Origin of the sequence: Limimaricola hongkongensis DSM 17492 (assembly GCF_000600975.2) — a bacterium.
Taxonomy (GTDB): domain Bacteria; phylum Pseudomonadota; class Alphaproteobacteria; order Rhodobacterales; family Rhodobacteraceae; genus Limimaricola; species Limimaricola hongkongensis.
The window spans coordinates 54,738-109,774 of the sequence record NZ_KK088652.1 but is presented as its reverse complement, the minus strand read 5'-3'; the positions used below and the strand labels follow the sequence as shown (position 1 = coordinate 109,774).

Below are 55,037 nucleotides of genomic sequence, written 5' to 3'. Positions count from 1 at the left end.
GCCAGAGGTGCCGTCAACAAGGTGCAAGAGCACCGCGCAGCGCTCCACATGGCCCAGGAACATGTCCCCCAGCCCCCGGCCCTCGCTCGCGCCTTCGATCAGGCCGGGAATGTCGGCCACCACGAATTCGACGTTGTCGACGCCGACCACGCCGAGATTGGGCGCCAGCGTGGTGAAGGGGTAATCCGCGATCTTGGGCCGCGCGTTCGAGGTCGCGGCCAGAAAGGTCGACTTGCCGGCATTGGGCAGGCCCAGAAGCCCGGCATCGGCGATCAGCTTGAGCCTGAGCCAGATCAGCCGCTCGACCCCCGGCTGGCCGGGATTGGCGCGGCGCGGCGACTGGTTGGTGGCGGATTTGAAATGCAGGTTGCCCCAGCCGCCATTGCCGCCGCGTGCCAGCACGACGCGCTGGCCGACCTCGGTGAGATCGGCGATCACGGTTTCCTCGTCCTCATCGATGATCTCGGTGCCGACGGGCACGCGCAGCACGATGTCGTCGCCATCGGCGCCGGTCTTCTGGCTGCCCTGGCCCGCACGGCCGTTCTGGGCGAAGAAATGCTGCTGGTAGCGGAAATCGATCAGCGTGTTGAGACCGTCCACGGCCTCGGCGATCACGTCACCGCCATGCCCGCCATCGCCGCCATTGGGGCCGCCATATTCGATGAACTTCTCGCGGCGGAACGAGACACAGCCATTTCCGCCCGAACCGGAGCGGATGGTGACCTTTGCGAGATCGAGAAACTTCATGGGTCGGCGCCTCTTGCGGATAAGCGCCTGAGGTAGCCGATCAAGGCGCCGTTCTCAAGGGCGCGTGGCCGACGGGCGCGCAGGGCGCCCGCCGAAAAGACAGGTCAGGCGGCGCGCCGGCGCGGTGCGACCTGATGGGTTTCCCAGCGCGCGCGCGTCAGCCGGACCTTCTGGCCCGGCACGTCGTGGCCGAGCACCGGCGAGGGCAGCATCTGCGCGCCCGCCGGCTCGAAGCCGAGCTTTTCGAGCACACGGCCCGAGCCGGGATTTTCGTCGTAATAGCCCGCTTCGACCATCTCGACGGCGGGGTCGGCGAAATGCGCGGTCAGAAGCGCCCGACCGGCTTCGGTGGCATAGCCCCGCCCCCAGCGGTCACGCGCGAACCAGTAGCCCAGCGTCGGGTCGATCGCGATCACCCCGGCAAAGCCTTCGTCGTCGAGCACGGCATAGGCCGGGATGCGGCCCGCCTCGACCTCGCCCGCGAACCACTCGGCGTCGGCGGGGCCATAGGGATGGGGCACGCGGCTGAGCCAGCGCGCGATCTCGATATCCTGAAGCGTGGCATGGATCACGGGCGCATCTTCCATGCGCACCGGCCGCAGCCGGAGGCGTTCGGTCGTCAATTCCGGAGTCATATCAATCGATCTTCAATGCATAGGTCCAGGTCGGCGCGGTGGCGCCGCGGGCCACCGAATAAGCCTCGGCATCGCCGAGGTAGTCGAAACCGCAATTGGTCAGCACGCGGGCCGAAACGGCGTTGTCCTGGAACACCTCGGCAAAGATCTGCGCCGCGCCATGCGGGTTGGCGGTGATCAGCGCGCGCAGCGCCTCGGAGGCAAAGCCGGTGTTCCAGAAGGCGGGCGCGACCCAGTAATGCACCTCGGACTGACCGCGATCCATGCGGGTCAGCGTCACGAGGCCGAGCACCTCGGCGAGCGAATTCTCGGAGCCGTCGATCACCCAGACATCCTCGGTCCGGTCGGGGCGCTGCGCCCGTTCGATCAGCTGGGTCACGGTGCCGGGCGGCAGCGGGTGCGGAATGGTGCGGGTGCCGCGCGCGACACGCGGATCGGCGGCGTAATGCGCGATCAGCCCCTCGTCGGACCGGCGCAGCGGCCGCAGCTGGAACCGTTCCGCCGCGATCACGGGCTGGCCTTCGCTCACCTTGATGTCGTTGTTCTTCATGGGTCGCCTCCTCCGCTTCCCTGCTGCTCGGGTCCCGGTTCTGCGCCGGGTGCCTGGCGCCGCCCCTTATGGGCGAAACCTCTGGTCATAATGCAAACGGGGGACCGGCCTGTCACCGATCCCCCGCTTGTGTCGTCTCAGCTGAAGGGCCGGCGGTTACTCCGCGGCCTCGGCAACCGGGAGCACCGAGATGAAGGTGCGGCCCTTGAGACCCTTGTGGAAGGTCACGCGGCCCTCTTCGGTCGCGAAGATGGTGTGGTCACGGCCCATGCCGACGCCGGCGCCCGGCCACATCTTCGTGCCACGCTGGCGCATGATGATGTTGCCCGGGATCACGGCTTCGCCGCCGAACTTCTTGACGCCAAGACGGCGTCCGGCGCTGTCGCGCCCGTTGCGGGAGGAGCCGCCTGCTTTTTTGTGTGCCATGTGTCTCTCTCCTGTGCCTTAGGCCTGAAGGTCCTTGGACTGGGCAACCCAGCCTTCTTTCTCGATCTTGCCCTTGAGGCCAAGCTCTTCGTCGATGCGGGCGATGTCCGCATCCGACCAGCCAGCGATCTGGGCAAAGCTGGTGATGCCAGCGCCGAGCAGCTTCTTCTCGAGCGCCGGGCCGACGCCCGACAGCTTCTTGAGGTCGTCGCCCGAAGCGGCGGCCTTCTTGGCTTTCGCGGGCTTGGCGGCCGGGGCGGCCCCGGCATCGCGCGGCGCGGAGCCGGTGGCGGCCTTGACGCCCGACTTGTCGGCGCCTTCGGTCAGCAGCTCGGTCACGCGAACGAGGGTCAGCTTCTGACGGTGACCCTTGGTGCGCTTGGAGGAGTGCTTCCGGCGGCGGCGCACGAAGTTGATGACCTTGTCACCCTTGATCTGGTCGATCACCTCGGCCTGCACGCCGGCACCTTCGACGAAGGGCGCGCCGATCGCGTCGCCGATCATCAGAATGTCGTTGAACTGGACGGTGTCACCCGCCTCGGCCACAAGCTTTTCGACCCGGAGCACATCGCCCGAGGCCACTTTGTACTGCTTGCCGCCGGTTTTGAGAACCGCAAACATCTGTCGTTCCTTCGTATCCCGCGTCACTTGGGTCCCCCTTGCGGGGCGTTCAAGGGCCGCATGGCCCACCGTCGGACGGCGCGCCCCGGATCGGGGCGTTCATTGAAAAGTCGCGAGGCACCTTGCGGATAGCCGCGCATCCCGTGACAAGGGGTCTTGCCGGGATGCGGGCTTATCGGCGAGGCGTCATGCCAAGTCAACCCCCGCGAAAGGATCGACATGCGCCTCTGTGTACTCGTGCTGCTGGCCGCCCTGCCCGCCTGCGCCCCCGACACCTTGCCCGGACTGCGGACATCGCTGTCCGCCCCGTTCATCCGCGACGACGCGCGCCGCGGCGCGGTCGAGATCGCGGTAAAGGCCGATTTCGCGGCCGTGATCGCCGATATCGCCGCGGGCGGCGGCCCGGCGTTGGAGCGGGCCTTCGACGCCGCCGCCGTGCCGCAGCCCGATCGGCCCGCGCGCAGGCTTCAGCTGTCGGGCGATCTCGGCCTCTACGAGAGCAACCCCGGCGCGCTGGTCACGGCGCTGCTGCTATGGGGCGGGTGATCAGATCTCCTGCCCGGCCATGAGCCGCGCCGCGCTCAGCCCGAGCTGGCGCGAGATATCGGTGAGCATGGCGTCATAGGCATCGAACAGCGCCCGGTTCAGCGCCCGCCCCGCCGGTCGCTTCGAAAACGCGGTATAGGCTTCGAGATCGTCGGCGGGCGCAGGGCCATAGGCGAGAAACAGGAAGGCATAGAGCCATTCGGTGGTGTCGCGGCGAATCTGCGGCTCCTGCGCCCAGACATCGCCGAGGATCTCGGCCTCGCTCACCGCACCGCCAAAGGCGCCGCCGTCGAGCAGCCCCTGCGAAAAGGCGAGATTGGCGTTGAGCGCCCCGGCGACGTTGGTCTCGATCAGATCATTGGCCGCGACGAAGCCATCGACGAGCGCGAAACGCTCGGTCTCGTCATGCATCGCCGTCGCCGCCATCTGCAGAGCCTCGTCCTCGACCCCCGGCGCCAGCATGGCGCGCCGCGCCGAGGCTTCGAGCCGGGCAAAGCGCGCGCCGGGTCCATCCTCGAAAAACGCAAGCAGCGGCTCGATCTCATCGCGCACGAGCCCCCTCTCGAGCCCCCCGGCCAGCGCATCGCGCATCGCTTGCGCATCATAGATCCGCGCAACCTCCGCGCCCCAGCCCGTCGCACCGTCGGGGAACAGCTCCGCCCCCAGATCCGCGCCATAGGCCAGCCCCTCCTCGCGCATCACGGCGACGACCTCGTCGAGCGCGAGCGCCTCGACCAGCCGGTCGATCTCGGGCGAGGCGACGGTGGCGGTGGCGGGCAAAACCGCGAAAGCGGCAAGTGCTGCGGCGGCAATGGAGCGGGCGCGGTGCGGCATGAGGTGATCTCCCGAATGCATGATCGGCAGATACGCCCGCACTCCTGGCTTTCCAACACCGGGCCGGGCGGCTGACGCTACGGCGGCCGAAAAAGTCGGACATTTATCGTCGACGGGGACTTGCGCCCGTCCGCGCCACTGGCTAAACGCCCCTCAGACCGCGGAGAGGTGCCGGAGTGGTCGAACGGGGCGGTCTCGAAAACCGTTGAGCCTTCACGGGTTCCCAGGGTTCGAATCCCTGTCTCTCCGCCACTATCCCCTTGCTGCAAACAGGATTTGCCCTTGGGGCCATGGCAGGCCGATCACGAGGCTCTCTGCCGATCCCGGCAAAGTTCCGTGCGTTTTCCTTCGACCGCCGATGGCGATGCTCTGGGACCTAACCTTGGACCGCCGGAATCTGCCTCGAACGGCAGGATTCGCCACCTGATCGTCTCGGCTCAGGCGCCAAAACCCTCCACCAACGCGTCGAAGACCACGCGTAGGCGCCGCGATCGGGCGATGTCGCGGTGGGCGACGATCCAGACCGGGAAATCGATCGGCGCGAAACCCGGGACCGCGCGCTCGACCGACGGGTCGGCATCGCCGATCCGGTCGTCGAGGATGCCGATCCCCATGCCCTGCCGCACCATTTCCCACATCACCGTGAAGCTGCGGCAGCGATAGGGGAAATTGCCTTCGTCGAGGCTGAAGCCCTTGGCGTTCAGCAGGCCCATGAGGCTGCCCGAGGCGTCGATCTCGATGAACTCCGCCGCCGAAAAACTTTCTGCGGCCTCTGGCCGTCCCAGCCGGTCGAGGTAGCCCGGCGCCGCGTAAAGCCTTGCTTGGGCATCGCGGACCCGCCGCCAGATCAGGTCCGGCTCGGTCGGGCGGACGTTGCGCACCGCGATGTCGGCCTCGCGCCGCGACAGGTCCGACAATGCATTCGAAACAACCACCTCGATCCGAATGCGCGGCTCGGCCCGGTGCAGCCGATCAAGGATCGGTGGCAGCAGGTAGCTCGCATAGGCATCCGAGGCCGAGATCGCCACCTCGCCCTCAAGCGCCTCTGTCTGGCCCCAGGCCGCCAGCGACAGCGCGCGGGCGCCCTCGCCCATCATGCGCGCATGCTCCAGCAGATCGTGGCCCGCCGGGGTCAGGCGCAGCCCGCGCCCCGAACGCTCGAACAGCGCGACGCCCAACTCTGCCTCCAGCGCCTCGACCTGCCGGCCCAGCGTCGGCTGCGCCAGCTTCAACGCGCGCGCAGCCGCCGAGAGCGAGCCCTCCTCGGCGGTCACGAGAAAGGCCCGGGCGCGGTTCCAGTCGAAGGTGACGCTGCGCCAATCCATGCAGATCTGCATATCAGCTCGGCGCATCTGGTCAATTTCCTGCATGGGTGAAGGGGCGTAGAACACAGATATGCCGCAACGTCAGCTTGAAAGGAGGCCCGTCATGCAGGCGTTCCAAGATCCCACCTCGCGCAGCTATGCCCGCCTGACCGGCGCGCTCTACCTCGTCATCGCCTTTGCCGGTGGCTTCTCGATCCTCTACGTGCCGGGCGTGCTGAACGTCGCCGGAGACCCGGCCGCGACCTTCGCCAACATCGCCGCGCGGCGCGGCCTGTTTCACGCCGGCCTCGCGGGCGACATGGTGATGATGACCGCCGAGGTGTTCGTCTCGGTCATGCTCTACTTCATGTTCCGGCCGGTGAACGCGACGCTCTCGCTCGCGGCCTCCTATGCGCGGCTGATGATGGTTGCGGTGATGGCGGCGATGCTGTTCTTCCATGCCGGATCGCTGGCACTGGCCGATGGGCGGGTGCCGCTCGAAAGCTTCTCTCAGACGCAGCGGATCGAACTGGCCGGGCTGCTGCGGCATGTCCACGATGCCGGTGTCTGGATCTGGCAGGTCTTCTTCTGCCTGCACCTCGTCCTGCTGGGCACGCTGGTCCTGCGCTCGGGGCTCTATCCGCGGCTTCTGGGCTTCGGCCTCATCGTCGGCGGCACCGGCTACCTCGTCGACAGCGTGCAGATGTTCGCCCTGCCCGATGCCGCGCTGCTGGAGGCGGTGAAGATCGCGCTGCTGCTCGTGGTGACGCTGGCCGAGATCGGCTTCGCGCTGTGGCTGCTGACCCGCGGCCCGCGCATCCCCGCGCCGCGCGCCCTCGCGGCCTGACCCCCATCGCAAGGAGACCCCCATGAAACGCATCTGCATCATCGGCATCTCGGGCAAACTCGGGCAATACATGACGGAACACGCGCTGGCGCGCGGCTACGAGGTCACCGGCGTCTGCCGTCCCGAAAGCGTCGGCAAGCTCGACCGGTTCGCGGGCCGCATCACCGTGCATCCCGGCCGCACCGACGACCGCGCGGTGATCGAGGCGGCCACGCGAGGCTGCGACGGCGTGCTGGTGGTTCTCGCGCCCTGGGGCGTGCAGGACTACGCCTCGGGCACCGCCCGCGCCGTGCTCGACCTCGCTCCGCGCCATGCGCGGCTGGTGTTTTCCTGCGGCTGGCACATCAGCCGCGACGGCAAGGACCGCTACGGTTGGAAGATCCGCGCCATCGTCAGGTTCGGCACCCCGATCCTCAGGGCGTTGCGGCTCGTCGATCTCGACGACCAGGTTCGCGCGACCGACCTGATCTTCGCATCGGATCGCGACTGGACCGTCGTGCGCGGCTCGGATCTCGAGGAGGGTCCGAGCGAAGGCCTGCCGATCTGGGCCCGCCATGTGGGCGACCCGGTGCTTGCGAGCAACCTGACCCGGCGCACCGATTTCGCGCTGTTCATGGTGGCGGCGCTGACCGATCCGGCGCTGATCCGCGAGGCGCCGGCCATCACCGGGCGCAATGGCCTTTCGGCCCGCGCAGCCAAGGCCGCCACCGGGGCCCATGCCCGCCGCGCGCTGAAAGCGTGCCTACGCCTCGGCGGCACCTTCGGGCCGGGTTTGCCGCGCCGCGTAGTCGCGCAGCAAGGGCACGCGCCGGGGCCTGAAGCCGCGGCCGTTGAGGCGGGCCTCCTCAATCCCCGAGGCGCGGAAGACGCGCCAGTCCTGCCTGAGACAACACCAGACCAAGAGCTTGAGCGCGCCATCCGAATAGCTGATCCCGAGAGGCCAGACCTCGCGCTGCGTGACCCGGCCCCCGAGGTCGCGATAGCGGACATCAAGCGCCAGCTCCTCCCAGCAGGCACGGCGCAGAAGCGACATGTCCACGCCGACATCCACCGCGGCCGGCGGCGGACGAAAGCTGCGCAGGATTGTGTGCATGGCGTGCCGCGATTGCCCGTCGGCCAGGGTCGCGATGATCCGGGCCAGCGCCGAGCGTCCCGCCGCCTCCAGCGCCGCGTCGCCGGTCTGGCGCAGCTCGCCCACGGCGAGGACCAGCGCCTCGATCTCCAGCCGAGAGAAGCTCTGCGGCGGCAGGGCCGGATCCTCGGTCAGCCGGTAGCCGACTCCGGCCTCGCCATCGATCAGGGCGCCGCCCGCGCGCAGCGTGGCGATGTCGCGGTAGAGCTGCCGCGGCGAGATATCCGTCTCCGCCGCCAGCCGCACCGCCGTGACCGGCGCAGGCAGGCGGCGCAGCGCATCCATCAGGCGCATGAGACGGTCGGGGCGGGCCATGCTGACGGATTTTGTCAGCAGCTCGGGGCTAGAACAAGGCATCACGCAATACGAGGAGCCAATCATGCCGACCCTCTACCACGCACCGCACTCCCGCTCGACCTCCATCCTCGTACTGATCGAGGAGATGGGCATCGCCGACCGCATCGACCTGTGCGAGGTCACGGTCGCCCGTCCGGACGGCAGCGGCGGCCCCGACCCGCGCAATCCGCATCCCGAGGGAAAGGTGCCCTATCTCACCGACGGCACCGACCACCTGCGCGAGCGCGGGGCAATCATCGCCTACCTGACCGACAGCTTCCCCGAGGCGGGGCTCGGTCGGCCGGTCGGGCATCCGCAGCGCGGGGCCTTCCTGAGCTGGCTGTTCTATTATCAGGGCGTGATGGAGCCGGTTCTGGTGCTCGACTGGGCGAAGATCGAGCACCCCGCCCTGCACGCGACCTTTCGCGATCTCGACGCCGTCTTCGCCCGGCTGTCCGAGGCGCTGGACGGCCAGCCCTACCTTCTCGGCGAGGAATATTCCGCGGTCGACCTGCTGCTGTCGAGCCCGTTCCAATGGCTCCCGGAGGCCATGCCGAGGCAGCCCGTCCTCCAGGCCTGGATCAGGCGCTGCGCCGATCGCCCGGCGCTGCAGGCGGTCATGGCGCGGGAACACGACGCGCTGCCGGTATAGACCGGCAGCGCGGGCGGATGCCGTCGGGGCGGGTACCGCCTCCCCTGGCCTTCATCGGCTCGGCAGGCAGGCCCGCGCTGATCCGGGGGCCGTTCGGAGGATCAGACCTCGACGACCACCTTGCCCATGGCCTGGCCGCTCTTCAGCCGGGCATGGGCTGCGCCGATCTCGGACAGGCCGAAGCGCCGCTCGTCCAGCAGGGGCGTGACGGCCCCGGCATCCACGAGCCGCGCGAGATCGGCGAGGATGTCGCCATGCGCCTCGCGCCCGACATCGTGCAGCATCGGCAGCAGCATGAACACCACATGCAGCGACAGGCCTTTGAAATGCGCGTGCGAAAGGTCGAGCTCCAGCAGAGAAACGGTCGTGACGACCTGCGCGTTCAGTGCTGCCGCCGCGAAGGAGTTGGTCATGTTCTCGCCGCCGACCGTATCGAAGACCACGTCGAACCCGGCACCATTGGTATGGGCGGCAACATAGGCTTCGATTGTCTCGGCCTTATAGTCGATGGGCGTTGCCCCGAGCGTTTCGATCGCCGCCAGCTTCGCGTCTCCGGTACCGGTCGACCACACATCGGCGCCGAGATGCCGCGCCAGCTGCACGGCGACATGGCCGACGCCACCGGCCCCGCCCTGCACGAGCACCTTCTGGCCACGGCCCACCCCGGCGCGGTGCAGACCCTCCCACGCGGTGATGCCGACGAGCGGCAGCGCCGCGGCCTCGCGCATGCTCAGCGATTTCGGCTTGTGCGCGATCAGCCGCGCATCGGCCGGCATGTATTCGGCCAGCGCGCCCTGAAGATCGGCGAGCCCCCCGGCGCAGCCATAGACCTCGTCGCCCACGGCAAAGCCCCCGACGCCCGCGCCGACCTCCTCGACGACACCGGCGAAATCCATGCCGAGAATGGCGGGCAGATCGGGCGACAGGGGCAGCGCCTTGCCCATGTCCCGGATCATCGTGTCGACGGTGTTGACGCTCGTCGCCTTGACGCGGACGAGGACATGGCCGGGCTTGACCGCCGGGCGCTCGATCTCCGCCGGGGTGAAGGCAGCATCGGGGCCATATTCGTTCAGGATCATCGTCTTCATCGGAAGCTCCATATCAAGATCTCGTTGCCCCGAGATACATTTGCGCGGATAGTCGTGTAATATGGGCGATTCTGATTTCAGTTTTCCGAAAATGCATATAATCGCCGGATCGAACACGTCTGCCTTTTCCTGCGAGATCCCGGATCGCGGACATGGCGTCGGCCACCAGCGTTTCGTCGCGGCCCCCTTGCAGCAGGGCGATGTGTCCTTCGGCGGCGAGGCGAGTGCCGGATCACGGGCCAAGGCCGCCGGTCGCGCAGGCGATCAGGATGACCTTGAGCGCCGGGCCTCCTCAGCTTGCATGGACGAGCCGGGCCAGTTGGCGATGCTGGCCGCCCCCCGTCCGGCGCGCCCCGAAAGAGCGACAGCACAGCCGGCCGGAGCGGCCGCGCGCTGCCTGCATGATCGGGACATGCGCCTTTCAAGCCCCGCAGAAACCCGTCGCTCTATCTGTTCAGCTTCCCGGAATTGCATGGAATGAACACCGACAACCTGCGTCTTTTCGTGATGGCGGCCGAACGGCTCAACATCTCTGCCGCCGGACGTGAGCTGGGCCTTGCCCCCGCCGTCGCGAGCGCGCGCCTTGCCAAGCTGGAGCAGGAGCTCGGCGCGGAGCTTCTGCGCCGCACCACCCGCAAGGTTTCGCTGTCACTGGAGGGCTCGGATTTCCTGCCCTATGCCCGCGAGATCCTCGCGCAGGCCGATGCCGCCCGCGCGGCGCTCGGGGGCAGCGATGCCGGACCGAAGGGGACGCTGCGCTTCGCCGCGCCGAGCAGCTTCGCGCAACTGCACATCATGCCGCTGCTGCCCCAGTTCCACGACCTCTATCCCGACCTCACGCTCGATTTGCGCCTGTCCGACACGCGCTTCGACGCGATCGAGGGCAGCTTCGACCTCGCGCTGCGCAGCGGTCCGTTGAGCGACAGCAGTCTCAAGGGGCGCAAGCTCGCCGACGACACCCGCGTTCTTTGCGCCTCGCCGGGCTATCTCGAGACGCATGGCACCCCGACCACGCCAGCGGAGCTGGCAGGTCACCGGCTCATCGCCTGGAGCACTCTCGAACCACGGGAGCTGGTGAATGCCGCCGCAGGGATGGCCGTGCTCGACCCCGCATGCATGATCTGTCGCGCCATCATGGATGACGGCGACGCGCAGCGCGAGGCCACCCTCGCCGGGGCCGGGCTGTCGATGAATTCGCTGTGGAACGTCGCCCACGAGATCGCGGCGGGCCGGCTGGTCCGGGTGCTGCCCGAATGGAAGATGAACGACCGCTCGGTGCTCTGGCTGGTCTATCCGCGCACCAACGTTCTGACACCGAAGACGCGAATCTTCATGGATTTCCTGATCACCCGCCTGGCCGGTCACGCGGGTTGGAGCGAGTGAGCTGCCGCCTGCCGCGCAGGCGCAGAACCCCCCGGCCGATATCCCGGCGCCACGCAAAGCGTGGCCGTCGCTCCTGGCAGGGTCAGGCCATGTTTCATGCCGTAACGACATGTCCTGTCGTGCCGGCACGCAGCGCCGATCCCGTCGCCATTCTGGCCGACAGCAGGCCTGGCCGCCCGCGACAGAAGACCCGCCGGGACAATCCGTCACAGGCGGGCCGGGCTTGCTACCGGTCGTCCTCGTCCTGGCCCTTGTAACCGGTCGCGATCACGAATTTTTCGGAGCTGTCCGAGCGGGAGGCGGGCGGCTTGACGTTCTGCACCTTCTCGAATTTCTGCTTGAGGATCTGCTGCAGGCTGCCTTCGGCGCCGCCCGCGAGCACCTTGGCGACGAAGGTGCCGCCGGGGCTCAGCACGTCGAAGGCAAAATGGGCGGCGGCCTCGCACAGCGCGATGATGCGCAGGTGGTCGGTCTGCTTGTGGCCCGAGGCCGAGGCCGCCATGTCGGACATCACCACGTCGGCACCGCCGCCAAGCCAGTCCTTCACCTTGAGGTCGGCGTCGTCCTCCATGAAGTCGAGCTGATGCAGCTCTGCGCCCGCGATCGGCTCCACCTCCTGCAGGTCGACGCCCAGCACCGTGCCAACCGCCTTGCCCGATTTCGCACCGAGCGCGTTGACCCGCGCCACGGCGACCTGGCTCCAGCCGCCGGGCGCGCAGCCCAGATCGACCACGCGGGCGCCCGGCACGAGAAAGCGGAACTTGTCGTCGAGCTCGATGATCTTGTAGGCGGCGCGGCCACGATAGCCCTCGGCCTTGGCGCGCTTCACGTAAGGGTCGTTGAGCTGCCGCTCCAGCCAGAGCTTGGAGCTCATCTTGCGGCCGCGCGCGGTCTTGACCTTGACGGTCAGGTCGCGTTGCCCGCGCCCCGAGGTGTTGCCGGTGCTCGCGCCGGGCTTCTTGGGTGTCTTGGCCATGCCGGGGTCTCCTGATCAGAGACCCCGACTATGCCAAGCGGGGGTGACGGGGCAAGCCCTGCCCTTTTCACCATTCCACAAATACGCAAGCCGCGCCGCGTTCAGGCCCGCCGACGACGCCGGCCGCCATCGCGCCCGCCGCGCCCCTCGCCGGGCACGCCGGGCGGACGGTTGAAGCGGATCCACTCGGCACCAGAGGGATCGTTGTCGGTCAGGAAGTTGGCGGCGCGGATCGCGCTCATCTCTCCGCCCGGCCGGGACTCGCGGCTGCCGATTCCCATCAGGCGGCAGAAGGTCTCGTCATCCATGCCTTCGGGGATGACGATGCCCGCGGCCTCCAGCTCGGCCTTTTTCTCCGCGATCTTCGACAGCGGGGTCGGCAGCGCGCAGGGGTTCATAATGGCCGAGGTCATGCCCGAGGCCATCGCCATCGGCAGGAAGGCGTTGTTGATGCCGTGCCGGTTGGGCAAGCCAAAGGAGATGTTCGACGCGCCGCAGGTGGTGTTGACCCCCAGCTCGTCGCGCAGGCGGCGCACGAGGGCAAAGACCTGGAGCCCGGCGGTCGCCATCGCGCCGATCGGCATCACCAGCGGATCGACCACGATGTCATGCGCGGGAATGCCGAAATCGGCGGCGCGCTCGACGATCTTCTTGGCGACCGCGAAGCGCACGTCGGGGTCCTCGGAGATGCCGGTGTCATCGTTGGAGATCGCCACCACCGGCACATTGTATTTCTTGACCAGCGGCAGGACGAGCTCCAGCCGGTCTTCCTCGCCCGTCACCGAGTTCAGGAGCGGTCGCCCCTGCGCCGCGGCAAGACCGGCTTCGAGCGCCGCCGGGACCGAGCTGTCGATGCACAGCGGCACGTCGACCAGCCCCTGCACCAGCTCGATCATCTTCGTCATGAGCGGCGGCTCGGTCTCGTTGGGATTGGGGTTGGAGTTGTAGACCACGCCCGCGTTCACATCGAGCATGGTGGCGCCGCAGGCGACCTGCGCGATGGCATCCTTTTCCACGGTCGAAAAATCGCCCGCCTCGAGTTCCGCGGCGAGCTTCTTCCGCCCCGTGGGGTTGATCCGCTCACCAATCACGCAGAACGGCTGATCAAAGCCGATGATCGCGGTTTTCGTTTTCGATTCAACGATCGTACGGGTCATTCTTCATCCTTGTCTTTGGCCGATTGGCCGAAAATCTCAATTGGCCGCGATGCGGGACGCGGGGTGGCGCGCGGCCAGCCATTCGGCGCTGGCATTGATGCCGCCCAGCGGGAAGAGATGCGCCTGTTCCAGCCCGAGACCGGGCTCGGCGGCACGGGCGTGTTCCAGCGCGGCGGCGATGTCGTCGGGCGCATAGGGCACGAGAAGCTTGCTGACGTCCATCGCCCGTTTCTGCAACACCTTCAGCGACGGTCCGACCCCGCAGGCCATGGCGTACTTGATCAGCGTCTGCAGCTTGGCCGGCCCGGCGAGACCGACATGCACCGGCAGGTCGATGCCCGCCGCGCGGATCGTGCGGGCCCAGCCGATCACCGGCGCCGCGTCGAAGACGAACTGCGTGACCAGCGCCATGCGCGCATCGCTGCGGTTCGCGAAGTCCTGCTTCCAGCGCAGCGCGTCGCGCACCACGGCGTCGCCGCCATCGGGGTCGATGTCGCGGTTGCCCTCGGGATGGCCCGCCACGTGCAGGCGGTCGAAGCCCGCCGCATCGAAAGCGCCGGTTTCGAGAAGCTGCATCGAGGAGTGAAATTCGCCGCGCGGCTGCGCGATGCCGCCCGCCAGCACCAGCCCCTCGGTCACCCCCGCCTCGCCCTGGTAGCGGGCGATCCAGTCGCCGAGCTGGGCGCGGCTTTCGATGCTGCGGGCCGGGAAATGCGGCATGACCGCGAAGCCTTCAGACGCGATGCGCGCCGCCGTCGCGACCATTTCCTCGATCGGGGTGCCGTCGATATGGGCGATGTAGACGCGGGTGCCCTCGGGAAGGATCGCGCGGAAACTGTCGACCTTGGCCGCGGTGCGCGGCATCACCTCGATCGAGGCGCGGGCGGTGAAATCGCCGCCCGGCATGGCGGGCGCGGGAGCCGCGCGGCGGAAGGTCAACAGGGACATCAGCACCTCCTTGAGGGCGCGGGTCATTCGCGCCCGTGATTGTCGATCAGCGCGCGCAGACGCGCCGTGTCGTATTCGGCCTCGACCCGCTGGGCCGCGATGCGCGCGGCCTCTTCGGGCGTGCCCTCGATCTCGCCCCATGGCGCCTTGCGCCATTCGGCGAGGTAATCGTCGGTGCCCGCCGCGCCCGATTTCATCGCGGCGCGGTCGATCGCCTGCTCGAACCGCTCGGCGAGCGGGATCTTGGTGCCGCGCCGGCCGCGGCCGACGATCACCTGCGCGGGCATGTCGCGCCAGTATACGAGCGTGATCTCGGGCATTGCGGGTCCTTTCCTCACAGACGCTGATATCGCGGCGCGCCCTTGCGTCAGGGTCGGAATTCGACATCCTGAGCGCGCGGCGCGACGCGCCCCCCTTGTCGCAGGGGCGGCGCAAGGGGGCCAGAGCCGCAAACCCCCGAAATCCCCATGATCGTGATGAGCGACGTTGCGATCCGCCCCATCGCGGCGCTTGCGCCGGAACCATGCAACCCCTACCCTTGATTCAACTCGATATTGGAGGGCGTGTTCATGGCGCCCATGCGTCCCGACGGTGCGGGCGCGTTCCCGAAAGCGGTGAGATCCCCCGCGCCATCCCCGGATCAGGCGACGCTCTATGCCGCGCTTGATCTCGGTACAAACAGCTGTCGGATGCTGATTGCCCAGCCCAAGGGCAGCCAGTTCCACGTGGTCGACAGTTTCTCGAAGACGGTCCAGCTGGGCCACGGGCTCGAACAGACGGGCCGGCTTTCGCGTGCCTCGATGAACCGCACCATCGGCGCGATCCGCATCTGTCGGCAAAAGCTGCAGAAACACGGTGTGCGCCGGATGCGGCTGGTGGCGACCGAGGCCTGCCGCCGGGCCAAGAACGGCCGCGCCTTTCTCGCGCAGGTGCAGCGCGAAACCGGGCTCCGGCTCGACGTGATCCGCCCCGAGGAAGAGGCGCGGCTCGCCGTGATTTCCTGCGCGCCGCTGGTCTCGACCAAGACCGAGCAACTGCTCGTGGTCGATATCGGCGGCGGCTCGACCGAGCTGGTCTGGATCGACCTGTCGAACGTGCCCCGCCCCGAGCGACCGGGCGCGATCATGCGGCTGCATTCGGGGTTCAAACAGGACCCCGGCCCATTCGCCGCCGCCAAGGTGGTCGACTGGATTTCCGTGCCGCTGGGCGTGGCCACGCTGCGCGACCAGTTCCACGACGTGGAGGACGACGCGGCGCGCTTCGCGCTGATGAGCTGGTTTTTCGAAGAGAACCTGTCGGGCTTCGCGCCATCGGCCTCCGAGCAGGCGCGCGACGGGTTCCAGATCATCGGCACCTCGGGCACCGTCACCACCGTCGCGGCGAGTCATCTGGGCCTGCGGCGCTACGACCGCAACAAGGTCGATGGGCTGCGGATGACCTCCGACCAGATCGACGCCGTGATCCGCGATTACCTCGCGCTCGGCCCCGAGGGGCGGCGCGACGATCCGCGCATCGGCCGCGACCGGCAGGCGCTTATCATGTCGGGTTCGGCGATCTTGCAGGCGCTGATGCGGCTGTGGCCGACGGACCGGCTTTCGGTCGCGGATCGCGGCCTGCGCGAAGGCCTGCTCTATGCGCAGATGAGCGCGGACGGGGTGCTGGAGGGCGGGCCCTACTGAGCCCGCCCTACAGGGCTTCAGCGGTAGTAGAGCGAACGCCCTTCATGGAAGACCTGCACCTTTTCGGGGGCGACGGTCATGTGCACGTGGCGGCCGCGCAGGTCGCCATGGATGCCCGGCAGCTTGGCGATCACCGGGTCGGCGCCGTTCACCTTCTGAAAGTACAGGATCGTCACCTCACCGAGCGACTCGGTGAAATCGACCTTGCCCTCGAAGAGATACTCGCCCCCCTGCTCGACCTCGGTCATGTCCTCGGGCCGCACGCCGACATTGACGCTCTTGCCCATGTCGGCCTCGGTGGTGGAGACCGTCGACACCGCGGTGCCGCCGCCTTCGAGCGTGACGGTGGTGCGCTCCCCCGTGCCGGTGATCTTGCCCGGCAGCAGGTTCATCGCCGGGGAGCCGATGAACTGCGCCACGAACTCGTTCTCGGGCCGCTCGTAAAGCTCCAAGGGGGTGCCGACCTGGGCGATGCCCTTGTTGGCAAGAACCACGATGCGGGTCGCCAGCGTCATCGCCTCCACCTGGTCGTGGGTGACGTAGATCATGGTGCTGTCGGGCATCGACTCCTTGAGCTGGGCGATCTCGATCCGGGTCGCCACGCGCAGCGCCGCGTCGAGGTTCGAGAGCGGCTCGTCGAACAGATAGACCTTCGGGTCGCGCACGATCGACCGGCCGATGGCCACCCGCTGCCGCTGCCCGCCCGAAAGCGCCTTGGGCAGGCGGTCGAGATAGGGTTCAAGCTGCAGGATACGCGCGGCGTTGGAGATCGCCGCGTCGATCTCCTCCTTCGACTTCTTGGCGAGCTTCAGGGCGAAGGCCATGTTGTCGCGCACCGTCATATGCGGGTAGAGCGCGTAGGACTGGAACACCATGGCGATGCCGCGCTGCGCGGGCGGCACGTCGTTGACCACCAGACCGTCGATCTCCAGCGTGCCGCCGGAGATCTCCTCGAGCCCGGCGATCATCCGCAAGAGCGTGGACTTGCCGCAGCCGGAGGGACCGACGAAGACGACCAGTTCGCCCTTGCCGATTTCCAGATCGATGTTCTTCAGGACCTCGACCGACCCGCCATAGGTCTTGGCCACGTCCCTGAGTTTGAGTTCCGCCATGGGTTCCTCCCTGCTCCGTCTCAGTCCGCCGGTCGCTTCAGCGCCAGGCAGCATTGCCATGGGCCGAGATGGACCAGCCCGTTCTCGGCCTTCGTCACCGACCCCAGATCGGTACCGATCGGGGCCCAGGCGCCTTCGGGAAGCGGCACCTCCGCCGGCTCCTCCCCGAGGTTGAAGGCGCAGAAAATCGTCTCGTTCGCGTCATGGCGCACGAAATGCACCACCTCGCCGCGCGAATGCACGCCGTCATGCTCACCGGTGGCCAGCACCGGGTGATCGTGGCGCAGCGCGATGGCGCGGCGGTAATGATGCAGCATCGCGTCGGGGTCGGCCTCCTGCTCGGCCACGGCGCGCGGCAGATGCGCGGGCGCCACCGGCAGCCACGGGCGCGTCTCGGAAAAACCGCCATGGGGCGCCTCTCCGGTCCAGGCGATCGGGGTGCGGCAGCCATCGCGGCCCTTGTATTCGGGCCAGAACTCGATGCCGTAGGGATCCTGCAGATCCTCGAACGCCACCTCGGCCTCGGGCAGTCCGAGCTCCTCGCCCTGGTAGAGACAGACCGATCCGCGCAGGCACATCAGCAAGGTGGTATAGGCGCGAACCGCCGCGGGTGACAGCTTCCAGCGGCTCGGATGCCGCTCCACGTCGTGGTTGGAATAGGACCAGCAGGGCCAGGCGTCGGGGGCGGCGTGGCTCAGCCGGTAGAAGGTGTCGGCGGCGGCGGCGGCGGTGAGCCGCGGCGGCTGCAGCATCTCGAACGGATAGCACATCTGCACCTTGTCCCCGCCCGAGGTGTATTCGGCCATGATTTCCAGACCGCGCTGCGCGTCGCCCACCTCGCCCACGGCGGCGGCGCCGTAAGGCTCCAGCTCGGCGCGGAACCGCTTGAGGAAATCGAGGTTTTCGGGCTGGTTCTTGGAGTAGAGGTGCTCCTGCCAGTTATAGGGGTTCACGCCCGGCGCGATGGAGTCGTTGCGCCGCTCGGGCGGCAGCGCCGGGTTGTCGCGCAGCATCTTGTCGGCGAAGTAGAAATTGATCGTGTCGAGCCGGAAGCCGTCGACACCGCGCTTGAGCCAGAACCGCTCCACGTCGAGCAGCGTCTCCTGGACGTCCGGGTTGTGGAAGTTCAGGTCGGGCTGGCTGGTCAGGAAGTTGTGCAGGTAGTACTGCATCCGCCGCCCGTCCCACTGCCAGGCCGAGCCGCCGAAGATCGACAGCCAGTTGTTGGGCGGCGTGCCATCCGCCTTGGCGTCGGCCCAGACATACCAGTCGGACTTCGGGTTGTCGCGGCTCGTGCGGCTTTCGACGAACCACGGATGCGCCTCGGCGGTGTGCGACAGCACGAGGTCGATCATCACCCGGATGTTCAGCGAATGCGCCGTCTCGATCACCGCGTCGAAGTCCGAAAGCGTGCCGAACATCGGGTCGACGTCGCAGTAATCCGAGACGTCGTAGCCGAAATCCTTCATCGGCGAGGTGAAGAAGGGCGAAATCCAGATCGCATCGACGCCCAGCGAGGCGATGTGCGGCAGGCGCCGCACGATGCCCTGCAGGTCGCCGATGCCGTCTCCATTCGTATCCTGGTAGCTGCGCGGATAGATCTGGTAGATCACCGCCCCGCGCCACCATTCGGGATCGAGCGGCATGCGGGCGGTGTCGGCCGAAGCCGGGATGGAGACAGGTCGAGTCATCGGGAAGCAGTCCTCATTTCACGGAGCCCGCAAGCAGGCCGCGCACGAGGTATTTCTGCATCGCGAAAAACACAACCAGCGGAACGGCGATGGAGACGAAAGCCGCCGTGGCGAGGATTTCCCAGTTGCCGCCGCGCGTGCCCAGAAGCTCGATGATCTGCTTGGTCATCACGGTGGTCTCGCCCGAGCTGTCGATCAGGAACACGATCGCGACGAGCAGGTCGTTCCAGGTCCACAGGAACTGGAAGATCGCGAAGGAGGCCAGCGCCGGGAAGGACAGCGGCAGGATAATCTTGGTGAAGATCTGGAAATCCGTCGCCCCGTCGACCTTGGCGTTCTCGATGATGTCGCGCGGCAGGCCGACCATGTAGTTTCGCAAAATATAGATCGCGAGCGGCAGGCCAAAGCCGGTATGCGCCATCCAGACCCCGAGATAGCCCTTGCCGATGCCGATCTCGTTGTGGAACTTCAACAGCGGGATCAGCGCCAATTGCAGCGGCACCACCAGCAGGCCGACGATCGCCGCGATCAGCAGCGCCCGGCCCGGAAAATCCATCCATGCCAGCGCATAGGCCGCGAAGGCCGCCACGAGGATCGGGATGATCGTGGCTGGGATCGACACCGTCAGCGTGTTGAAGAACGCCTTGGACATGCCTTCGATGTTGTTCGGGTCGAACAGCATGTTGTTGTAGTTTTCGAGCGTGAATTCCGGCGCGACCTCGGCGGTGACGAAGACCCGCTGGCCGCGGCCCGACATTTCCTCGACCGAGGTGAAGACGTAATCGCCATTGGCCTCGACCGCGATGATTTCGCCATCGCCCATGTCGACCGTCTCGCCCGGCTCATAGGCGCCGACGGCGCGCGACGAGGTGCCGAAGGCCGAGATGTCGAGCGGATCGATGCCCTCGACGGCAAACAGGTTGCCCGACACGGTGTAGAGCCCGTCGACCAGCTCGGCCTCGTCGCCGCCCGCGGTGCGCAGGGTCAGGTTCTGCTCGGTCGGCAGCATGGATTTCCACCAGCCCGACGACGCGATCTGATCGCCCGTGCGGAACGACGAGATCAGCAGGCCCAGCGTCGGGAACACCCAAAGTGCCACCAGCGCCACGACCGCGATGTTGACCGCCCAGGTGAGCGCGGATTTCTTGCCGGCGATGTTGTCCATCAGCGCATCTCCTTGCGGGCATTGTAGACGTTCCAGACGAGGATCGGCGTCACCATCAGCATGATGACCATGGCGCCGGCCGAGCCCACGCCCCAGTCATTCGCCCGAAACAGCTTGTCATACATGTAGTTGGCCAGAACCTGCGTCTCCCACTGGCCGTTGGTCATGGCAAAGACGATGTCGAACACCTTGAGCACGATGATGGTGATGGTGGTCCAGACCACGACGATGGTGCCGACGATCTGCGGCATCTTGATCTTGAAGAAGATCTGGAACGGGTTGGCGCCGTCGACGATGGCCGCCTCGACCGTTTCCTCGGGAATGCCGCGCAGCGCCGCCGAGAGCAGCACCATGGCGAAGCCGGTCTGGATCCAGATCAGCACGATCATCAAAAAGAAGTTGTTCCAGAAGGGAATGGTGAGCCAGGTCTGCGGCTGGCCATAGGGAAAGTCGGCGGTGAACACCGAAAGCGTCTGGCGCAGCATCAAGAAGACGGCCCCCGCCATCAACGCCGCCCCGAGCAGGCGCAGCGCGGCGAAGATCGCGCCGGGATTGCGCCCTTCGCGGCCGATCACGGGCTTGATCAGCGACCAGGCGAGAGCCCCCGCCCCCGCCGCCAGAGCCAGCAGCAGGATCGCGGGCACCAGCCTGAGCCAGATGAACGACCCCACCCCGCCGTCAAAGCCGAGCCACACGGCGTTGAGCACGCCGATCTGGTCCTGCCCGGCGGGGCGGGTGTCGTAGATCAGCTTGAAGATCACCGCGGCGCCGACGAAGGAGATCGCCATCGGCATGAAGATCAGCGACTTGGCGAAGCTGCCCCACTTGATGCGGTCGGTGAGCTGCGCGGCCAGCAGGCCGAAGGCGGTGGAGGCCGCGGGCACGACGATCAGCCACAAGAGGTTGTTGTTGAAGCCTTCCCAGAACTTCGGCTCGCTGAGCATCTGGCGATAATTGTCGAGACCGACGAATTCGTAACCGCCGCCGCGCACCCGCTCGGTGAGCGACAGGCGCAGCGTCTCGACCACCGGGTAGGCGAGATAGAGGCCCAGCGCCAGCAGCGCGGGCAGCAAAAACAGCCAGGGTCGGACCATGTTGGCGCGGTTGATGTTGCGCCCGGCATTCGGCCCGCGGGGCGGGAACAGCACCTTGTCGACGAACAAGTTGGAAAAATAGAAATAGGCGACGCAACCGCCGACGCCGATCACGATGGTCAGCAAGCCCTGTAGTGCCGGATTCATCGCGCCCTCCCCGAGCCTTGATACAAAGAAGCGGCCACGACGCGAGTCGCGGCCGCCAAGCCTTATCGTTACACGCTTATTTCAGCGCGTCCCAAGAATCCTGAATCTCGGAGGCCACGCTCTCGGCCGACTCGCCGCCGGCATAATCGACCATGCCGGTCCAGAACGACCCCGCGCCGACGCCGCCGGGCATCAGGTCGGACCCGTCGAAGCGGAAGGTGGTGGCTTCAAGCAGGATGTCGTTCATCTTCTTGAGCGTCGGGTCGCCGAACACCTCGGTGTTGACCGTGGTCAGCGGCGTCAGGAAGCCGCGCTGCGCCATCCACACCTCGTGGGCGATCGGGGTCTGCAGCCACTCGATGAAGACGCTCGCCGCCTCGGAGGCCTCGGTGATGCCGAACATCGTGCCACCGCCCAGCACCGGCTTGCCGAGATCCTTTTCCTCGTAGGCCGGGAAGTAGAAGAAGTCGGCATCCGCGCCCACCTCGATGCCTTCGGGGAAGAAGGACGGGATGAACGACGCCTGGCGGTGCAGGTAGCACTGCGGCGGGCTGTCGAAGAGACCCTTGGGGCTGTCGCGGAAATCGGTCGAGGCCACGGCGGCCTTGCCACCGGCGACGTAATCGTCACCCAGGAACCAGCCGAATTCCTCGATCGCGCCGACCACGGCCGGATCGTCGAAGGGAATCTCGTTGGACACCCACTGGTCGTAGGTCTCGGGCGATTGGGTGCGCAGCATCAGATCCTCGACCCAGTCGGTCGCGGGCCAGCCGGTCGCGCCGCCGGAGCCGAGACCGATGCACCACGGCGTCTCGCCATCCTCGACCATCTGCTCGGTGAGCGCCTTCAGCTCCTCCATCGTCTGCGGCACCTCGTAGCCCGCATCCTCGAAGTTCTCGGGCGCGTACCAGACGAGGCTCTTCACGTCGGCCTTGTAGAAGAAGCCGTAGAGATCCTCTTCGCCCTCGGGCCCCTCGAAGGTCGCGAGATCGACCCAGGACTGCCCGGCGGCGTAATTCTCGGCGAGCCAGTCACCGCTGCCCTCGGGCATCGGCTCCAGATAGCCGAGCGACGCGAGATCGCGCGCGAGACCCGGCTGCGGGAACACGGCGATGTTGGGCGCCGAGCCCGCCTCGGTGTCGATGCGGATCTGCGTCTCGAAGCCATCCGAGCCGGTGTATTGCACGTCGGCGCCGGTCGCTTCCTCGAAATAGGCGAGCATCGACTCGAACAATTCCTGGTCGACGCTGAGCCAAGGGCCGAACACGGTCAGGGTCTGGCCCGACAGATCGTGGCTTTCGGCGAACTGGTTGTAGCTGTCCCAGTTGAAATCGCCCTCGCCGATCGGGAACTTCAGGTCCTGCGCTGCGGCCGCGGATGCCAGCGCGATCCCCGCCACGCCCGCCAGAAAGATGGTCTTCATGATACGTTACCCTCCCGTAACAAGCGGCCCTCTCCGGGACCGCGTCATGTATCGTCACACGCGAGGGCACGACGCGCATGCCAAAGCGCTTTGGACAAGTGTAACCTGTCTGAGCCATGCGCAGCTGTCAATGGTGGGCGCCCGCGATTCCGACGATATGACCCGGCGGATTTCGCATGATCGCCCGCGATCCCGGCACGGGGCGCCGCGCGAAACCGCACTTTGACGCACGCGATTTGGCGGCGTAGGGTATCGACGTTACAAAAGCGCTTTGGAAAACCCCGAAGATGAACCTCAAGCAGCTCTCCAGCCTTCTCGGCCTGAGCCAGACCACGGTGAGCCGCGCGCTGAACGGCTATGCCGATGTCAGCGAGGCGACCCGCGCGCGGGTGCAGGCGGCGGCGCGGGCGCATGACTATCGCCCCAACACCCGCGCCCAGGCGCTGGCGACCGGGCGCAGCCGGGTCATCGGCCACGTGGTGCCCAAGATCAGCAGCCATGCCATGGTCAACCCGATCTTCGCCGACTTCATCGCCGGGGCGGGCGAAACCTATTCGGCGGCGGGGTACGAAATGCTGATCTCGCTGGTCGACATCACCGAGGAGGAAAAGGCCTATCACTCGATGAAGCGGCGCGGCCTGGTCGACGGGCTGATCGTCAGCGCGCCGCGGATGAACGACCCGCGCATCGCGCTGCTCGACGAGATCGGCCTGCCCTATGCCGTGCATGGCCGCGCCACCGGCACGACGCGCCCCTACAGCTGGCTCGACGTGAACAACCGCCGGGCCTTTGCGCGCGCGACCAACTTTCTCGTCGATCTCGGCCACCGCCGGATCGGGCTCGTCAACGGGCTGGAGAAGATGGATTTCGCACATCGGCGGCGGCAGGGCTACGAGGAGGCGCTGCGCGCGCATGGGATTTCACCCGACCCCGAGCTGATGCGGCAGGACGAGATGACCGAAAGCTATGGCTGGCGCGCCGCGCGCGACATGCTCGCCCTGCCCGATCCGCCGACCGCCATTCTCGTCTCTTCGGTGATCTGCATGCTGGGCGTGCGACGCGCGGTCGAAGAGGCGGGGCTGGTGCTCGGGCGCGACGTCTCGGCCGTCACCCATGACGACCAGCTCTCCTATCTGCGCGATGACGGGCCGGTCCCGGCCTTCACCGCCACGCGGTCTTCGGTGCGCGAGGCTGGACAGCGGCTCGCCCGGATGGTCATAGACCGCATCGACAACCCCGAGGCCCCGCATGTGCAGGAACTTCTCGAGGCCGATCTGATCATCGGCCGCTCCACCGGCCCGGCCCCCAGATGAGGCGATGACAATGGATTTCACCCGCGACGATTTTCCCGAAGGTTTCGTGTTCGGGGCCGCGACCGCCGCCTACCAGATCGAAGGCCATCGTTTCGGCAGGGCCGGGCCGACCCATTGGGACAGCTTCGCCAAGGGGCCCGGCAACGTCGTGCGCGCCGAGGACGGCGCCACCGCCTGCGATCACTACCACCGCTTCGAAGAGGATCTCGACCTGCTGAAGGCCGGGGGATTCGACGCCTATCGCTTTTCGACATCATGGGCGCGGGTCATGCCCGATGGCCGGAGCGTGAACCCCGAGGGGCTCGACTTCTATGACCGGCTCGTCGACGCGACGCTGGAGCGCGGGCTGAAGCCGTTCCAGACGCTGTATCACTGGGATCTGCCTTCCGCTCTCGCGGATCGCGGCGGCTGGACCAACCGCGACACGGCCCTTGCCTTCGCCGATTTCTCCGAGACGATCAGCGCCCGGATCGGCGACCGCGTCGCTTCGACCGCGACCATCAACGAACCGTGGTGCGTGGCCTGGCTGTCGCATTTTCTCGGGCATCACGCGCCGGGGTTGCGCGACATCCGCGCGGCCGCCCGCGCCATGCATCACATCCTTCTGGCCCATGGCCTCGCCGTCGAGCGGCTGCGGGGCATGGGCCGCGACGCGCTGGGCATCGTGCTCAACTTCGAACGCGCCCTGCCCGCCAGCGACAGCGAGGCCGATCGCGCCGCCACCGATCTGCAGGACCAGATCTACAATCGCTGGTTCCTCGAGGCGATCGCCCATGGCCGCTATCCCGAAGGCGCGCTTTCGGGGCTTGCGCCGCACATGCCCGAGGGCTGGCAGGACGACATGGCCCTGATCTCGCAGCCGATCGACTGGCTCGGGGTGAATTACTATACCCGCTCGCTGATCCGGTCGGCACCGGACGCCCCGTGGCCCGCGCTCGCGCCGGTCGAAGGCCCCCTGCCCAAGACGCAGATGGGCTGGGAAATCTATCCCGAGGGGCTGCATCATTTCCTGCTGCGGGCGCGCGATGCGCTGAACCTGCCGGTCTACGTCACCGAGAACGGCATGGCCTGGGATGACAGCCTCGAGGCCGGTGCCGTGCAAGACAGCGAGCGGCAGCGCTTCATGGCCGCGCATATCGACGCCGCGCGGCGCGCCGTCGCCGATGGTGTCGATCTGCGCGGCTTCTTCTACTGGTCGCTGCTCGACAACTACGAATGGGCGTTCGGCTACGAAAAACGCTTCGGGCTCGTCCATGTCGATTTCGAAACCCTGGAGCGGACCCCGAAGGCGTCGTATCACGCCCTTGCCGCCGCCCTGTCCCGCTGATCCCCGAGGAACCGCCATGCCGCATCCCGACAACACCTTTTCGCTCGTCGCCGATATCGGCGGCACCAACACCCGCGTGGCGCTGGCGCACGGGCTCGAGATCCAAGAGAAGACGATCCGCCGCTATTCCAACGCCGACTATGCCGGGCTGGAATCGGTGCTCAGGCGCTTTATCGCCGATGAAGGCGGCGTGGATTGTATCGGCGCCTGCGTCGCGGTGGCGGGACCGGTGCGCGACGGGCGCGCGACGATGACCAATCTCGACTGGACCATCGACAAGACCACCCTGACCCGCGCCACCGGGGCCGAAACGGTCGCCATTCTCAACGACCTGCAGGCACAGGGCCACGCGTTGGGCCATGTCGCGCCCGACAATGTCCGCGAAATCATCCCCTTCCCCGAAGCATCCGCCCATGCGGCCAAGCTGGTGATCGGGGTCGGCACCGGCTTCAACGCGACGCCGGTGTTCGACACCGAGGATGGGCGCTACGTCACGCCATCGGAATCCGGCCACGTCAACCTGCCGGTCAACAGCGAGGCGGACCTGCGGCTGGCGCAGTTCGTGTCGACCGCGCACGGTTTTCCGGCGGTGGAGGACGTGCTGTCGGGCCGCGGGCTGGAGCGGGTCTATGCCTGGCTTGGCGCCGAGGCCGGAGACCCGGTCGAAAAGACCGCCGCCACGATCATGCAAGGCTGCATCGAGCACAGCGACCCGCGCGCCGTCGAGGCGGCACAGGTCTTTTCGCGGTTCCTGGGCACCACGGCGGGCAACCTCGCGCTGATCCAGCTGCCTTTCGGCGGTGTCTATCTGGTGGGCGGCGTGTCGCGCGCCATCGCGCCATATCTGCGCGAGTTCGGCTTCGCCGACGCGTTCCGCGACAAGGGCCGCTTCGCGGGCTTCATGGGCAATTTCGGCGTGGCGGTGATCGAGGACGACTATGCCGCGCTGATCGGTTGCGCCGCGCATCTCAACGGGCTGCTGCTTCCCGGCACGGCCAGCTGACCGCCGGTGCCGCGCATGGATATCGCCGCGGCACCCCTGCCTGCCCGGTCACGGCCTGTCTGCGCGCCGCGGCGAGCAGGCAGGCCGCTGCCGCGCGGCCTGTCGGTCTTGCCCTGCTGTCGCGACTGCGGGGTGGCTAGCAGGCGATCCGGGTCTGCACCGCCGCGGCCAGGTCGGTGAGCGAAAACGGCTTTGGCAGGAACACCGAATTCGGGATCTGGGCCTGTTGTTCGGCAAAGGTGTCTTCGGCATAGCCCGAGACGAAAACCACCTGCGTATCCGGGCGCGCCACCAGCGCCTCGCGCACCCATGTCGGCCCGTCCTTGCCGGGCATGATCACGTCGGTGACGAAGATATCCACCTGCAGATCAGGATCCGCAAGGAGCGACAACGCCGTTTCGGCGTCTTCGGCCTCCAGCACCGTCAGCCCCCGCAGCCGCAGCGCGCGGGCGGCAAAGGCCCGGACCGGGGCCTCGTCCTCCACCAGCAGCACGACCCCCTCGGCCCTGCGAGGCAGCGCCTCCTGGGCCTGCTGCCCCTCCGGCGTCGGCGCCTGCATCGGGCGCAATGGCTCGACGATGCCGCTTCGGCTCGGCAGCAGCAGCGTGAAGCAGGTGCCCTGCCCCGGCTCGCTGTCGACGAAGATATAGCCGCCGCTCTGCTTGATGATGCCGTAAGCGGTCGACAGGCCAAGCCCGGTTCCCTCGCCGGGGCGCTTGGTGGTGTAGAACGGCTCGAAGATCTTGATCCGCTTCTCTTCCGGAATGCCGCAGCCGTGATCCTGCACCCGGATGCGCACCCATGGCCCGGCGGGCACGATGGCCCGGTCCCGCTGCATCGGCACATCGAGCATGAAATTATCGGTCTCGACCACGATTTCGCCGCCGTCGGGCATGGCATCGCGGGCATTGACGACGAGGTTCATCAACACCTGTTCAAGCTGCCGGCGATCCGACCGGACCCGTCGCAGATCGGTGTCGTGGTTGAGCGTCAGCGTCACCTTTTCACCCACCAGCCGGTTGAGCAGATGCGTGAGGTCGGACAGGGTGTCGCGCAGGTCGAGCTGCTCCAGCATGAGGTTCTGCTTGCGAGAATAGGCGAGGAGCTGGCCGACGAGGCTGGCGGCGCGGTTGGCGTTCTGATGGATCTGGATCAGGTCGCTGTAATCCTGGTCATCCTTGTCATGGCGCAGCAGCAGCAGGTCGCAATGCCCCGAGATCGCGGTGAGCAGGTTGTTGAAGTCATGCGCGACACCACCCGCCAGCTGGCCGATGGCCTGCATCTTCTGGGCCTGCACAAACTGCGCTTCGAGCGATTTGTGCTCGGTCGCGTCATTGAGCACGGCCACCAGCCCGCCATCCTGATCCAGCTCGCCCAGCGTGACCTGCAGCACCGTGTCCTGCCCGGTGCCGCGCCGCTTGAGAAATTGCGGCCCCGGCACCGCCCGCCCCTCGGCCGCCTCGGCGAGCCAGTCCGAAACCGGGCGGCCCAGCCCCTCCAGCAGGTCCGACAGGCGCGCGCCTGCCTCGATCGCACCGGGCAGTGCCCCCCGCGCCGCCCGGTTCGCGCCGAGAATGGCACCGCGGCGATCGAGCCGCAGCAGCGGCACCGGCAGCGTCTCGATTTCGCGCCAACTTTCGGCGGCGGCGGCGCGGGGCAGTCCCTCGGGCGGCAGCAGGTAGATCTCCCGGCGCCCGCCGGAGGCCGCAATCTCGGCCACCAGCGCCTCGACCGGGCCGGCATCGCCCTGCACCAGCTGCACCTGCCCGGGCCTGAGCGGCAAATCCTTGAAGATGGTCGCCAGCTGGCGTGCCCGTCCGCCGGTCAGCGCCCGGCACGCCTCGTTCATGTAGAGCACCGTGCCCGAGGGGCCGGCGGTCAGCATCGGCAGCCCCAACGCATCGGCGGCGCGGCCGGTGCCGGGCCGTTCAGACAGGTCCTCGATTCGCCACAGGAACGTCCCCGCGCCAAGCCCGCTGACCGTGATCCGCAGATGCCCGCGCCGCGTCGCGACCATGTCCTGTGCCGAGCCTTCCTGCATCGCCCGCTGGCGCAGCCGGGTCAGCGCCGTCGCGGGGGTCGCGAAGTGTTGCGACAGCGCCGTCGACAGGTTGCCGCACCGGGCGCCGAACCGCTGCGACGCGGCGGGATTGCAATCGATGATGGCGCCGTCCGCATCCCCGAGGAAACCGGGCACCGGGTCGCGCCTGAGAACCAGCCCGCACAGGCGGATCATCTCGCGGCGGTGCCGGGCCCGGCGCAGCCGTCGCAGGCCGAACATCACCGCCACGCAACCAAGCGTCGATCCCACGAGCAGCAGCGCCAGCGCCGCGTAACCATCCGGCATCAAGCCCGCCGCGGCGAGCGCCCCCGTAGCTGCGCCGAGTATCGCCGTCAGCTGGGCCGCGCCCGGACTCGCGCCGCCATCATCGGTCGCCGTAATCGGCAGATCGAACTCGACCACCTTCGCCTCCCCGGATGCTCGCGCCTCCACAGAAGACCAGAAGGGATAACGTCAGGTAAACACTCTTTCAGCCGCTCCTGTCGAAGCGTGCCAGAAAGAACCCGTCCCCGTCCGCCCCGGGCAGCCACTGCATTTTGTCGCGCAGCGCCCAGCCCGGCGCGCGCGCCAGAAAGGCCGCGACCTGCGCTGCGTTTTCCTCGGCCAGCACCGAGCATGTGGCATAGGCAAGGCTGCCGCCGGGCGCGACATGCCGCGCCGCCCGGTCGATCAGCTCGGCCTGCAGCCGCGCCAGCTCTGCCAGCCGGTCTGGGGTGAGCCGCCATTTGCCATCCGGGTCGCGCCGCCATGTGCCGCTGCCCGAACAGGGCGCATCCAACAGCACCAGATCGGCGCGCTGATCGTCGAGATGCGGTGCCACGGAGATCCGCACGCCCGCGCGGTCGGCGCGCGGCGGGATGTCGCGCATGCGCGCGGCGCTGATGTCATGCGCCGTCACATCGAGGCGCGCCCGTGCGGCGAGTGCCAGGGCCTTGCCACCCCCGCCCGCGCAAAAATCGAGCAGGCTCTGCCCGTCGCGCAAGGGCAGCCGCGCCATCGCCGCCTGCGACGCGGCGTCCTGCAATTCGACCAGCCCCTCGGCATAGGCTCGCCCGCGCGACACCGCACGCGCCCCGCGCACCACGCGCAACGCCCCCTCGACCAGCGGATGCGCGACCGCCTCGATGCCGTCTTCGGCCAATGCGCGCAGCGCCGCCGCCCCGCTGCCCCGGCGCGGGTTGACCCGCAAAAACACCGGCGCCCGGTCCCGCAGCGCCAATGCCGCCGTCTCGGCTTCGGGCCCGAGATCGGCCTGAAACCTGTCCCAGAGCCAGTCGGGAAGATCGACCCGCGTGGCCGCCGTCGGCGTATCGCCGCGGCCCGCCTTTTCGTCCGGGTCGAGCGGTGCGGGGGCATGGCCCTGCCCGGTGAACAGCGTGTCGAGATCGACGCCTTGCTGGCGCAGAAGGCCGATCAGGATGCCGCGTCCGGTGTCCCGGCCGCCATCATGGGCCGCGGAACGACGGCGGCGCCAGCCATCAAAGACGTGGTCGCGCACCGCCGCCCGGTCCTTGGACCCCGCGAAACGGCTGCCGCGCGACCAGCGCAGCAAGGCTTTCTCGACAGGGGTGCCCGACAGGCAATCATCAAGCACGCCGATCGCGGCGGCCACGCGCGCCGCCGGTGTCATCGGACCGGTTCCATCATGCTTGGGCGGCTGTTTCGATCGTTCATCATGTTCGCTCCGCTGCACCGGCCCGGGCCCGCAGGCCCGGTTCGGGCACCGGCCTACACCTCACGGCGCGTTGGTTGAAGGCCGGTCTCGACGGCAAACGATCGACGAGACCGGCGCGCCCTGTCACAAGACGGCGCCTTCATCGCCTCGGCCAACAACGCCGCAGCCGCGTTGCGCCGGGGTTCACGACAATCCTACCGGATCATCCATGGCAGATCCCGGAGGCCGGCGTGCATGACCCCCGGCTGTGGCCCGCAGCGGATCAGCCGATCCGGTAGTTCGGGCTTTCGCGGGTGATCTGCACGTCGTGCACGTGGCTTTCCTTGAGCCCGGCCCCGGTGATCTTCACGAAGTTGCAATTGCCGCGCATCGCCGCCACGGTCGGGTGGCCGGTATAGCCCATCGCCGCGCGCAGACCGCCCACGAGCTGGTGCAGCACCGCGTTGGCCGACCCCTTGTAGGGCACCTGCCCCTCGATCCCCTCGGGGACCAGCTTGTCGGAGGCCGCGTCCTTCTGGAAATAGCGATCGGCCGAGCCGCGCGCCATCGCGCCCAAGGACCCCATGCCGCGATAGGATTTGAAGGTCCGCCCCTGGTACAGGATCACCTCGCCGGGGCTTTCATCGGTGCCCGCGATCATCGAGCCGACCATGGCGCAGTTCGCGCCCGCCGCGATCGCCTTGGCGAAATCGCCCGAGAACTTGATGCCGCCATCGGCGATCACCGGCACGTCGCCCGCCGCGGCGGCGCAGTCCATCACCGCAGTGAGCTGCGGCACGCCGACGCCCGCCACCATTCGCGTGGTGCAGATCGAACCCGGCCCGATGCCGACCTTGACCGCATCCGCGCCCGCGTCGATCAGCGCGCGCGTCGCCTCGCCCGTCGCCACGTTGCCGGCCATGACCTGCACGTCGCCCGCCTCGCGCTTGAGACGGCGCACCGCCTCGGCCACGCCTTCGGAATGGCCATGCGCGGTATCGATGACGACGATATCAACGCCCGCCTCGACCAGCGCCATGGAGCGTTCGAAGCCCGCATCGCCCACGGTGGAGGCGGCGGCGGCGCGCAACCGCCCAAGCCGGTCCTTGCAGGCCGAGGGGTTCAGCACCGCCTGCTCGCTGTCCTTGAGCGTCAAAAGACCGGTCAGGCGGCCTTCCTCGTCGGTGACCAGCAGCTTCTCGATCCGGCGCGCCTTCATCAGGCTGCGTGCCTCGTCGAGATCGGCGGGCTCGCGCAGCATGGCGAGATCGTCGGCGGTCATCATCGCCTTCACCGGGGTCGCGTCATCGGCGGCGAAGCGCATGTCGCGGTTGGTGACGATGCCGACCACGCGGCCATCCGCCCCCACCACCGGGAAGCCGGTGACCGAATACTGCTCCATCAGCTTGCGCGCGTCGGCGAGCGTCTGGTCCGGGGTCAGCGTGATCGGGTTGTAGACGATGCCCGACACGAAGCGTTTCACCTGCCGGATCTGCTCGGCCTGTTCGGCCACGGTAAGATTGCGGTGGACCACGCCGATGCCGCCCGCCTGCGCCATGCAGATCGCCATGCGCGCCTCGGTCACCGTGTCCATCGCGCTCGACAGGAGCGGGATGTTCATGGCGATGTCGCGCGTTACCTGGGTGCGGGTATCGGCCGTGGACGGCAGGACGCTGGAGGCTGCGGGAACCAGCAGAACGTCGTCGAAGGTCAGTGCCTCGCGAATCTCCATCGGGACCACTCCTTTGGGATGCTTCGTTTGGCACGTCCCTATCGCACCGATCTGCCGAAGGGGAAAGGGAGAAAGCGCCGCGTCGCTTCGGCGTGATCACCTGTCGCCGCGCGGCCCTTTTCCTCGTCGCGCAATCGCCTATGGTCCGCGCAATGACGCCCGCCGCCCCGAAAGGTTCGACATGACCCAGGACCCCCTCGTGATCTTCACCCCCTCGGGCAAGCGCGGCCGCGTGCCGGCGGGCACCACCGTGTTGACGGCCGCCCGCAGGCTCGGGGTCGATCTCGACAGCGTCTGCGGCGGGCGCGGCATCTGCTCCAAGTGCCAGGTCAGCCCCGGCAAGGGTCAGTTCTCCAAGCATGGCGTGACCGTGGCCGAGGATGCGCTGAGCGAGATCAACGCCGTCGAGGCGCGCTATGACCGCGTTCGCGGCCTGAAGCCGGGCCGCCGCCTGGGCTGCCAGGCGCAGATCTGTTCCGACGTGGTGCTCGACGTGCCACCCGAGAGCCAGGTGCATCGGCAGGTGGTGCGCAAGAACGCCGATGCGCGACCCATCGTCATGGACCCGGCCACCCGCAAGTATTTCGTGACCGTGCCCGAGCCCGACATGCACGAGCCCAAGGGCGATCTGGAGCGGCTCGCCGAGGCGCTGCGCGGCCAGTGGCGGATCGAGAAGATCGACGCCGCGCCCCCCGTTCTGGCCAAGCTGCAGCAGGCGCTGCGCAAGGGCAACTGGGAGGTGACGGTGGCGCTGCACCACGAGGCCGAGGACGGGGTGCAGAGCATCATCGACCTCTGGCCCGGCTTTCGCGCCGAGCCGCTCTGGGGCCTGGCCATCGATCTCGGCTCGACCACCATCGCGGCGCATCTCACCTCGCTCGAGGACGGCCATGTCGAGGCGTCGGCAGGCGTCATGAACCCGCAGATCCGCTTTGGCGAAGACCTGATGAGCCGGGTCAGCTACTCGATGATGAACGAAGGCGGCGCCGCCGAGATGACGGCGGCGGTGCGCGTGGCGATCGACGATCTGGCGCGCGAGCTGGCCGCCGAGGCCGGGATCGACGCGCGCGACATCGTCGAGACGGTCTTCGTGTGCAACCCGGTGATGCACCACCTGCTCCTGGGCATCGACCCGGTGGAGCTCGGACAGGCGCCCTTCGCTCTGGCCACCTCCGACGCCGTCGCCCTGCCCGCCCGCGACCTCGGTCTGACGGCATTGAACCCCGGCGCGCAGAGCTACGTGCTGCCCTGCATCGCCGGGCATGTCGGCGCCGACGCCGCCGCCGTGGCGCTGTCGGAGCGGCCCGACCAGTCCGACGATCTGGTGCTGATCGTCGATGTCGGCACCAATGCCGAGATCCTTCTGGGCGACCGGGCGCGGGTGCTGGCCTGCTCCTCGCCGACCGGCCCGGCCTTCGAGGGAGCGCAGATTTCCTCGGGCCAGCGCGCCGCCCCCGGCGCGATCGAGGCGATCCGCATCGATCCCGCCACCAAGGCGCCGCGTTTTCGCGTCATCGGCTGCGATCTGTGGTCCGACGAGGCGGGATTCTGGGACGCGGTCGGCCCGGGCGGCGTGACCGGCATCTGCGGCTCGGGCATCATCGAGGCGGTGGCCGAGATGCGCATCGCCGGGCTGGTGGACGCCAAGGGGCTGATCGGCTCGGCCGAGCAGACCGGCACCGACCGAATGATCGCCGAAGGCCGCACCCATGCCTACATGATCCATGACGGATCGCAGGCGGGCGGGCCGCGCATCACCGTGACCCAAGGCGACATCCGCGCGATCCAGCTTGCCAAATCGGCGCTCTATGCCGGTGCGCGGCTCTTGATGGACGAGCGCGAGGTCGAAGCGGTGGACCGGGTGGTGCTGGCAGGCGCCTTCGGCGCGCATATCAGCCCCAAGCACGCCCTCGTGCTTGGCATGATCCCCGACGTGGCGGTCGACAAGGTGACGAGCGCGGGCAACGCCGCCGGGACCGGCGCGCGGATCGCGCTGTGCTCCATCGCCGCACGGCGCGAGGCCGAGGCGCTGGTGCGCGAGATCACCAAGGTCGAAACCGCGATCGAGCCAAGGTTTCAGGAGCATTTCGTCGCCGCGAACGCCATCCCCCACGCCACTGCCGCCTTCGCCGGCCTGCGCGCCGCGCAGCCCCTCCCCGAGCCGAGCTTCAACATGGCAGGCGGTGGCGAAGGCGGTGGACGGCGGCGCAGGCGGGCGCGCGACTAGCCCGCGCAACCGCGCGCGAAACCCGCTTGACGAGAGCGGGCCGCGCGGATACCTCGGGGCCAGAGCGCGCGGGTATGGTGAAAAGGTATCACGAAAGCTTCCCAAGCTTCAGTTACGGGTTCGATTCCCGTTACCCGCTCCAACCACTCCCGCCGGTCACAACCACAGGGAGCCTTCCATGACAGACATCATCCGCCACGAGACGACCGCCCGCATGAGCCAGGTCGTCGTCCATAACGGCATCGCCTATCTGGCCGGCCAGATCGAGGGCCCCGCAGGTGACGCGGGCGCGCAGACCCGCGAAACGCTGGCCGAGATCGACCGGCTTCTGGCGCTGGCCGGCACCGACAAGACCCGGCTGCTGACCGCCCAGATCTGGCTGGCCGACATGTCGGATTTCGCTGCGATGAACGAAGTCTGGGACGCATGGGTGCCCGAGGGTCACGCGCCCGCGCGCTACACCGGCGAATCGAAGCTCGCATCGCCCGACTATCTCGTCGAGATCATCGTCACCGCCGCCGTCTGAGCGGCGTAATCCCCTTTCACCATTCTCCAAATACGCATTCGCGCGGCCAGCCCGAGGGCACGCCATGTGGCCTCTAGGGAATTTGCGTATTTAGGGAATGGTGAAAGGGAGGGCGGCGCGCCCGGCGGGCCGCCCTTTTTCAGACGCGATCAGGCGCCGTTGGCCCGCAGGTAGCCCACGAGTTGCGCGGTCGAGCCGTCCTTGTCATCGGCGCTCTGCTCGCCGTCCACCACAGGCTGCAGCGCGGTGGCCAGCTCCTTGCCCAGCTCCACGCCCCATTGATCGTAGGAGTTGATGCCGAGCACGCAGCCCTCCACGAAGACGCGGTGCTCGTAGAGCGCGATGATCTTGCCCAGCGTTTCGGGGTCGAGCCTGGGATAAGCCAGCGTGGTCGAGGGGCGATTGCCGGGGAACACCCGGTGTTTCGCCTGGCGCTCCAGCTCGTCGCCCTCGAACTTGCCCGCGACCTTCTCGCGCGCCTCGTCGAGATCGCGGCCCTTCATCAACGCTTCGGACTGGGCGAGGCAATTGGCGATCAACAGGCGGTGCTGGTGCTCCAGCCCTTCCTCGTGGCCCTCGGCGGCGATCAGGAATTCGCAGGGCACCACCCGCGTGCCCTGATGGATCAGCTGGTAGAAGGCGTGCTGGCCATTGGTGCCCGGCTCGCCCCAGACCACGGGCCCGCTGTGAAAGGACAGCTCCTCGCCATCCATCGACACGCGCTTGCCGTTGCTCTCCATCTCCAGCTGCTGGAGGTAGGCGGGCAGCCTTGCCAGCCGGTTGTCATAGGGCAGCACGGCGCGGGTCGCGTGGCCCTGCACCTGGTTGTGCCACAGCCCCACGAGCGCCAGCATCGCCGGCATGTTCTGCGCCCATGGCGCGGCGCGGAAATGCGTGTCCATCGCCTGACCGCCACGGAGGAAGGCGCGGAACGCCTCGGGCCCGATGGCGATCATCAACGACAGCCCGATCGGCCCCCACATCGAGTAGCGCCCGCCGACCCAGTCCTCGAAGCCGAACACCCGGCTCGGCGCGATGCCGAAGGCGGCCGTCTTGTCGGCGGCGGTCGACAGGGCCGCGAACTGCGCCCCTGTGTCCGACACCGCCTGCCCCATCCACGCCTTGGCGGTGCGGGCATTGGTCATCGTCTCGATGGTGGTGAAGGTCTTGGAGGCGACGATCACCAGCGTCGTCGCCGGATCGCAGGCCGCCAGCGTGTCGGCGATGTCGGCGGGGTCGACATTGGAGACGAAATGGCAGCGCGGGCCGTCGTGATAGGGTGCCAGCGCCTTGGCGGCCATGGCGGGGCCGAGATCCGAGCCGCCGATGCCGATGTTGATGACATCGGTGATCGCGCCGCCCTGCCCCTGAAAGTCGCCGCAGCGCACCGCGCGCGCGAAATCCTCCATCCGCGCCAGCGTGTCGCGCACGCCGGGCATCACATCCTGTCCGTCGACCGTCACGGCATCGCCGTCGAGGTTGCGCAACGCCGTGTGCAGCACGGCGCGGCCTTCGGTCTCGTTGATCGCGGCGCCCGAGAACATCGCATCGCGGCGCGCGGCGAGGTCGGTCTCTTCCAGAAGCGCGACCAACGCCGCGCGGGTGTCTGCGTCGATATTGGTCTTGGCATAGTCGAACAGCATGCCCAGCGCGCTGACCGAAAAGCCGCGCGCCCGGTCGGGATCGTCGAACAGCGTCTCGATCCGGCGGTCGGCGACGGCCGCCGCCTTGGTTTTCAGGTCATTCCACATCTCAGCTCTCCGCCCAATGCACGGTGGCGCCCTTGAGAACAGCCGCCACCGGCGCCTCCTCGGGGCTCAGACCCTGCGCTTTTTCCAATGCGGCGCGCTTTTCGGCGCCGATGATGACGATATGCCGGCGCATCGCATCGCAAAGTACCTTGGCCGACAGGGTGATGCGCGGCTCGGGCGCGCCCGGCGCCCGCATCGCCACCAGCGTCTCGTCTCCGTGAAGCGCCGCGTCGAGCCGGTCGGCGCCGGGAAAGATCGAGGCGGTGTGCATGTCGGCGCCCATCCCCAGAAGCACCACCGACAGCGGCAGATGCGGCGCGAGATCTGCCTGAAGCGCGTCGAGCTTTTCCTCGGGACGCTCGGCCTCGGCGTAGAGCGGCACGTAATGCGCCGCCGCGGCAGTCCCGGTGAACAGCCGCCGCTTGAGAAGACCGGTATTCGAGCGATCCGAGCTTTCGGGCACCCAGCGCTCGTCGGTGAGCATCACGTGGACCTTGTCCCAATCGAGCTTGATCGCCGAGAGCGTGTCGAAAACCGGCCCCGGCGTGGTGCCGCCGGGCACCGCGAGACTGGCCCGGCCATCGGCGGAGATGGCGGCGCGCAGCTCGCTCGCCAGCCGATCGGCGAGGTCGATCATCATCATTTCGGAATCGGCGTATTCGACGAATTCCATACCGTCGGCTCCTTTCGGTTTCGCGTCGGTCACATGTCGGTCTCGGGGCGGGTTCAGCCCTTGATGTCGCGCCAGCGGCGCCCTTCGCGGTGCAGCAGCATCATCGCATCCTCCGGCCCCGCCGACCCCGCGTCATAGAGCTTGGGCACGTCGTTGCGCGCCTCCCAGCCCTCGATGATCGGGTCGGTCCAGGCCCAGGCCGCCTCGACCTCGTCGCCGCGCATGAACAGCGTCTGGTTGCCGCGGATCACGTCCATGATCAGCCGTTCATAGGCGTCGGGCGCCTCCTGATCCGGGCCCAGCGCCTCGGCAAAGGACATGTCGAGCGGCACGTCGACAAGCCGCATGCCCCCCGGTCCCGGCTCCTTGATGGTCACCTGCAGGTCCATTCCCTCGTTCGGCTGAAGCCGGATCGACAGGATGTTGCGGTGCCGCGCGGTGTCGCCCTCGAAAATCGTGTGGCCGAGATCCTTGAACACCACGGCGATCTCGGAGGAGCGCGCCTTCAGCCGCTTGCCGGTGCGCAGGTAGAACGGCACGGTGGCCCAGCGCCAGTTGGCGATGTGGCACTTCATCGCGAGAAAGCTCTCGGTGAAGCTGCGCGGGTTTTCGGCGTCCTCGCGATAGGACGGGCCCTGCGCCGAAGCATCGTATTGGCCGCGCACGATGTGATGCGGCTCCACCGGTTGCAGCGCCCGGATCACCTTGAGCTTTTCGTCGCGCACCGTGTCGGCGTCATAGGTCGAGGGCGGTTCCATCGCGATCAGGCACAAAAGCTGCATCAGGTGGTTCTGCACCATGTCCCGCATCGCGCCCGACTTGTCGTAATAGGCGCCGCGCCCGGTGACACCGACCGTTTCGGCCACGGTGATCTGGATGTGGTCGATGTAATGCGAGTTCCACAGCGGCTCGAACAGCACGTTGCCAAAGCGCACCGCCATCAGGTTCTGCACCGTCTCCTTCCCGAGATAGTGGTCGATCCGGTAGATCTGCTGTTCGTCGAAATGCTCCGCCAGCGTCGCGTTCAGCGCGCGGGCGGTGGCGAGGTCGCGGCCAAAGGGTTTCTCGACCACGATCCGGCTTTCGGAATCGGCGATGCCATGCGCGTGCAGCCGCTCGGCCAGAGCACCGAACAGGGAAGGCGCGACCGAAAAGTAGAAGGCCCGCACCACATCACCACGCATCAGCTTTGACAGCTGCGCCCAGCCGCCTTCGCCGGTGGCGTCGATCGCCACGTAGCGCAGCTGGGCGACAAAGGATTCGATGCCGTCGGAATCCTTCTTTTCCTCGCCGCCGAACTCAGCGATCGCCTCGCGGATCATCTGCCGATAGCCGTCATCGTCCATCTCGGAGCGCGCGGCGCCGATGATGCGCGAACCGGGCGGCATCTGGCCCGCCCGGAACCGCCGGAACAGGCCGGGCAGGATCTTGCGCCGGGCGAGGTCGCCGGTGCCGCCGAAGATGACAAGGTCGAAGGTTTCGACCGGGATGACGCGCGATACCATGGCTGTCTCCGTCTGGGCGGCCGGCATCCGACCGTGCAGTTAGCGCTAACGCCGCTTTCCTAGCGGCATGTTCGCGCGCAGTCTAGGCATCGGTGGACAAGCCGCAACCCGATCCGCGCCACCCGCAACCCAGGCGCGATCAGGCCTCGAGCTCGGCATCCCAGTACAGAAAATCGACCCAGCTGGCATGGAGATGGTTGGGCGGAAAGCGCCGCCCGGTGTCGCGCAGCTCTTCGGCGCCGGGGCGGCGCGGGGCACGGTGCAGGCTCATCCCCGACTGGCGCAGGCTCTTGGAGCCCTTGCGCAGATTGCATCGCGCGCAGGCGGCAACGACGTTTTCCCAGCTGGTCACGCCGCCACGGGCGCGCGGAATCACGTGATCGAAGGTCAGGTCGCCCTTCGCGCCGCAATACTGGCAGCAGAACCCGTCCCTCAGAAAAAGATTAAAGCGCGTGAAGGCCACGCGCTTTTGGGGACGAACATAATCTCTGAGCACCACCACCGAGGGTATTCGGATCACCGTGGAAGGCGAATGCACCTCGGCCTCGTATTCGGCGACGATATCGACCCGGTCGAGAAACACCGCCTTCACCGCCTCCTGCCAAGGCCACAAGGAAAGCGGATAATAGGAGAGCGGACGGTAATCCGCGTTGAGCACCAATGCCGGATGCTGCCGGAGCGCCACCGGGTCGCGTACGAACTCGGTCCTGAAATCGCCTTGCATCGTGAGTCCGTCCTCGCTCTCGCAGCCCTTGCCGGACGACCAGAGCGGGAGCCCCGCTCCTGCCGTACATCGACTATATATGGAGGCAACAAGCTGGCAAGTCCCAAGGTCGTGTCACCGCCGGGATCACCATGCCGCGATCGCGTAACAGGCGGATGACACCGATTTTCCGGACCCGCGGGCGATCAGGCGACGCCGAGCCTTTCGCGCATGAAGGCCAGCGCAACTTCGAGCCCGTCGGGCGCGATGCCATGCGCGGTGCCCTTCATCACATGGGCATAAAGGTCGGTCCAGCCCGCCTCCTGCAGCGCCTGCGCGGCGGCGGGCAGCGATTGCGGCGGCACCACCTCGTCCATGTCGCCATGCACCAGCAGGATCGGCAGCCGGTTCTGCACCTCGTCGGCCAGAAGCTCGGGCTCGAGCAGGCGGCCCGAAAACGCCACCAGCCCGGCGATCGCATCCTCGCGGCGCGGCAACACGTGCAGCGCCATCATGGTGCCTTGGGAAAAGCCCACCACCATGACCTGCTCGGGCAGCAGGTCCTCGTCGACCATCACCCCGTCGAGAAAGGCGTTGAGATCCTCGGCGGCGCGCTGCAGGCCTTGCCGGCTTTCTTCCTCGCTCGACCCGTCGATCCACGGAATCGGAAACCACTGGAAGCCCATCGGCGCGCCGATGCAGGCCTCCGGCGCATCCGGAGCGAGAAACAGCGTGTCGGGCATGTGCTCGGCCAGGGGCTCGGCGAGGCCCAGAAGATCCGCGCCATTGGCGCCGTAGCCATGCAGGAATACCACGGCAGAGCGCATCTCGCCGCTCAGCGGCTCCACCCGGCCCGATTGCAATGCGCGCGTCATAGGATTCCTTCCCTGCCCTTCACGTGGTGGTAGTATTCCCACAGGCCCCGCGCCGCAACCGCGCGCCAAGGCGACCATTGCAGCGCGATCTCGCGCAGGGCCCGCTCCTTGGGGCGGTCTTCAAGACCCAAGAGGTGGCGCGCCCCCTCCTGCAGCGCGAGATCCCCGGGCGCGAAGACATCCGCGCGGCCCAGCGCGAACATCGCGTAGATCTCGGCGGTCCATACGCCGATGCCGGTGACGGCGGTGAGCGTGGCGACGACATCGGGCGTCGGTGCCGTGCGCAGCGCCTCGAAATCGATGCCCGACGCAGCCAGCGCGCGCAGGTAGCGCATTTTCTGACGGCTTAGCCCACAGGCGCGCAAGCTGTCGTCATCGGCCTGCGCGATGGTGTCGGGGCGCATCAGCCCCGCCGTCTCCAGCCGCCCCCGGATCGCGCGCGCCGAGGCGGTCGAAACCTGCTGGCTGACGATGGCCGAGCAGAGCTGGCCGAACCCGTCTGGCGTGCGGCGCAACGGCAGCGGACCGGTGATTTCGAGCAGCCGGGCGAAATGATCCGTGTTCTCGGCCAGCCACGCGGCGCCTTCGGCCACTTGGTCCTCATGCGTGATGATGCGTTCGCTCACGAATTCATCGCCCATTCCAATGCGTCCTCCACCGTATCCACGACACGCACCCCGTCCGGCAACGGTGGGCGGTCGAGCAGCACGACCTTCACCCCCAGCGCCCGCGCCGCGTCGAGCTTGGCGCGCCCCTCCTCGCCGCCCGAATCCTTGGCCGCCAGCACATCGACGCCCAGAAGAGCGAACAGCGCGGTCTCGTCCTGAACCGGAAACGGCGGACGTGCGACGACCCATTCGCCGTTTTCATACGGAAACGGCCCCGGCGCCGGATCGATCCGGCGGCACAGCACGCGGCGCCCCTCCAGCCCGGCAAAGGCCTCGATCCGCTGCGGCCCCGTGGCCAGAAACACCGTCGCGCCACGCGGCACCTGCGCCGCGAGATCGGCTTCGCGGGCAATGCGGGTCCAGTCATCGCCGGGTCCCGGCTGCCAGCCGGGCCGTCGCAGGACCAGGTGCGGCAGCCCGTCCTCGGCGCAGATTCGCGCGGTGCGCGCCGTGATTTCCTCGGCAAAGGGATGGGTGGCGTCGATCACGGCGGTGATGCCCTCCACCGCCACGGTTTCGCGAAACCCCTGCGCGCCGCCAAAGCCCCCGGTCCGAACCGGCACGCCCGGCGCCAGCGGACGCCGGGTGCGCCCGGCAAGCGAGGCCAGAACCGGAATGGACCGCGCCGAAAGCCCGGCGGCGATCTCGCGCCCTTCGCGCGTGCCGGCAAGAACCAGCACCGTCACGAGGCGCGCCCGAGGATCGCACCGCCGCGGTCGATCACCACCACGTCGAACCCGATCCGGCTGCCGTCCCGCGCCATGCCGTATCGCGCCGCGATCCGCGCCAGCGCCGCCTCGGCCACGCGTTGTCCCAGATCGGACACCATGCGCGAGGCCTCCAGCGCCGTGTTGGCCCCGGCAATGTCCGGCACGCCCGCCAGATCGGCCAGCGCCGCGAAATCGACCTGCGATCGCGCCGAATGCAGATCCACCGCGCCCTGCGCGAGCTTGGTGATCTTGCCGATGCCGCCGCCGATGGTGACGCGCGGCACGGGATGCTTGGAAAGATATTTCAACAGCCCGCCCGCGAAATCCCCCATGTCGAGCATGGCGTGATCGGGCAGCGCGTGCAGCGCCTGCACCACGCGCTCCGACGTCGCCCCGGTGCAGCCCGCCACGTGATCGAGCCCCGCGGCGCGCGCCACGTCGACGCCGCGATGGATCGACGCGATCCAGGCCGCGCAGGAAAAGGGCCGCACGATTCCCGTCGTGCCGAGGATCGACAGCCCCCCGGTGATGCCGAGACGCGGGTTCCATGTCCTTTCGGCCAGCGCCGCGCCGCCCGGCACGGAAATCGTGATGTCGACATCCGGCGCGCGGGCGAGATCGGCGGCGATCTCGGCCACGACTTCCTCCATCATCGCGCGCGGCACCGGGTTGATCGCCGGCTCGCCCGGCGCGATCGGCAGGCCGGGCTTGGTCACCGTGCCGACCCCCTCGCCCGCATGATATGTCACACCGCCCGTGCCCGCGCACACCCGCGCCTTGATCAGCGCGCCATGCGTCACGTCCGGGTCGTCGCCCGCATCCTTGACGATTCCGGCCTCGGCCCAGCCGGGGCCTTCGGCGCGATGCGCCACATCGAAGACCGGCCGTTCGCCACGCGGCAGGACGATCGAAACCTGATCAGGCCAGTCACCGCCCCAAAGCCGCAACAGCGCCGCGCGCGTCGCCGCGGCGGCGCAGGCGCCGGTGGTCCAGCCACGGCGAAGAGGGGCGGAATTGCTCATGCCGGGACATTAGGCGCGCGCAGGCCGGGAGGAAAGCGCGGCCCGGGGGTTTCCTCGCGCCGGGCGTGGCGCAATAACGCTTGCATGACCGACTCGATCTCCCTCCCCGCCCATCATTGGCCCGCTCTCGAACCCGGCTGGGTCTGGCTTTGCGGCGCGGGCCCCGGCGATCCCGGCCTGCTGACGCTGCACGCGCTCAACGCGCTGCGCCAAGCCGACGTGATCGTCTATGACGCGCTGGTCGATGAGCGCATTCTCGACTGGGCGCCGGAGGCCGAGAAGATCTATGCCGGCAAGCGCGGCGGCAAGCCGTCCTCGAAGCAGCGCGACATCTCGCTCAGGCTGGTCGAGCTGGCCCGCGCAGGCCGCCGCGTGCTGCGGCTCAAGGGCGGCGATCCCTTCGTCTTCGGGCGCGGCGGCGAAGAGGCGCAGACGCTGGTGCAGCACGGCGTGCGGGTGCGGATCATTCCCGGCATCAGCGCCGGGATCGGCGGTCTCGCCTATGCGGGCATCCCGGTGACGCATCGCGACGTGAACCAGTCGGTGACCTTCGTGACCGGCCATGACCAATCCGGCGAGACGCCCACATCGCTCGACTGGGCCGCGATCTCGCGCGGCAGCCAGGTCATCGTGATCTACATGGGCATCAAGCACGCACGCGCCATCGCCGACGCGCTGCTGGCTGCCGGGCGACCGGGCGAGGAACCGGTGGCGGTGGTCGCGGGCGCCACGACGCCGTCGCAGAAGGTGCTGGAAACCCGGCTCGACCGGATGGCCGAGGATATCGCGCAGACGCGGCTGGAGCCGCCCGCGATCATCTGCATCGGTCGCGCCGCGCTGATGCGGCAGGTGCTCGACTGGCAGGGGCAGCTCGCGGGCGAGGCGCCGCGCGATCTCGACCCGTTGAAACGCGGGCGGCCCGCCGAGCAGGGCTGATGCCCGGCCTGCTGATCGCTGCGCCGTCCTCGGGCGCGGGCAAGACGACGGTAACGCTGGGGCTGTTGCGCGCGCTGTCGCGGCGCGGTGTGGCCGTGCGCGGCGCGAAATCAGGGCCCGATTACATCGACCCGCGCTTTCACGAAGCGGCCTGCGGCGCGGATTGCGTCAATCTCGACGCCTGGGCGATGGGCCCGGCGCGGCTGCGCGCTCTGGCCGCCGGGTCCGAGACACTCGTGGTCGAAGGCGCGATGGGGCTGTTCGACGGCGCGCCACCCGACGGGCACGGCGCGAGCGCGGATCTCGCGCGGCTGCTCGGCCTGCCGGTGGTGCTGGTGGTCGATGCGGGCCGCATGGCGCAGTCGGTGGCGCCGCTGGTGACCGGTTTCGCGAATTTCGACCCGAAGGTCCGCATTGGCGGCGTCATCCTGAACCGGGTCGGCTCGGCCCGGCACGAGGCGATGCTGCGGCGCGCGCTGGCCCCGCTTGGTGTTCCGGTGCTGGGCGCGCTGCCGCGGACGGGAGCGCTGGCGCACCCCTCGCGCCACCTGGGCCTCGTTCAGGCAAGCGAACGACCCGATCTCGACGCCTTTCTCGACGCGGCGGCGGGACTGGTCGAGACACATCTCGACCTCGACACGCTCATGACGCTCACTGAAACGGCGGCGCCGCGCCCCGCGCATGACGGGCCGCGCGTGCCGCCTCCGGCGCAGCGGATCGCGCTGGCGCGCGATGCGGCCTTTGCCTTTGCCTACCCGCATCTGCTGACGGACTGGCGCGCCATGGGGGCCGAGATCCGCCCCTTTTCACCGCTGGCCGACGCGGCGGTGCCCGAGGCGGACCTGGTGCTGCTGCCCGGCGGCTATCCAGAGCTTCACGCGGGCCGGCTGGCGGCCGCGGGCACCTTCATGCAAAGCCTGAGGAAATCTGCCCAATCATCGGATATATATGGGGAATGCGGCGGATACATGATCCTCGGGGATCGCCTCGTCGATGCGGGTGGCGTCTCCTATCCCATGGCCGGGCTGCTGCGCCTGTCGACCTCATTCGCGACGCGCAAGCTGCACTTGGGCTACCGGCACGTGACCGCAGCGGCGGGTCCGTTCGCCGGGTCATGGGCCGCGCATGAATTCCACTACGCGACAACGCTCCTTGCCGAAGGTGATGCCCTGTTCATGGCCCGCGATGCCGAAGGCACGGCGCTGCCGCAGATGGGCCTGAGGGCGGGCCGGGTCTGCGGCTCTTTCGCGCACCTCATCGACCGGGCGTGACAGGGCCGCGCCGGGGCGCTACCGGTCTTGCATGACATCCGCACCTATTCCCGACGATCACCGCGCGAAGCGCAACACCGCCATTCTCGTCGCCGCGCAGGCGATCCTTGGCGCGCAGATGCCGATCCTGTTCGTGATCGGCGGGCTCGTCGGGGCCGAGCTGTCGCCCAATCCATGTCTCGCGACCCTGCCGATTTCGCTCATCGTCTTCGGCTCGATGACCACGGCGCCTTGGCTGTCGCCGCTGATGCAGCGACGCGGACGCCGTACCGGTTTCGTGATTGGCGGCCTTGCCGGGGCCTTGGGCGCGGCGCTGGCGGCGCTTGGCCTGCTGATCGATTCCTTCGCGGTCCTTCTCCTGGGCTCCTATGTCACCGGGATCTACATGTCGGCGCAGGGTTTCTACCGTTTTGCCGCCGCCGATTCGGCCTCGGACAGCTTTCGGCCCAAGGCGATCTCCTGGGTGATGGCAGGCGGGCTTGGCGCCGCGATCATCGGGCCGCAGCTCAACAAGGCGGTGCTCGACGCCTTTGCCGTGCCATTTCTTGGCAGTTATCTCGCCGTGATGGCGCTCAACCTCGGCGGCCTGTTCCTGTTTCTCGGTCTCGACCTGCCCGTCGCTCCTCCTGCCGACCCCAAGGCCGCGGCGACACCCGCCCGGTCACGCCGCGCCCTGCTGCGCGAGCCCGGCATCCTCGTGGCGATCCTGTGCGGCATGGTGGCTTATGGCCTGATGAACCTCGTGATGACCTCGGCACCGCTGGCGGTGGTCGGCATGGGGCATGGCCACCACCATGCCAACGACATCGTGTCGGCGCATGTGCTGGCGATGTTCGTCCCGTCCTTTTTCACCGGGCACCTGATCGCGCGCTTTGGCGCGGCGAACATCGTGGGCGCGGGGCTGGTGTTTCTGGGTCTCGCCGGGCTGACCGGATTGTCGGGCGCGACGCTGCCGCTGTTTTACGCAGACCTGATCTTCTTGGGGCTGGGGTGGAATTTCGGCTTCATCGGCGCCACGGCGATGCTGACTGCCGAGCATCGGCCCGCAGAGCGCGGGATCGTGCAGGGTCTCAACGACACGATGGTGTTCGGCTTCGTGACTCTGGCCTCGCTGTCCTCAGGCGGGTTGATGAACTGTTCCGGCGGCCTCCCCGCGCAGGGATGGCTTTCGGTCAACGCGGCGATGTTCCCGGCTCTGGCACTGGCGGGCGGGTCACTGGTCTGGCTGCGGCTGCGCCGGGCGCGGGTTACCAGCGCCCCGTAACCGCCCGGAGCGCGAGCCCGCCGCTTGCCGCCGCGGGACCGGGCGCGAGCGTGCCGTCGGCAACGCGGCGCGGCGTGGAGATCGCGCGCTTGAGCACGCCTTCGGCCTGCCACGCGGCGCGCAGCGCCGGGATGGCGGGTTTCGATATCCGCGCCCGGCGCGCGGCCTGCAACGCATCAAGGCCCCGCTTGGCAAACTCCCGCACCGCCTCCGCGCGGCCATCGACGAGCGGACGCTTGCCCCGCTCCTCGAAGGCCGGGATCGCCATCAGCCACAGCGCCACGCCATGGCCGAGCCCCGCCTGCCGGATCGCGGTCTCTTCGTCGTCCGCCGCGCCAAGCGCCTTGGCCGACAGCCACATCAGCCCGCCCGCCGTCGCGTCGATATGCGCATCGAGCGCGGCCTGATCCTCGAAGGGATCGGCATAGATGTCCCAGCGCCGCGCGGCGACAAGCGCATCGAGCGCGGCTTCGGGCAGGCCGCCCTCGCGCACGACCTGCGCCAGGGGTGCTGCGACCTCGTGGGCGCGCACCGGCGCGCCGCCGACGATTTCCTCGACCACGTCGCGCCACCATTGCAGGCGCATCTCCGCGATCATCGGCTCCTTGGTCACGAAGGGCGCGCGCGCCACTTCGAGGTTGAAGGCGTAAAGCGGGAACAGCTTTTCGCGCGCCGCCACGGGCGCGGCCATGGCGGCGCGAAAGCGGTCGGGATCGCCGCGTTCGACCAATCCGGCGCAAGCCTCGACGCTCATGCGCACCCCCCTTTCACCATTCTCCAAATACGCAAATCCGACATCACCCCCGGGCCACCGGTTCGGCACGGTCGCGCACCAGTTTCCAGCGAATGGCGTCGATCAGCGCATCGAAACTGGCATCGACGATGTTGGCCGACACGCCGACCGTGGACCAACGCGCGCCCTCCCCGTCTTCGCTGTCGATGATGACGCGGGTGACGGCGTCGGTGCCGCCATCGGTGATGCGCACCTTGAAATCTACGAGGTGCACGTCGTCGATGATCGACTGGTAGGGACCGAGATCCTTGCCCAGCGCCCGGCTGAGCGCGTTGACCGGGCCGCGGTCCGAGCCGTCCGGCCCGGCGCTTTCGGACACGCTCATCACCCGTTCGCCGCCGATCTTCACGACCACCACCGCCTCGGAGAGCGACACCATGCGGCCACGCCGGTCGCGGCGGCGTTCGACGGTGACACGGTAGCGCTTGACCTCGAAGAAATCCGGCAACCGCCCGAGTTCATCGAGCGCGAGCAATTCGAAGCTCGCCTGCGCCGTGTCATAGGAATAGCCGCGCGATTCCTGCTCCTTGATCCGGTCGAGGATACGCGCGAGCGCCGGGTCGCTCTTTTCGACCTCGATCCCCGCGCGCATCAGTCGTTCGCGCAGGTTCGACTGCCCGGCCTGGTTCGACATCGGCACGATGCGGGTGTTGCCCACCACCGAAGGATCGATGTGCTCGTAGGTCGACGGATCCTTGGCGATGGCGCTGGCGTGCAGTCCCGCCTTGTGCGCGAAGGCCGAGGCACCGACATAGGGCGCCTGTTTCGACGGCACGCGGTTCAGGATGTCGTCCAGCAGCCGCGAGGCGTGACGCAACCCGGCAAGAGCCTCCAGCGTCACGCCGGTTTTCAACGTGCTGGCAAAGGGCTCCTTCAGGAGCAGCGTCGGGATCAGCGTGGTGAGGTTGGCGTTGCCGCAACGCTCGCCCAGCCCGTTCAGCGTGCCCTGGATCTGGCGCGCGCCCGCCTCGACGGCGGCGAGCGATCCGGCCACCGCCTGTCCGGTGTCGTCGTGGCAATGGATGCCGAGCCGGTCGCCGGGGATGCCCGCCTCGATCACGGCGCGGGTGATGGCGGCGATTTCGTCGGGCATCGTGCCGCCATTGGTGTCGCACAGCACGATCCAGCGCGCGCCCGCGTCATGCGCGGCGCGAATCGCCTCGAGCGCGTAATCCGGGTTGGTCCTCCAGCCGTCGAAGAAATGCTCGGCGTCGAACAGCGCCTCGCGGCCCTGCGCCACGATATGGGCGATGGAATCGCGGATGTTGTCGAGGTTTTCCCCGAGCGTGATGCCCAGCGCGGTGGTGACGTGGAAATCATGCGTCTTGCCGACGATGCAGACCGCCTGCGTGCCGGCGTTGAGCACGGCGGCCAGCACGTCGTCGTTCCCGGCGGAACGCCCGGCCCGCTTGGTCATGCCAAAGGCGGTGATGGTGGCGCGGGTGGCGGGCCGTGTCTCGAAGAACTCGCTGTCGGTGGGGTTGGCGCCGGGCCAGCCGCCCTCGATCTGGTCGATGCCCAGCGCGTCGAGCGCCTCGGCGATCTGGATCTTCTCGCGGGTGGAAAACTGGACGCCTTGGGTCTGCTGCCCGTCGCGCAGCGTGGTGTCGTAGAGATAGAGCCTGTCGGTCACGCGCTCCCCTCCAGCTTGGTGGCATCGAAACCCGGACCCGGCTGCCAGCTGGCCTGCCCGCCCATGTCGGTGACCTGCACGCCCGCGGCGTTGAGAATGTCGCGGATGCGGTCGGCCTCGGCCCAATCCTTGGCCGCGCGCGCCTCGGCCCGCTTGGCCAAAAGCGCGCTGACGGCGGCGTCCACCTCGGGCGCGATCTCGGGCCCGGCATCGGCCCCGGCGAGATCGGCCAGCGCGTCCCAATCCTCGATCAGCCCCATGAGTTCGAGCGCGCTTGCGAAGGGCACGAGCCTGGCCGGCGTCTTGGCCCCGGCGAGCACGTGCATCCGGGCGATGGCGCCGGGCGTGTTGAGATCGTTGGCGAGCACCCCGAGGAATTCCTCGTCGACCGTCCAGTCGCCAGCGCGTTTGAGCGCTTCGACCATCTTGGCCGTGAAGCCGTGCGCGTGCAGGATGCCGTACCACTTGGCGAGCGTCGCCTCGGCCTCGGCGCGCTTGTCCTCGGTCCAGTCCATCGGCTTGCGGTAATGCGTGCCGAGCATGACGAGGCGGATCACCTCGCCCGCAATGCCCCGGTCCAGCAGATCGCGCACGGTGAAGAAATTGCCCAAGGACTTGGACATCTTGCGGCCTTCGACCTGCAGCATCTCGTTATGCATCCAGATACCGGCGAAATCGCCTTCAGGATGGGCGCAGGCGGATTGGGCGATCTCGTTCTCATGGTGCGGGAATTGCAGGTCGATGCCGCCGCCATGGATGTCGAAGCTTTCGCCGAAGAGCTGGTAGGCCATGGCGGAGCATTCGATGTGCCAGCCCGGGCGGCCATGGCCGACGCTTTCGCCTTCGATCACCGGGCCGTCCCATCCGGGCTCGCCCTCGCCCGAGGGTTTCCACAGCACGAAATCCATCGGGTCGCGCTTGTAGGGCGCGACCTCGACCCGGGCGCCGGCGATCATGTCCTCGACGTCGCGGCCCGACAGCGCGCCGTAGTCGGCGTAGCTCGCCACCGAGAACATCACGTGGCCCTCGGCGGCATAGGCATGACCCGCGAGCGCCAGCCGTTCGATCATCGCGACCATCTGGCCGATGTAGTCGGTGGCGCGCGGTTCGTGGTCGGGGCGCAGCGCGCCCAGCGCGTCCATGTCCTGATGGTACCACAGGATCGTCTCGTCGGTGATCTCGCGGATCGGGCGGCCGGTCTGGGCGGCGCGGGCGTTGATCTTGTCGTCGACGTCGGTGAAGTTGCGCGCATAGGTGACGTGCGCGGCACCATGCACCTCGCGCAGCAACCGATAGAGCAGGTCGAACACCAGCACGGGGCGGGCATTGCCCAGATGCGCCCGGTCATAGACCGTCGGGCCGCAGACATAGAGCCGCACGTCCTTGGGGTCGATCGGCGCGAACTCCACCTTGCGGCGGGTCTTGGTGTCATGCAGGCGGATCGTCGTCATGTGGGCCTCGCAGGCGGTGACGCCGGCGGGCTGATCCTGTGTTCCATCGGGGAAACGTGAGAGCGGCCCGCGTGACGCAAGTCAGCAGGAAATGATGCAGCCGATGATGATGCTCGTGCTTCTCATGTCAGGCGATCTAGCAGCCGCGCCCGCCCGCGTCCAGCGTCTCGGACGATTGACAGCGACGCCCGCCCCCGGCCTTCTGGGCGACATGACAGTTTCGCACCGCATCACGCATATCACCGGCGGCGGCTCGGATGGCTGGGACCTGTTCCGCAAGGCCCGCCGCATGATCGCCCAAGGCCGCCCCGTCATCGAATTGACCATCGGCGAACACGACATTCGCACCGACCCGCGCATTCTCGACGCGATGGACCGCGCGGCGCGCGGCGGCCATACCGGCTATGCCGCCGTACCGGGCATCCCGGAGCTGCGCGCGGAGATCGCGGCGCGCGTTGCGGCGCAAAGCGGCGTCGAGACCGCGCCCGAAGAGGTGCTGGTGGTGCCCGGCGGGCAGGCCGGGCTGTTCATGGCGCATCACGCAACCTGCGAGACGGGCGACGGCGCGGTCTACATCGATCCCTATTATGCCACCTATCCCGGCACGATCCGCGGCGCCGGCGCCGTGGCCCTGCCGGTCGCGGCGCGGGCCGAAGACGGCTTCCTGCCGCGCGGCACCGATATCGACGCCGCGATCGACCGCTTTGACGGGCGCGTGGGGTCGGTGATGATCAACACCCCCAACAACCCGACCGGCGCGGTCTATGACCGGGCCACGTTGGAGGAGATCGCGGCGCTCTGCGCGCGGCGCGACATCTGGCTGATCTCTGACGAGGTCTACGAGGGTCAGGTCTGGCAGGGCGCGCATCTCAGCCCGCGCGCCCTGCCCGGCATGGCCGAACGGACGCTGGTGGTCGGCTCGATGTCGAAAGGACACGCGATGACCGGAAGCCGGGTCGGCTGGATCGTGGGGCCGCGCGCGGCGGTGGCCGCGCTCGAGGATCTCGCCACGCACATGACCTATGGCATCCCCGGCTTCGTGCAGGACGCGGCGTTGCACGCGCTGCGGTTGGGGCCGGGATTCGAAGCGGAGGTGGCCGCGCCGTTCCGGCGGCGGCGTGACATCGCGGCGCGGCTGCTCGCGGCGCAGGACGTGGTGCGCGCGGTGCCGATGCAGGGCGCGATGTACGCGTTTCTCGACATTCGCGCGACCGGGCTCGACGGCGAGGTCTTTGCCGATGCGCTGCTTGAAGAGAAGGGGATCGCGGTGATGCCCGGCGAAAGCTTCGGCCGGGCGGCGGCGGGACATGTGCGGGTCGCGCTCACCGTCGCGGATGACCGGCTGGAACGGGCGCTGGCCGAACTGCTGGCATTTGCCGCCAAGCTGGCACGAAAACGGGGGGCGATATCGCCCCCCGGCGCCGCCTAGGCGGCATTGTTCCGCTTCACGACCGGCCCGGTGTCGCCACCGGGCCGGTGCGCGATCAGAACTTGTAGGACACGCGCATCGCGGCGGTGGTCGCGTCGAGATCGACGTCGGTGTTGCCGAGCTCTTCGAACTCGTGCTGCAGCACTTCGCCGCCGACGACGATGTTCTCGGTGACCTTGTAGTCGAGGCCGGCACCGTAGACGTAGCCGTCGAACTGGTCGTCGCCGCCGATCTCTTCATCGGTGTAGGCGCTGGCATAACCGGCGGTCACGTAGGGCAGGAAGGCGCCAGCGTCGTAGCCGGCGCGCAGCTTGGCGCGGGCGACACCGTCGATCTCGTTGGCGTCGCTGTCGATCTCGGTGCCGACATAGTCGAGCTCGCCACCCAGGACGAAGCGACCGAAGTCGTAGTTGTAACCGACCTGTGCACCGTAGACGGCGCCGTCTTCGTCGAAGCTGTCATCGCTGGCTTCGGCCTGGCCGTAGCCGAGCTGTGCACCGACATAGGCACCGGTCCAGTCGGAGACGGGCGCGGCGGGGGCGACGGCGACCGGCGCGGCGGGGGCGACGGGGTCAGCGACGGGCTCGGCGAGACCACCGGCGAGAGCGGGGGCAGCGACAACGCCAAGGGCGAGGGCGAGAGTCGAAGTCGAGAATTTCATTGTAGCTCCTGTTCCTTCAATGTCCGGACACCCGAGTTGAGGGAGGGCGTGCCCGGAACGAACCACCGGGTTGCCCCGGTCTGTTCGCGCATCCAACACCTGACCGCTCAGAAGGTTCAATGCACTTGCAGAAAAACGCACAGGGCAGTCGCAGCAGACGAGCAGGAGCCTGCCGACGCGCTCGGCTTGGTTCCGCCGATCAGCCCGCGGCGCTGTCTCTCAAAATCCTCACCACCATTTCGGATGGCACATCGGACGTGACAAAGGCGCGCCCGATGCCGCGTGCCAGCACGAATCGCAGGCGGCCCTCGCGCACCTTCTTGTCATGCGCCATCAGCCCGAGCAGCGACTCGGCGGGGGGCAGGTCGCCGGGAATGTTGGTCAGGTCGGCCCGCAGGCCCATCTCGGCCAGATGCGCCCTGATCCGCGACGGCTCTTCTTGCGAGCACAGGCCGAGCCGGGCCGAGAGGTCGAAGGCCAGCGCGCAGCCGATCGCCACGCCCTCGCCGTGGCGCAGCCGGTCTGAATACCCCGTCGCCGCCTCCAGCGCGTGACAGAAGGTATGGCCGAGATTGAGCAGCGCCCGGTCGCCCTGCTCGGTTTCGTCGCGCATGACGATCTCCGCCTTCATCTCGCAGGAGCGGCGCACCGCCTCGCGCCGGGCCGCGGCATCGCCGTCGCGCAGGCGCGGGCCGTTGGTCTCCAGCCATTCGAAGAAGGCGGCATCGCCCAGAAGCCCGTATTTCATCACCTCGCCATAACCCGAGAGCAGCTCGCGCTCGGGCAGGCTGTCGAGCAGCGAGATGTCGGCCAGCACGATCGCGGGCTGGTGAAAGGCCCCGGCGAGGTTCTTGCCCTGCGCGGTGTTGATGCCGGTCTTGCCGCCGACCGAGCTGTCGACCTGCGCCAGGAGCGTGGTGGGGATCTGCGCGAAGCGGATGCCGCGCCGCGCGATGGCGGCGGCAAAGCCCGCGAGGTCGCCGATCACGCCGCCGCCGAAGGCGACCACCAGGTCGCCGCGCTCGACCTTTTCCTCGATCAGCCATTCGGTGGCGCGCGAAAGGCCTTCCCACGACTTGGTCGCCTCGCCCGGCGGCAGGGCGAGGCTGACCGAATCGATGCCTTCGACCGCGAGCCCGGCCTCGAGCGCCCCCAGATGCGCCGCCGCCACCGTTTCGTCGGTGATGATCGCCACGCGCTTGCGGTTCAGATGCGGCTTCAGCCAGCGCCCGGCCTGCGCCACGAGACCGGAGCCCACATGGATGCCATAGGCCCGGCCCGGCAGGTCGACCCGGACCTCGGCGGTTGCGGGGGACGCGGCGGTACTGGGGGAAACGGTCATTCGGAAATCTCCAGGATGTCGGGCCGCGCCGCGAGCGTTTCGATCACGCGGGCCGTCGTGGCCTCGATCGAATCGCCCGGGCGGGCGGTCAGGCGCAGCGGCGCCTCGGCATAGAGGGGGCGGCGCTCTTCGAGCAGCCGCGCCAAAGTGCCGCGCGGATCGGGGGTGCGCAGCAGCGGCCGGGTGGATTTGTGGCGCACCCGCTCCCACAGCAGGTCGAGATCGGCGTCGAGCCAGAATGCCGCGCCATGTTCGGCGATGACCGCGCGGTTGCGCGGCGCAAGAAAGGCGCCACCGCCGGTCGAGACCACGCGCGGCCCCGCCTCCAGCAGCCGGGCCAGCACCTCGCTTTCGCGGGCGCGGAAGAACGCCTCGCCATCGCGCGCGAAAATCTCTGCAATGGTGCACTTGGCGGCTTCTTCGATCGCCGCGTCGCTGTCGACGAAACCGCAGCCGAGCCGCGCGGACAGCGCTTTGCCGATCGCGGTCTTGCCCGACCCCATCATGCCCACCAGGACCACCGGGCGGCGCAACCGCGCCACGCAGCCCTGCCCTGTCTTCCGCGCTTTGCCGGCTCCCATCACGCCCCCATCACGCCACAGTCAACGCCCGTCAGGCGGGCGGTCGCAAATTCCTGCCCTGAATGACGTGATCTCGGCCGAAAGACCAGTTATGAATCGCTCGAAAGAGGCGGCGCACGGCCGCCCGAGGACCGGGGCAAGAGGACGAGCGGGATGTTGAGACGATTGATCTGGGCGCTGGTGAAGGCGGCGCTGATCCTCGTGGTGCTGGCGGCGCTGGGCCTGCTGGCCTATGCCTATGTGGGACCGATGCTGTTCCCGGCCGATTTCGCGGCCCCCGCCTCGGAGGTGGTGAAGCCCGTCACCCTCGAGATCGGGCAGTGAAACGCGCGGGCCTCGTCCTCGCGCTCGCGCTGGGCCAGCCCCTCGCGGCGCAGGAGGCCGGGACCGGCGGGGAGCCGCTTTCGGCCATCGACTGGCTGTCGCGCTCGGTGACGCCGGCGTCGCCCGCCGCTCCGCCCGCCACCGCCAAAGAACCGCCGGTGGCCGAAAGCGCCGCGGCGCCGCAGGTGTCCGTGAAACCGCTCGACGCGGGCTCACCGGATGCGGTGGGCCTGATCTCGCCCCGTCTTTCGGGCCTGCCGCGCGGGCTGTGGTCCTCCAGCGCGCAGGACACCTTGGCCGCGCTTATCGCGGCGCAGAAATTCGATACCCTGCCCGCCATCGAACAGCTCACGCGGCTGCTGATGGTGGCCGAGGCCGATCCGCCCGCCGATGCCGACGCGCAGGGGTCTCTGTTTCTTGCCCGGATCGACCGTTTGTTGCAGATGGGCGCACTGGAACCCGCGGCCGAGATGCTGATCGAGGCCGGGCCGGACGACCCCGAGCGGTTCCGCCGCTGGTTCGACACCGCGCTGCTCACCGGGGAGGAGACGCGCGCCTGCCACGCGATGCGCGACAAGCCGACCATCGCCCCCACCCTTCCCGCGCGGATCTTCTGCCTCGCACGGGGGGGCGACTGGCAGGCGGCGGCGCTGACGCTGAACTCGGCGCGCGCTCTGGGCGACGTGACCGACGCCGAAGACGCGATGCTGTCGCGCTTTCTCGACCCCGATCTCTACGAAGGCGAGCCGCCGCTCGAAACGCCCGAACCGCTGTCGCCGCTGGTCTACCGCCTGCTCGAAGCGGTGGGCGAGGCCAAGCCCGCCGCCGCCCTGCCGCGCGCCTTCAGCCATGCCAACCTGCGCCGGACCAAGGCATGGCGCGCCCAGATCGAGGCGGCGGAACGGCTGGCCCGGCACGGCGCGATCGAGCCCGCGCAGCTGTTCGGCATCTATACCGACCGGGTGCCCGCCGCCTCCGGTGGGCTGTGGGATCGCGCCAGCGCGGTGCAGAGCTTCGACACCGCGCTGCGCGCGGGCGATGCGGCCGCCGTCGCCGAAGCGCTGCCCGGCGTCTGGGAGGCAATGCGCGAGGTCCGCCTCGGCACGCC

Annotated in this window: 52 protein-coding genes, 2 tRNA genes and 1 pseudogene (2 of these 55 cut by a window edge); 20 read left to right on the top strand and 35 right to left on the bottom strand. The window is 68.3% G+C overall.

What is annotated here, in order from left to right:
* The 5 genes from obgE to LOKHON_RS08735 all read right to left on the bottom strand — a co-directional run.
* Positions 1-747, bottom strand: the 5' portion of a protein-coding gene (gene obgE / locus LOKHON_RS08755; protein ID WP_017928735.1) for a GTPase ObgE. The gene continues 294 nt to the left of window position 1, outside the view; the window shows 747 of its 1,041 coding nt (coding positions 1-747); the start codon lies at positions 745-747; its stop codon lies off the left edge, out of view.
* Positions 748-851: 104 nt separating this feature from the next.
* Positions 852-1,382: a GNAT family N-acetyltransferase gene (locus LOKHON_RS08750; protein ID WP_017928736.1), complete on the bottom strand. Its 531-nt coding sequence runs from the start codon at positions 1,380-1,382 to the stop codon at positions 852-854.
* Position 1,383: 1 nt separating this feature from the next.
* Positions 1,384-1,932: a GNAT family N-acetyltransferase gene (locus LOKHON_RS08745; protein WP_017928737.1), complete on the bottom strand. Its 549-nt coding sequence runs from the start codon at positions 1,930-1,932 to the stop codon at positions 1,384-1,386.
* 156 nt (positions 1,933-2,088) lie between these two features.
* Positions 2,089-2,358: a 50S ribosomal protein L27 gene (gene rpmA, locus LOKHON_RS08740; RefSeq protein WP_017928738.1), complete on the bottom strand. Its 270-nt coding sequence runs from the start codon at positions 2,356-2,358 to the stop codon at positions 2,089-2,091.
* Positions 2,359-2,376: 18 nt separating this feature from the next.
* Entirely contained in the window at positions 2,377-2,979 is a 603-nt protein-coding gene (locus LOKHON_RS08735) for a 50S ribosomal protein L21 (protein WP_017928739.1), read from the bottom strand.
* 219 nt (positions 2,980-3,198) lie between these two features.
* On the opposite strand from LOKHON_RS08735, the gene LOKHON_RS08730 reads away from it, so the two are divergent.
* Positions 3,199-3,525: a hypothetical protein gene (locus LOKHON_RS08730; RefSeq protein WP_026147508.1), complete on the top strand. Its 327-nt coding sequence runs from the start codon at positions 3,199-3,201 to the stop codon at positions 3,523-3,525.
* On the opposite strand, the gene LOKHON_RS08725 is transcribed toward LOKHON_RS08730, so the two are convergent.
* Entirely contained in the window at positions 3,526-4,359 is an 834-nt protein-coding gene (locus tag LOKHON_RS08725; RefSeq protein WP_051585590.1) for a DUF2059 domain-containing protein, read from the bottom strand.
* Positions 4,360-4,521: 162 nt separating this feature from the next.
* On the opposite strand from LOKHON_RS08725, the gene LOKHON_RS08720 reads away from it, so the two are divergent.
* Positions 4,522-4,611, top strand: a tRNA-Ser gene (locus tag LOKHON_RS08720).
* Between the two features lie 185 nt (positions 4,612-4,796).
* Here LOKHON_RS08720 and LOKHON_RS08715 read toward each other — a convergent pair.
* Complete coding sequence (locus tag LOKHON_RS08715; protein ID WP_211205677.1) at positions 4,797-5,684, bottom strand: LysR family transcriptional regulator; 888 nt, start codon at positions 5,682-5,684, stop codon at positions 4,797-4,799.
* A 103-nt stretch (positions 5,685-5,787) separates the two neighbouring features.
* Between LOKHON_RS08715 and LOKHON_RS08710 the strand changes: the two genes are divergently transcribed.
* Together LOKHON_RS08710 and LOKHON_RS15660 are read left to right on the top strand one after the other, a co-directional pair.
* Positions 5,788-6,510: a DUF4386 domain-containing protein gene (locus LOKHON_RS08710; RefSeq protein ID WP_017928743.1), complete on the top strand. Its 723-nt coding sequence runs from the start codon at positions 5,788-5,790 to the stop codon at positions 6,508-6,510.
* Between the two features lie 22 nt (positions 6,511-6,532).
* Positions 6,533-7,087 (top strand): annotated as a pseudogene (locus LOKHON_RS15660) (NAD(P)-dependent oxidoreductase); the annotation flags it as partial.
* Positions 7,088-7,252: 165 nt separating this feature from the next.
* Here LOKHON_RS15660 and LOKHON_RS08700 read toward each other — a convergent pair.
* Positions 7,253-7,957, bottom strand: a complete 705-nt coding sequence (locus LOKHON_RS08700) for a helix-turn-helix transcriptional regulator (RefSeq protein ID WP_017928745.1) — start codon at positions 7,955-7,957, stop codon at positions 7,253-7,255.
* Positions 7,958-8,021: 64 nt separating this feature from the next.
* Between LOKHON_RS08700 and LOKHON_RS08695 the strand changes: the two genes are divergently transcribed.
* Positions 8,022-8,630 carry a glutathione S-transferase family protein gene (locus LOKHON_RS08695; RefSeq protein WP_017928746.1) on the top strand — a complete coding sequence of 203 codons (609 nt, stop codon included), beginning with the start codon at positions 8,022-8,024 and terminating at the stop codon, positions 8,628-8,630.
* Between the two features lie 101 nt (positions 8,631-8,731).
* On the opposite strand, the gene LOKHON_RS08690 is transcribed toward LOKHON_RS08695, so the two are convergent.
* Positions 8,732-9,718, bottom strand: a complete 987-nt coding sequence (locus LOKHON_RS08690) for a zinc-dependent alcohol dehydrogenase family protein (protein WP_026147510.1) — start codon at positions 9,716-9,718, stop codon at positions 8,732-8,734.
* Between the two features lie 61 nt (positions 9,719-9,779).
* On the opposite strand from LOKHON_RS08690, the gene LOKHON_RS16135 reads away from it, so the two are divergent.
* The gene (locus tag LOKHON_RS16135; protein ID WP_162561776.1) at positions 9,780-10,199 is read left to right on the top strand and encodes a hypothetical protein; all 420 of its coding nucleotides are present in this window, start codon (positions 9,780-9,782) and stop codon (positions 10,197-10,199) included.
* Positions 10,196-11,101 carry a LysR family transcriptional regulator gene (locus LOKHON_RS08685; RefSeq protein WP_017928748.1) on the top strand — a complete coding sequence of 302 codons (906 nt, stop codon included), beginning with the start codon at positions 10,196-10,198 and terminating at the stop codon, positions 11,099-11,101. The genes LOKHON_RS16135 and LOKHON_RS08685 overlap by 4 nt, the downstream gene beginning before the upstream one ends.
* A 226-nt stretch (positions 11,102-11,327) precedes the next feature.
* Here the strand turns inward: LOKHON_RS08685 and LOKHON_RS08680 are convergent, their stop codons facing one another.
* The 4 genes from LOKHON_RS08680 to LOKHON_RS08665 all read right to left on the bottom strand — a co-directional run bounded on the left by LOKHON_RS08680 (position 11,328) and on the right by LOKHON_RS08665 (position 14,502).
* Positions 11,328-12,077, bottom strand: a complete 750-nt coding sequence (locus LOKHON_RS08680; RefSeq protein ID WP_017928749.1) for an RlmE family RNA methyltransferase — start codon at positions 12,075-12,077, stop codon at positions 11,328-11,330.
* Between the two features lie 101 nt (positions 12,078-12,178).
* On the bottom strand, positions 12,179-13,234 hold the full coding sequence (locus LOKHON_RS08675; protein ID WP_017928750.1) for a methyltetrahydrofolate cobalamin methyltransferase: 1,056 nt from the start codon (positions 13,232-13,234) through the stop codon (positions 12,179-12,181).
* Positions 13,235-13,270: 36 nt separating this feature from the next.
* Complete coding sequence (locus LOKHON_RS08670) at positions 13,271-14,182, bottom strand: methylenetetrahydrofolate reductase (protein WP_033315580.1); 912 nt, start codon at positions 14,180-14,182, stop codon at positions 13,271-13,273.
* Between the two features lie 23 nt (positions 14,183-14,205).
* Positions 14,206-14,502 (bottom strand): virulence factor, encoded by a 297-nt coding sequence (locus LOKHON_RS08665; protein ID WP_017928752.1) that lies wholly within the window; start codon positions 14,500-14,502, stop codon positions 14,206-14,208.
* A gap of 249 nt (positions 14,503-14,751) precedes the next feature.
* Here LOKHON_RS08665 and LOKHON_RS08660 point away from each other — a divergent pair, with 249 nt between their 5' ends.
* Positions 14,752-15,861, top strand: a complete 1,110-nt coding sequence (locus LOKHON_RS08660) for a Ppx/GppA phosphatase family protein (protein ID WP_026147511.1) — start codon at positions 14,752-14,754, stop codon at positions 15,859-15,861.
* A 17-nt stretch (positions 15,862-15,878) separates the two neighbouring features.
* Here the strand turns inward: LOKHON_RS08660 and LOKHON_RS08655 are convergent, their stop codons facing one another.
* From LOKHON_RS08655 to LOKHON_RS08635, 5 genes are all read right to left on the bottom strand, one after another.
* Positions 15,879-16,973 (bottom strand): ABC transporter ATP-binding protein, encoded by a 1,095-nt coding sequence (locus LOKHON_RS08655; protein ID WP_017928754.1) that lies wholly within the window; start codon positions 16,971-16,973, stop codon positions 15,879-15,881.
* Positions 16,974-16,993: 20 nt separating this feature from the next.
* Positions 16,994-18,619: an alpha-amylase family glycosyl hydrolase gene (locus LOKHON_RS08650; RefSeq protein WP_017928755.1), complete on the bottom strand. Its 1,626-nt coding sequence runs from the start codon at positions 18,617-18,619 to the stop codon at positions 16,994-16,996.
* Between the two features lie 58 nt (positions 18,620-18,677).
* Positions 18,678-19,829 (bottom strand): carbohydrate ABC transporter permease, encoded by a 1,152-nt coding sequence (locus tag LOKHON_RS08645; protein WP_017928756.1) that lies wholly within the window; start codon positions 19,827-19,829, stop codon positions 18,678-18,680.
* Entirely contained in the window at positions 19,829-21,070 is a 1,242-nt protein-coding gene (locus LOKHON_RS08640) for a carbohydrate ABC transporter permease (protein WP_017928757.1), read from the bottom strand. The genes LOKHON_RS08645 and LOKHON_RS08640 overlap by 1 nt, the downstream gene beginning before the upstream one ends.
* A gap of 76 nt (positions 21,071-21,146) precedes the next feature.
* Positions 21,147-22,493 carry an ABC transporter substrate-binding protein gene (locus tag LOKHON_RS08635; RefSeq protein WP_017928758.1) on the bottom strand — a complete coding sequence of 449 codons (1,347 nt, stop codon included), beginning with the start codon at positions 22,491-22,493 and terminating at the stop codon, positions 21,147-21,149.
* A gap of 287 nt (positions 22,494-22,780) precedes the next feature.
* Here LOKHON_RS08635 and LOKHON_RS08630 point away from each other — a divergent pair, with 287 nt between their 5' ends.
* From LOKHON_RS08630 to LOKHON_RS08620, 3 genes are read left to right on the top strand one after another with little or no spacing between them, the layout of a single operon-like run.
* Complete coding sequence (locus LOKHON_RS08630) at positions 22,781-23,806, top strand: substrate-binding domain-containing protein (RefSeq protein ID WP_017928759.1); 1,026 nt, start codon at positions 22,781-22,783, stop codon at positions 23,804-23,806.
* Positions 23,807-23,816: 10 nt separating this feature from the next.
* Entirely contained in the window at positions 23,817-25,133 is a 1,317-nt protein-coding gene (locus LOKHON_RS08625) for a GH1 family beta-glucosidase (protein ID WP_017928760.1), read from the top strand.
* Between the two features lie 16 nt (positions 25,134-25,149).
* On the top strand, positions 25,150-26,136 hold the full coding sequence (locus tag LOKHON_RS08620) for a glucokinase (RefSeq protein WP_017928761.1): 987 nt from the start codon (positions 25,150-25,152) through the stop codon (positions 26,134-26,136).
* Positions 26,137-26,272: 136 nt separating this feature from the next.
* Here LOKHON_RS08620 and LOKHON_RS08615 read toward each other — a convergent pair whose 3' ends face one another.
* The 3 genes from LOKHON_RS08615 to guaB form a co-directional block, all read right to left on the bottom strand.
* A complete protein-coding gene (locus LOKHON_RS08615; RefSeq protein WP_017928762.1) occupies positions 26,273-28,600 on the bottom strand; it encodes an ATP-binding response regulator in 2,328 nt (775 codons plus the stop codon).
* A gap of 67 nt (positions 28,601-28,667) precedes the next feature.
* On the bottom strand, positions 28,668-29,828 hold the full coding sequence (locus LOKHON_RS08610; RefSeq protein WP_017928763.1) for an RsmB/NOP family class I SAM-dependent RNA methyltransferase: 1,161 nt from the start codon (positions 29,826-29,828) through the stop codon (positions 28,668-28,670).
* A 307-nt stretch (positions 29,829-30,135) separates the two neighbouring features.
* A complete protein-coding gene (gene guaB, locus LOKHON_RS08605; RefSeq protein WP_017928764.1) occupies positions 30,136-31,584 on the bottom strand; it encodes an IMP dehydrogenase in 1,449 nt (482 codons plus the stop codon).
* A gap of 181 nt (positions 31,585-31,765) precedes the next feature.
* Here guaB and LOKHON_RS08600 point away from each other — a divergent pair, with 181 nt between their 5' ends.
* The 3 genes from LOKHON_RS08600 to LOKHON_RS08590 all read left to right on the top strand — a co-directional run bounded on the left by LOKHON_RS08600 (position 31,766) and on the right by LOKHON_RS08590 (position 34,337).
* On the top strand, positions 31,766-33,811 hold the full coding sequence (locus LOKHON_RS08600; protein WP_017928765.1) for an ASKHA domain-containing protein: 2,046 nt from the start codon (positions 31,766-31,768) through the stop codon (positions 33,809-33,811).
* 68 nt (positions 33,812-33,879) lie between these two features.
* A tRNA-Gly gene (locus tag LOKHON_RS08595) sits at positions 33,880-33,953 on the top strand.
* 36 nt (positions 33,954-33,989) lie between these two features.
* Positions 33,990-34,337 (top strand): RidA family protein, encoded by a 348-nt coding sequence (locus LOKHON_RS08590; protein ID WP_017928766.1) that lies wholly within the window; start codon positions 33,990-33,992, stop codon positions 34,335-34,337.
* 149 nt (positions 34,338-34,486) lie between these two features.
* Here LOKHON_RS08590 and pgi read toward each other — a convergent pair whose 3' ends face one another.
* The 8 genes from pgi to LOKHON_RS08550 all read right to left on the bottom strand — a co-directional run bounded on the left by pgi (position 34,487) and on the right by LOKHON_RS08550 (position 42,244).
* Positions 34,487-36,088 (bottom strand): glucose-6-phosphate isomerase, encoded by a 1,602-nt coding sequence (pgi, locus tag LOKHON_RS08585; protein ID WP_017928767.1) that lies wholly within the window; start codon positions 36,086-36,088, stop codon positions 34,487-34,489.
* Between the two features lies 1 nt (position 36,089).
* Entirely contained in the window at positions 36,090-36,761 is a 672-nt protein-coding gene (gene pgl / locus LOKHON_RS08580) for a 6-phosphogluconolactonase (RefSeq protein ID WP_017928768.1), read from the bottom strand.
* Between the two features lie 53 nt (positions 36,762-36,814).
* Positions 36,815-38,266, bottom strand: coding sequence for a glucose-6-phosphate dehydrogenase (gene zwf / locus LOKHON_RS08575; protein ID WP_017928769.1), 1,452 nt, complete (start codon positions 38,264-38,266; stop codon positions 36,815-36,817).
* Between the two features lie 139 nt (positions 38,267-38,405).
* Positions 38,406-38,990, bottom strand: coding sequence for an HNH endonuclease (locus tag LOKHON_RS08570; protein WP_017928770.1), 585 nt, complete (start codon positions 38,988-38,990; stop codon positions 38,406-38,408).
* A 185-nt stretch (positions 38,991-39,175) separates the two neighbouring features.
* Positions 39,176-39,844: an alpha/beta hydrolase gene (locus LOKHON_RS08565; protein ID WP_017928771.1), complete on the bottom strand. Its 669-nt coding sequence runs from the start codon at positions 39,842-39,844 to the stop codon at positions 39,176-39,178.
* Entirely contained in the window at positions 39,841-40,485 is a 645-nt protein-coding gene (locus LOKHON_RS08560) for a DNA-3-methyladenine glycosylase family protein (RefSeq protein WP_017928772.1), read from the bottom strand. Before LOKHON_RS08560 ends, LOKHON_RS08565 begins: the two co-directional genes overlap by 4 nt.
* Positions 40,467-41,198: a cobalt-precorrin-6A reductase gene (locus LOKHON_RS08555; protein ID WP_017928773.1), complete on the bottom strand. Its 732-nt coding sequence runs from the start codon at positions 41,196-41,198 to the stop codon at positions 40,467-40,469. Before LOKHON_RS08555 ends, LOKHON_RS08560 begins: the two co-directional genes overlap by 19 nt.
* Positions 41,195-42,244, bottom strand: a complete 1,050-nt coding sequence (locus LOKHON_RS08550) for a cobalt-precorrin-5B (C(1))-methyltransferase (RefSeq protein WP_017928774.1) — start codon at positions 42,242-42,244, stop codon at positions 41,195-41,197. Before LOKHON_RS08550 ends, LOKHON_RS08555 begins: the two co-directional genes overlap by 4 nt.
* An 84-nt stretch (positions 42,245-42,328) precedes the next feature.
* On the opposite strand from LOKHON_RS08550, the gene cobA reads away from it, so the two are divergent.
* The 3 genes from cobA to LOKHON_RS08535 are packed head-to-tail and all read left to right on the top strand — an operon-like array spanning position 42,329 to position 45,715.
* On the top strand, positions 42,329-43,180 hold the full coding sequence (gene cobA, locus LOKHON_RS08545; RefSeq protein ID WP_017928775.1) for a uroporphyrinogen-III C-methyltransferase: 852 nt from the start codon (positions 42,329-42,331) through the stop codon (positions 43,178-43,180).
* Positions 43,180-44,451 carry a cobyrinic acid a,c-diamide synthase CobB gene (locus LOKHON_RS08540; protein ID WP_017928776.1) on the top strand — a complete coding sequence of 424 codons (1,272 nt, stop codon included), beginning with the start codon at positions 43,180-43,182 and terminating at the stop codon, positions 44,449-44,451. The genes cobA and LOKHON_RS08540 overlap by 1 nt, the downstream gene beginning before the upstream one ends.
* Before the next feature lie 31 nt (positions 44,452-44,482).
* On the top strand, positions 44,483-45,715 hold the full coding sequence (locus LOKHON_RS08535) for an MFS transporter (protein ID WP_017928777.1): 1,233 nt from the start codon (positions 44,483-44,485) through the stop codon (positions 45,713-45,715).
* Here the strand turns inward: LOKHON_RS08535 and LOKHON_RS08530 are convergent.
* Genes LOKHON_RS08530 through cysS form a run of 3 tightly spaced genes read right to left on the bottom strand, consistent with a single transcriptional unit; the run spans position 45,699 to position 49,592 of the window.
* Positions 45,699-46,469 (bottom strand): squalene/phytoene synthase family protein, encoded by a 771-nt coding sequence (locus LOKHON_RS08530; RefSeq protein ID WP_017928778.1) that lies wholly within the window; start codon positions 46,467-46,469, stop codon positions 45,699-45,701. The genes LOKHON_RS08535 and LOKHON_RS08530 overlap by 17 nt on opposite strands.
* A gap of 43 nt (positions 46,470-46,512) precedes the next feature.
* Positions 46,513-48,141 carry a citramalate synthase gene (cimA, locus tag LOKHON_RS08525; RefSeq protein ID WP_017928779.1) on the bottom strand — a complete coding sequence of 543 codons (1,629 nt, stop codon included), beginning with the start codon at positions 48,139-48,141 and terminating at the stop codon, positions 46,513-46,515.
* Positions 48,138-49,592, bottom strand: a complete 1,455-nt coding sequence (cysS, locus tag LOKHON_RS08520) for a cysteine--tRNA ligase (protein ID WP_017928780.1) — start codon at positions 49,590-49,592, stop codon at positions 48,138-48,140. The genes cimA and cysS overlap by 4 nt, the downstream gene beginning before the upstream one ends.
* A gap of 211 nt (positions 49,593-49,803) precedes the next feature.
* Between cysS and LOKHON_RS08515 the strand changes: the two genes are divergently transcribed.
* Complete coding sequence (locus tag LOKHON_RS08515) at positions 49,804-51,021, top strand: pyridoxal phosphate-dependent aminotransferase (protein WP_033315581.1); 1,218 nt, start codon at positions 49,804-49,806, stop codon at positions 51,019-51,021.
* A 55-nt stretch (positions 51,022-51,076) separates the two neighbouring features.
* Here the strand turns inward: LOKHON_RS08515 and LOKHON_RS08510 are convergent, their stop codons facing one another.
* From LOKHON_RS08510 to LOKHON_RS08500, 3 genes are all read right to left on the bottom strand, one after another.
* Positions 51,077-51,682 carry an outer membrane protein gene (locus tag LOKHON_RS08510; RefSeq protein ID WP_017928782.1) on the bottom strand — a complete coding sequence of 202 codons (606 nt, stop codon included), beginning with the start codon at positions 51,680-51,682 and terminating at the stop codon, positions 51,077-51,079.
* Positions 51,683-51,881: 199 nt separating this feature from the next.
* Positions 51,882-53,024 carry a 3-dehydroquinate synthase gene (gene aroB / locus LOKHON_RS08505; protein WP_017928783.1) on the bottom strand — a complete coding sequence of 381 codons (1,143 nt, stop codon included), beginning with the start codon at positions 53,022-53,024 and terminating at the stop codon, positions 51,882-51,884.
* The gene (locus tag LOKHON_RS08500) at positions 53,021-53,605 is read right to left on the bottom strand and encodes a shikimate kinase (RefSeq protein WP_081610595.1); all 585 of its coding nucleotides are present in this window, start codon (positions 53,603-53,605) and stop codon (positions 53,021-53,023) included. Before LOKHON_RS08500 ends, aroB begins: the two co-directional genes overlap by 4 nt.
* A gap of 153 nt (positions 53,606-53,758) precedes the next feature.
* Between LOKHON_RS08500 and LOKHON_RS16130 the strand changes: the two genes are divergently transcribed.
* Positions 53,759-53,929: a hypothetical protein gene (locus LOKHON_RS16130; protein WP_162561774.1), complete on the top strand. Its 171-nt coding sequence runs from the start codon at positions 53,759-53,761 to the stop codon at positions 53,927-53,929.
* A protein-coding gene (locus tag LOKHON_RS08495) for a hypothetical protein (RefSeq protein ID WP_017928786.1) crosses the window boundary here: on the top strand, positions 53,926-55,037 show its 5' portion. The gene runs 448 nt beyond the window's last position; only the first 1,112 of its 1,560 coding nucleotides appear in the window; it begins with the start codon at positions 53,926-53,928; its stop codon lies beyond the right edge, outside the window. Before LOKHON_RS16130 ends, LOKHON_RS08495 begins: the two co-directional genes overlap by 4 nt.

What these genes read in the sequence shown, in the direction of transcription:
- LOKHON_RS08715 (WP_211205677.1), bottom strand. Translation starts at nt 5,684, where the DNA reads ATGGATTGGCGCAGCGTCACCTTCGACTGGAACCGCGCCCGGGCCTTT.
- LOKHON_RS08645 (WP_017928756.1), bottom strand. Translation starts at nt 19,829, where the DNA reads ATGGACAACATCGCCGGCAAGAAATCCGCGCTCACCTGGGCGGTCAAC.
- LOKHON_RS08735 (WP_017928739.1), bottom strand. Translation starts at nt 2,979, where the DNA reads ATGTTTGCGGTTCTCAAAACCGGCGGCAAGCAGTACAAAGTGGCCTCG.
- LOKHON_RS08570 (WP_017928770.1), bottom strand. Translation starts at nt 38,990, where the DNA reads ATGCAAGGCGATTTCAGGACCGAGTTCGTACGCGACCCGGTGGCGCTC.
- LOKHON_RS08750 (WP_017928736.1), bottom strand. Translation starts at nt 1,382, where the DNA reads ATGACTCCGGAATTGACGACCGAACGCCTCCGGCTGCGGCCGGTGCGC.
- LOKHON_RS16135 (WP_162561776.1), top strand. Translation starts at nt 9,780, where the DNA reads ATGGGCGATTCTGATTTCAGTTTTCCGAAAATGCATATAATCGCCGGA.
- cobA (WP_017928775.1), top strand. Translation starts at nt 42,329, where the DNA reads ATGACCGACTCGATCTCCCTCCCCGCCCATCATTGGCCCGCTCTCGAA.
- LOKHON_RS08675 (WP_017928750.1), bottom strand. Translation starts at nt 13,234, where the DNA reads ATGACCCGTACGATCGTTGAATCGAAAACGAAAACCGCGATCATCGGC.
- LOKHON_RS08625 (WP_017928760.1), top strand. Translation starts at nt 23,817, where the DNA reads ATGGATTTCACCCGCGACGATTTTCCCGAAGGTTTCGTGTTCGGGGCC.
- LOKHON_RS08500 (WP_081610595.1), bottom strand. Translation starts at nt 53,605, where the DNA reads ATGGGAGCCGGCAAAGCGCGGAAGACAGGGCAGGGCTGCGTGGCGCGG.
- LOKHON_RS08640 (WP_017928757.1), bottom strand. Translation starts at nt 21,070, where the DNA reads ATGAATCCGGCACTACAGGGCTTGCTGACCATCGTGATCGGCGTCGGC.
- LOKHON_RS08745 (WP_017928737.1), bottom strand. Translation starts at nt 1,932, where the DNA reads ATGAAGAACAACGACATCAAGGTGAGCGAAGGCCAGCCCGTGATCGCG.
- LOKHON_RS08730 (WP_026147508.1), top strand. Translation starts at nt 3,199, where the DNA reads ATGCGCCTCTGTGTACTCGTGCTGCTGGCCGCCCTGCCCGCCTGCGCC.
- LOKHON_RS08565 (WP_017928771.1), bottom strand. Translation starts at nt 39,844, where the DNA reads ATGACGCGCGCATTGCAATCGGGCCGGGTGGAGCCGCTGAGCGGCGAG.
- LOKHON_RS08710 (WP_017928743.1), top strand. Translation starts at nt 5,788, where the DNA reads ATGCAGGCGTTCCAAGATCCCACCTCGCGCAGCTATGCCCGCCTGACC.
- rpmA (WP_017928738.1), bottom strand. Translation starts at nt 2,358, where the DNA reads ATGGCACACAAAAAAGCAGGCGGCTCCTCCCGCAACGGGCGCGACAGC.
- LOKHON_RS08665 (WP_017928752.1), bottom strand. Translation starts at nt 14,502, where the DNA reads ATGCCCGAGATCACGCTCGTATACTGGCGCGACATGCCCGCGCAGGTG.
- LOKHON_RS08690 (WP_026147510.1), bottom strand. Translation starts at nt 9,718, where the DNA reads ATGAAGACGATGATCCTGAACGAATATGGCCCCGATGCTGCCTTCACC.
- cysS (WP_017928780.1), bottom strand. Translation starts at nt 49,592, where the DNA reads ATGACGACGATCCGCCTGCATGACACCAAGACCCGCCGCAAGGTGGAG.
- LOKHON_RS08610 (WP_017928763.1), bottom strand. Translation starts at nt 29,828, where the DNA reads ATGACACCGGCGGCGCGCGTGGCCGCCGCGATCGGCGTGCTTGATGAT.
- LOKHON_RS08560 (WP_017928772.1), bottom strand. Translation starts at nt 40,485, where the DNA reads ATGGGCGATGAATTCGTGAGCGAACGCATCATCACGCATGAGGACCAA.
- LOKHON_RS08535 (WP_017928777.1), top strand. Translation starts at nt 44,483, where the DNA reads ATGACATCCGCACCTATTCCCGACGATCACCGCGCGAAGCGCAACACC.
- LOKHON_RS08635 (WP_017928758.1), bottom strand. Translation starts at nt 22,493, where the DNA reads ATGAAGACCATCTTTCTGGCGGGCGTGGCGGGGATCGCGCTGGCATCC.
- LOKHON_RS08510 (WP_017928782.1), bottom strand. Translation starts at nt 51,682, where the DNA reads ATGAAATTCTCGACTTCGACTCTCGCCCTCGCCCTTGGCGTTGTCGCT.
- pgi (WP_017928767.1), bottom strand. Translation starts at nt 36,088, where the DNA reads ATGTGGAATGACCTGAAAACCAAGGCGGCGGCCGTCGCCGACCGCCGG.
- LOKHON_RS08680 (WP_017928749.1), bottom strand. Translation starts at nt 12,077, where the DNA reads ATGGCCAAGACACCCAAGAAGCCCGGCGCGAGCACCGGCAACACCTCG.
- LOKHON_RS08550 (WP_017928774.1), bottom strand. Translation starts at nt 42,244, where the DNA reads ATGAGCAATTCCGCCCCTCTTCGCCGTGGCTGGACCACCGGCGCCTGC.
- LOKHON_RS08725 (WP_051585590.1), bottom strand. Translation starts at nt 4,359, where the DNA reads ATGCCGCACCGCGCCCGCTCCATTGCCGCCGCAGCACTTGCCGCTTTC.
- pgl (WP_017928768.1), bottom strand. Translation starts at nt 36,761, where the DNA reads ATGGAATTCGTCGAATACGCCGATTCCGAAATGATGATGATCGACCTC.
- LOKHON_RS08685 (WP_017928748.1), top strand. Translation starts at nt 10,196, where the DNA reads ATGAACACCGACAACCTGCGTCTTTTCGTGATGGCGGCCGAACGGCTC.
- LOKHON_RS08620 (WP_017928761.1), top strand. Translation starts at nt 25,150, where the DNA reads ATGCCGCATCCCGACAACACCTTTTCGCTCGTCGCCGATATCGGCGGC.
- guaB (WP_017928764.1), bottom strand. Translation starts at nt 31,584, where the DNA reads ATGGAGATTCGCGAGGCACTGACCTTCGACGACGTTCTGCTGGTTCCC.
- LOKHON_RS08650 (WP_017928755.1), bottom strand. Translation starts at nt 18,619, where the DNA reads ATGCCGCTCGATCCCGAATGGTGGCGCGGGGCGGTGATCTACCAGATC.
- LOKHON_RS08695 (WP_017928746.1), top strand. Translation starts at nt 8,022, where the DNA reads ATGCCGACCCTCTACCACGCACCGCACTCCCGCTCGACCTCCATCCTC.
- LOKHON_RS16130 (WP_162561774.1), top strand. Translation starts at nt 53,759, where the DNA reads ATGTTGAGACGATTGATCTGGGCGCTGGTGAAGGCGGCGCTGATCCTC.
- LOKHON_RS08700 (WP_017928745.1), bottom strand. Translation starts at nt 7,957, where the DNA reads ATGGCCCGCCCCGACCGTCTCATGCGCCTGATGGATGCGCTGCGCCGC.
- LOKHON_RS08600 (WP_017928765.1), top strand. Translation starts at nt 31,766, where the DNA reads ATGACCCAGGACCCCCTCGTGATCTTCACCCCCTCGGGCAAGCGCGGC.
- LOKHON_RS08530 (WP_017928778.1), bottom strand. Translation starts at nt 46,469, where the DNA reads ATGAGCGTCGAGGCTTGCGCCGGATTGGTCGAACGCGGCGATCCCGAC.
- aroB (WP_017928783.1), bottom strand. Translation starts at nt 53,024, where the DNA reads ATGACCGTTTCCCCCAGTACCGCCGCGTCCCCCGCAACCGCCGAGGTC.
- LOKHON_RS08630 (WP_017928759.1), top strand. Translation starts at nt 22,781, where the DNA reads ATGAACCTCAAGCAGCTCTCCAGCCTTCTCGGCCTGAGCCAGACCACG.
- LOKHON_RS08655 (WP_017928754.1), bottom strand. Translation starts at nt 16,973, where the DNA reads ATGGCGGAACTCAAACTCAGGGACGTGGCCAAGACCTATGGCGGGTCG.
- LOKHON_RS08670 (WP_033315580.1), bottom strand. Translation starts at nt 14,182, where the DNA reads ATGTCCCTGTTGACCTTCCGCCGCGCGGCTCCCGCGCCCGCCATGCCG.
- zwf (WP_017928769.1), bottom strand. Translation starts at nt 38,266, where the DNA reads ATGGTATCGCGCGTCATCCCGGTCGAAACCTTCGACCTTGTCATCTTC.
- LOKHON_RS08540 (WP_017928776.1), top strand. Translation starts at nt 43,180, where the DNA reads ATGCCCGGCCTGCTGATCGCTGCGCCGTCCTCGGGCGCGGGCAAGACG.
- LOKHON_RS08515 (WP_033315581.1), top strand. Translation starts at nt 49,804, where the DNA reads ATGACAGTTTCGCACCGCATCACGCATATCACCGGCGGCGGCTCGGAT.
- LOKHON_RS08660 (WP_026147511.1), top strand. Translation starts at nt 14,752, where the DNA reads ATGGCGCCCATGCGTCCCGACGGTGCGGGCGCGTTCCCGAAAGCGGTG.
- LOKHON_RS08590 (WP_017928766.1), top strand. Translation starts at nt 33,990, where the DNA reads ATGACAGACATCATCCGCCACGAGACGACCGCCCGCATGAGCCAGGTC.